General features: G+C 63.0%; 53 protein-coding genes and 1 tRNA gene (1 of these 54 running past the window's edge). 23 read left to right on the plus strand and 31 right to left on the minus strand.

All coding sequences use genetic code 11. From position 1 onward, the window contains the following. A protein-coding gene (locus ACSSVQ_RS15330) for a GNAT family N-acetyltransferase (protein ID WP_454184215.1) crosses the window boundary here: on the plus strand, positions 1–465 show its 3' end. The gene continues 780 nt to the left of window position 1, outside the view; the window shows 465 of its 1,245 coding nt (coding positions 781–1,245); the start codon falls outside the window, past its left edge; it ends in the stop codon at positions 463–465. A gap of 24 nt (positions 466–489) precedes the next feature. On the opposite strand, the gene ACSSVQ_RS15335 is transcribed toward ACSSVQ_RS15330, so the two are convergent. Together ACSSVQ_RS15335 and ACSSVQ_RS15340 are read right to left on the minus strand one after the other, a co-directional pair. Continuing rightward, on the minus strand, positions 490–1,059 hold the full coding sequence (locus tag ACSSVQ_RS15335; RefSeq protein ID WP_454184216.1) for a hypothetical protein: 570 nt from the start codon (positions 1,057–1,059) through the stop codon (positions 490–492). A gap of 3 nt (positions 1,060–1,062) precedes the next feature. After that, on the minus strand, positions 1,063–1,887 hold the full coding sequence (locus ACSSVQ_RS15340; protein WP_454184217.1) for a helix-turn-helix domain-containing protein: 825 nt from the start codon (positions 1,885–1,887) through the stop codon (positions 1,063–1,065). A 133-nt stretch (positions 1,888–2,020) separates the two neighbouring features. On the opposite strand from ACSSVQ_RS15340, the gene ACSSVQ_RS15345 reads away from it, so the two are divergent. Next, positions 2,021–2,917, plus strand: coding sequence for a TauD/TfdA dioxygenase family protein (locus ACSSVQ_RS15345; RefSeq protein WP_454184218.1), 897 nt, complete (start codon positions 2,021–2,023; stop codon positions 2,915–2,917). Between the two features lie 198 nt (positions 2,918–3,115). Beyond that, positions 3,116–3,523, plus strand: coding sequence for a hypothetical protein (locus ACSSVQ_RS15350; protein WP_454184219.1), 408 nt, complete (start codon positions 3,116–3,118; stop codon positions 3,521–3,523). A 48-nt stretch (positions 3,524–3,571) separates the two neighbouring features. On the opposite strand, the gene ACSSVQ_RS15355 is transcribed toward ACSSVQ_RS15350, so the two are convergent. Genes ACSSVQ_RS15355 through ACSSVQ_RS15365 form a run of 3 tightly spaced genes read right to left on the minus strand, consistent with a single transcriptional unit; the run spans position 3,572 to position 5,316 of the window. Next, on the minus strand, positions 3,572–4,111 hold the full coding sequence (locus ACSSVQ_RS15355) for an MOSC domain-containing protein (RefSeq protein WP_454184220.1): 540 nt from the start codon (positions 4,109–4,111) through the stop codon (positions 3,572–3,574). Between the two features lie 5 nt (positions 4,112–4,116). Next, positions 4,117–4,464 (minus strand): cupin domain-containing protein, encoded by a 348-nt coding sequence (locus ACSSVQ_RS15360; protein WP_454184221.1) that lies wholly within the window; start codon positions 4,462–4,464, stop codon positions 4,117–4,119. Between the two features lie 51 nt (positions 4,465–4,515). Further along, positions 4,516–5,316 (minus strand): hypothetical protein, encoded by an 801-nt coding sequence (locus ACSSVQ_RS15365; RefSeq protein WP_293326792.1) that lies wholly within the window; start codon positions 5,314–5,316, stop codon positions 4,516–4,518. Positions 5,317–5,519: 203 nt separating this feature from the next. Between ACSSVQ_RS15365 and ACSSVQ_RS15370 the strand changes: the two genes are divergently transcribed. Next, on the plus strand, positions 5,520–6,254 hold the full coding sequence (locus ACSSVQ_RS15370; protein ID WP_454184222.1) for a hypothetical protein: 735 nt from the start codon (positions 5,520–5,522) through the stop codon (positions 6,252–6,254). 12 nt (positions 6,255–6,266) lie between these two features. Here the strand turns inward: ACSSVQ_RS15370 and uvrB are convergent, their stop codons facing one another. Beyond that, complete coding sequence (gene uvrB, locus ACSSVQ_RS15375) at positions 6,267–8,618, minus strand: excinuclease ABC subunit UvrB (protein WP_454184223.1); 2,352 nt, start codon at positions 8,616–8,618, stop codon at positions 6,267–6,269. Between the two features lie 74 nt (positions 8,619–8,692). After that, positions 8,693–8,827, minus strand: a complete 135-nt coding sequence (locus ACSSVQ_RS15380) for a hypothetical protein (protein WP_293324611.1) — start codon at positions 8,825–8,827, stop codon at positions 8,693–8,695. 180 nt (positions 8,828–9,007) lie between these two features. Here ACSSVQ_RS15380 and ACSSVQ_RS15385 point away from each other — a divergent pair, with 180 nt between their 5' ends. Both ACSSVQ_RS15385 and ACSSVQ_RS15390 read left to right on the plus strand, forming a co-directional pair. Then, on the plus strand, positions 9,008–9,562 hold the full coding sequence (locus ACSSVQ_RS15385) for a PH domain-containing protein (protein WP_454184224.1): 555 nt from the start codon (positions 9,008–9,010) through the stop codon (positions 9,560–9,562). 11 nt (positions 9,563–9,573) lie between these two features. Next, positions 9,574–10,365 carry a methyltransferase domain-containing protein gene (locus ACSSVQ_RS15390; RefSeq protein WP_454184225.1) on the plus strand — a complete coding sequence of 264 codons (792 nt, stop codon included), beginning with the start codon at positions 9,574–9,576 and terminating at the stop codon, positions 10,363–10,365. Positions 10,366–10,371: 6 nt separating this feature from the next. Here ACSSVQ_RS15390 and ACSSVQ_RS15395 read toward each other — a convergent pair whose 3' ends face one another. From ACSSVQ_RS15395 to pdxR, 5 genes are all read right to left on the minus strand, one after another. Then, the gene (locus ACSSVQ_RS15395) at positions 10,372–10,983 is read right to left on the minus strand and encodes a TetR/AcrR family transcriptional regulator (RefSeq protein WP_293324618.1); all 612 of its coding nucleotides are present in this window, start codon (positions 10,981–10,983) and stop codon (positions 10,372–10,374) included. A 182-nt stretch (positions 10,984–11,165) separates the two neighbouring features. Beyond that, entirely contained in the window at positions 11,166–11,774 is a 609-nt protein-coding gene (locus tag ACSSVQ_RS15400; protein WP_454184226.1) for a class GN sortase, read from the minus strand. Positions 11,775–11,778: 4 nt separating this feature from the next. Then, complete coding sequence (locus ACSSVQ_RS15405; RefSeq protein ID WP_454184227.1) at positions 11,779–14,055, minus strand: marine proteobacterial sortase target protein; 2,277 nt, start codon at positions 14,053–14,055, stop codon at positions 11,779–11,781. Between the two features lie 137 nt (positions 14,056–14,192). Then, the gene (locus ACSSVQ_RS15410; RefSeq protein WP_454184228.1) at positions 14,193–14,819 is read right to left on the minus strand and encodes a glutathione S-transferase family protein; all 627 of its coding nucleotides are present in this window, start codon (positions 14,817–14,819) and stop codon (positions 14,193–14,195) included. Positions 14,820–14,864: 45 nt separating this feature from the next. Next, positions 14,865–16,376: a MocR-like pyridoxine biosynthesis transcription factor PdxR gene (gene pdxR, locus ACSSVQ_RS15415; protein ID WP_454184229.1), complete on the minus strand. Its 1,512-nt coding sequence runs from the start codon at positions 16,374–16,376 to the stop codon at positions 14,865–14,867. 125 nt (positions 16,377–16,501) lie between these two features. Between pdxR and ACSSVQ_RS15420 the strand changes: the two genes are divergently transcribed. The 5 genes from ACSSVQ_RS15420 to ACSSVQ_RS15440 all read left to right on the plus strand — a co-directional run bounded on the left by ACSSVQ_RS15420 (position 16,502) and on the right by ACSSVQ_RS15440 (position 20,504). Then, positions 16,502–17,140: a pyridoxamine 5'-phosphate oxidase family protein gene (locus ACSSVQ_RS15420; protein WP_454184230.1), complete on the plus strand. Its 639-nt coding sequence runs from the start codon at positions 16,502–16,504 to the stop codon at positions 17,138–17,140. 77 nt (positions 17,141–17,217) lie between these two features. Further along, entirely contained in the window at positions 17,218–18,420 is a 1,203-nt protein-coding gene (locus tag ACSSVQ_RS15425; RefSeq protein WP_454184231.1) for a pyridoxal phosphate-dependent aminotransferase, read from the plus strand. Positions 18,421–18,582: 162 nt separating this feature from the next. Then, the gene (locus ACSSVQ_RS15430) at positions 18,583–19,056 is read left to right on the plus strand and encodes a Dps family protein (protein ID WP_454184232.1); all 474 of its coding nucleotides are present in this window, start codon (positions 18,583–18,585) and stop codon (positions 19,054–19,056) included. Positions 19,057–19,295: 239 nt separating this feature from the next. Continuing rightward, positions 19,296–19,799, plus strand: a complete 504-nt coding sequence (locus ACSSVQ_RS15435; RefSeq protein ID WP_454184233.1) for a DUF4188 domain-containing protein — start codon at positions 19,296–19,298, stop codon at positions 19,797–19,799. Positions 19,800–19,814: 15 nt separating this feature from the next. Then, complete coding sequence (locus tag ACSSVQ_RS15440; protein ID WP_454184234.1) at positions 19,815–20,504, plus strand: HAD family hydrolase; 690 nt, start codon at positions 19,815–19,817, stop codon at positions 20,502–20,504. A gap of 6 nt (positions 20,505–20,510) precedes the next feature. Here ACSSVQ_RS15440 and trxB read toward each other — a convergent pair whose 3' ends face one another. The 3 genes from trxB to ACSSVQ_RS15455 form a co-directional block, all read right to left on the minus strand. Continuing rightward, positions 20,511–21,494 (minus strand): thioredoxin-disulfide reductase, encoded by a 984-nt coding sequence (gene trxB, locus ACSSVQ_RS15445; RefSeq protein WP_454184235.1) that lies wholly within the window; start codon positions 21,492–21,494, stop codon positions 20,511–20,513. Positions 21,495–21,642: 148 nt separating this feature from the next. Then, positions 21,643–22,248, minus strand: a complete 606-nt coding sequence (locus ACSSVQ_RS15450; RefSeq protein WP_454184236.1) for a redoxin domain-containing protein — start codon at positions 22,246–22,248, stop codon at positions 21,643–21,645. A 167-nt stretch (positions 22,249–22,415) separates the two neighbouring features. Then, positions 22,416–22,883: a hypothetical protein gene (locus ACSSVQ_RS15455; protein ID WP_454184237.1), complete on the minus strand. Its 468-nt coding sequence runs from the start codon at positions 22,881–22,883 to the stop codon at positions 22,416–22,418. 203 nt (positions 22,884–23,086) lie between these two features. Here ACSSVQ_RS15455 and ACSSVQ_RS15460 point away from each other — a divergent pair, with 203 nt between their 5' ends. Continuing rightward, positions 23,087–23,293 carry a cold-shock protein gene (locus tag ACSSVQ_RS15460; protein ID WP_167091837.1) on the plus strand — a complete coding sequence of 69 codons (207 nt, stop codon included), beginning with the start codon at positions 23,087–23,089 and terminating at the stop codon, positions 23,291–23,293. A gap of 91 nt (positions 23,294–23,384) precedes the next feature. Here ACSSVQ_RS15460 and ACSSVQ_RS15465 read toward each other — a convergent pair whose 3' ends face one another. The 4 genes from ACSSVQ_RS15465 to ACSSVQ_RS15480 form a co-directional block, all read right to left on the minus strand. Next, positions 23,385–24,149 carry a carbonic anhydrase gene (locus tag ACSSVQ_RS15465; RefSeq protein WP_454184238.1) on the minus strand — a complete coding sequence of 255 codons (765 nt, stop codon included), beginning with the start codon at positions 24,147–24,149 and terminating at the stop codon, positions 23,385–23,387. A 175-nt stretch (positions 24,150–24,324) separates the two neighbouring features. Further along, the gene (locus ACSSVQ_RS15470; protein ID WP_454184239.1) at positions 24,325–26,310 is read right to left on the minus strand and encodes a hypothetical protein; all 1,986 of its coding nucleotides are present in this window, start codon (positions 26,308–26,310) and stop codon (positions 24,325–24,327) included. 86 nt (positions 26,311–26,396) lie between these two features. Then, positions 26,397–27,050, minus strand: a complete 654-nt coding sequence (locus ACSSVQ_RS15475) for a 2OG-Fe(II) oxygenase (protein WP_454184240.1) — start codon at positions 27,048–27,050, stop codon at positions 26,397–26,399. A gap of 133 nt (positions 27,051–27,183) precedes the next feature. Then, positions 27,184–28,164, minus strand: coding sequence for a mitochondrial fission ELM1 family protein (locus tag ACSSVQ_RS15480; protein ID WP_454184241.1), 981 nt, complete (start codon positions 28,162–28,164; stop codon positions 27,184–27,186). 184 nt (positions 28,165–28,348) lie between these two features. On the opposite strand from ACSSVQ_RS15480, the gene ACSSVQ_RS15485 reads away from it, so the two are divergent. Next, positions 28,349–28,837, plus strand: a complete 489-nt coding sequence (locus ACSSVQ_RS15485; protein WP_293324663.1) for an Lrp/AsnC family transcriptional regulator — start codon at positions 28,349–28,351, stop codon at positions 28,835–28,837. A 137-nt stretch (positions 28,838–28,974) separates the two neighbouring features. Here the strand turns inward: ACSSVQ_RS15485 and greA are convergent, their stop codons facing one another. The 6 genes from greA to carA all read right to left on the minus strand — a co-directional run bounded on the left by greA (position 28,975) and on the right by carA (position 36,342). Next, entirely contained in the window at positions 28,975–29,457 is a 483-nt protein-coding gene (gene greA / locus ACSSVQ_RS15490; protein WP_454184242.1) for a transcription elongation factor GreA, read from the minus strand. Between the two features lie 184 nt (positions 29,458–29,641). Beyond that, on the minus strand, positions 29,642–30,265 hold the full coding sequence (locus tag ACSSVQ_RS15495; protein ID WP_454184243.1) for a hypothetical protein: 624 nt from the start codon (positions 30,263–30,265) through the stop codon (positions 29,642–29,644). Further along, a complete protein-coding gene (locus tag ACSSVQ_RS15500) occupies positions 30,250–30,918 on the minus strand; it encodes a glycosyltransferase (protein WP_454184244.1) in 669 nt (222 codons plus the stop codon). Before ACSSVQ_RS15500 ends, ACSSVQ_RS15495 begins: the two co-directional genes overlap by 16 nt. A gap of 174 nt (positions 30,919–31,092) precedes the next feature. Next, positions 31,093–34,356, minus strand: coding sequence for a carbamoyl-phosphate synthase large subunit (gene carB, locus ACSSVQ_RS15505; protein WP_454184245.1), 3,264 nt, complete (start codon positions 34,354–34,356; stop codon positions 31,093–31,095). After that, complete coding sequence (locus ACSSVQ_RS15510) at positions 34,356–35,132, minus strand: hypothetical protein (protein WP_454184246.1); 777 nt, start codon at positions 35,130–35,132, stop codon at positions 34,356–34,358. Before ACSSVQ_RS15510 ends, carB begins: the two co-directional genes overlap by 1 nt. A 49-nt stretch (positions 35,133–35,181) precedes the next feature. Further along, the gene (gene carA, locus ACSSVQ_RS15515) at positions 35,182–36,342 is read right to left on the minus strand and encodes a glutamine-hydrolyzing carbamoyl-phosphate synthase small subunit (RefSeq protein WP_454184247.1); all 1,161 of its coding nucleotides are present in this window, start codon (positions 36,340–36,342) and stop codon (positions 35,182–35,184) included. 485 nt (positions 36,343–36,827) lie between these two features. Between carA and ACSSVQ_RS15520 the strand changes: the two genes are divergently transcribed. The 4 genes from ACSSVQ_RS15520 to ACSSVQ_RS15535 all read left to right on the plus strand — a co-directional run bounded on the left by ACSSVQ_RS15520 (position 36,828) and on the right by ACSSVQ_RS15535 (position 42,241). Beyond that, a complete protein-coding gene (locus ACSSVQ_RS15520) occupies positions 36,828–37,292 on the plus strand; it encodes a GatB/YqeY domain-containing protein (RefSeq protein ID WP_454184248.1) in 465 nt (154 codons plus the stop codon). Between the two features lie 103 nt (positions 37,293–37,395). Next, positions 37,396–39,336: a DNA primase gene (gene dnaG / locus ACSSVQ_RS15525; protein ID WP_454184249.1), complete on the plus strand. Its 1,941-nt coding sequence runs from the start codon at positions 37,396–37,398 to the stop codon at positions 39,334–39,336. A gap of 238 nt (positions 39,337–39,574) precedes the next feature. Beyond that, a complete protein-coding gene (rpoD, locus tag ACSSVQ_RS15530) occupies positions 39,575–41,566 on the plus strand; it encodes an RNA polymerase sigma factor RpoD (protein ID WP_454184250.1) in 1,992 nt (663 codons plus the stop codon). A gap of 339 nt (positions 41,567–41,905) precedes the next feature. Further along, positions 41,906–42,241 (plus strand): hypothetical protein, encoded by a 336-nt coding sequence (locus ACSSVQ_RS15535; RefSeq protein ID WP_454184251.1) that lies wholly within the window; start codon positions 41,906–41,908, stop codon positions 42,239–42,241. Between the two features lie 75 nt (positions 42,242–42,316). Here ACSSVQ_RS15535 and ACSSVQ_RS15540 read toward each other — a convergent pair whose 3' ends face one another. After that, entirely contained in the window at positions 42,317–42,595 is a 279-nt protein-coding gene (locus ACSSVQ_RS15540; RefSeq protein ID WP_454184252.1) for a hypothetical protein, read from the minus strand. Positions 42,596–42,929: 334 nt separating this feature from the next. Beyond that, positions 42,930–45,815, minus strand: coding sequence for an autotransporter outer membrane beta-barrel domain-containing protein (locus ACSSVQ_RS15545; protein ID WP_454184253.1), 2,886 nt, complete (start codon positions 45,813–45,815; stop codon positions 42,930–42,932). A gap of 428 nt (positions 45,816–46,243) precedes the next feature. On the opposite strand from ACSSVQ_RS15545, the gene panD reads away from it, so the two are divergent. Next, positions 46,244–46,606, plus strand: coding sequence for an aspartate 1-decarboxylase (panD, locus tag ACSSVQ_RS15550; protein WP_454184254.1), 363 nt, complete (start codon positions 46,244–46,246; stop codon positions 46,604–46,606). 105 nt (positions 46,607–46,711) lie between these two features. Here panD and ACSSVQ_RS15555 read toward each other — a convergent pair whose 3' ends face one another. The 3 genes from ACSSVQ_RS15555 to ACSSVQ_RS15565 form a co-directional block, all read right to left on the minus strand. Beyond that, positions 46,712–47,764 (minus strand): methyltransferase domain-containing protein, encoded by a 1,053-nt coding sequence (locus tag ACSSVQ_RS15555; protein WP_454184255.1) that lies wholly within the window; start codon positions 47,762–47,764, stop codon positions 46,712–46,714. A 140-nt stretch (positions 47,765–47,904) separates the two neighbouring features. After that, the gene (locus ACSSVQ_RS15560; RefSeq protein WP_454184256.1) at positions 47,905–48,648 is read right to left on the minus strand and encodes an SIMPL domain-containing protein; all 744 of its coding nucleotides are present in this window, start codon (positions 48,646–48,648) and stop codon (positions 47,905–47,907) included. Positions 48,649–48,729: 81 nt separating this feature from the next. Next, on the minus strand, positions 48,730–49,638 hold the full coding sequence (locus ACSSVQ_RS15565) for a LysR family transcriptional regulator (RefSeq protein ID WP_454184257.1): 909 nt from the start codon (positions 49,636–49,638) through the stop codon (positions 48,730–48,732). Positions 49,639–49,744: 106 nt separating this feature from the next. Between ACSSVQ_RS15565 and ACSSVQ_RS15570 the strand changes: the two genes are divergently transcribed. The 3 genes from ACSSVQ_RS15570 to ACSSVQ_RS15580 all read left to right on the plus strand — a co-directional run bounded on the left by ACSSVQ_RS15570 (position 49,745) and on the right by ACSSVQ_RS15580 (position 51,573). Next, complete coding sequence (locus ACSSVQ_RS15570; RefSeq protein WP_454184258.1) at positions 49,745–50,983, plus strand: YbfB/YjiJ family MFS transporter; 1,239 nt, start codon at positions 49,745–49,747, stop codon at positions 50,981–50,983. Further along, positions 50,974–51,050 (plus strand) — tRNA-Ile (locus ACSSVQ_RS15575). The genes ACSSVQ_RS15570 and ACSSVQ_RS15575 overlap by 10 nt, the downstream gene beginning before the upstream one ends. Before the next feature lie 55 nt (positions 51,051–51,105). After that, positions 51,106–51,573, plus strand: coding sequence for a CPCC family cysteine-rich protein (locus ACSSVQ_RS15580; protein WP_454184259.1), 468 nt, complete (start codon positions 51,106–51,108; stop codon positions 51,571–51,573). 79 nt (positions 51,574–51,652) lie between these two features. Here the strand turns inward: ACSSVQ_RS15580 and ACSSVQ_RS15585 are convergent, their stop codons facing one another. After that, on the minus strand, positions 51,653–52,690 hold the full coding sequence (locus ACSSVQ_RS15585) for an autotransporter outer membrane beta-barrel domain-containing protein (RefSeq protein WP_454184260.1): 1,038 nt from the start codon (positions 52,688–52,690) through the stop codon (positions 51,653–51,655). Positions 52,691–52,899: 209 nt separating this feature from the next. Here ACSSVQ_RS15585 and ACSSVQ_RS15590 point away from each other — a divergent pair, with 209 nt between their 5' ends. Together ACSSVQ_RS15590 and ACSSVQ_RS15595 are read left to right on the plus strand one after the other, a co-directional pair. After that, complete coding sequence (locus ACSSVQ_RS15590; protein ID WP_454184261.1) at positions 52,900–53,673, plus strand: MBL fold metallo-hydrolase; 774 nt, start codon at positions 52,900–52,902, stop codon at positions 53,671–53,673. 79 nt (positions 53,674–53,752) lie between these two features. Continuing rightward, positions 53,753–54,778: a TIGR00341 family protein gene (locus ACSSVQ_RS15595; protein ID WP_454184262.1), complete on the plus strand. Its 1,026-nt coding sequence runs from the start codon at positions 53,753–53,755 to the stop codon at positions 54,776–54,778. The last annotated feature ends 79 nt before the right edge of the window (positions 54,779–54,857 follow it).

Raw genomic sequence — 54,857 nt, forward strand, 5'->3', positions numbered from 1 at the left:
TCCATCTTCCAGGATCCGGCGCACCGCGCCGCCTGGCGCGCGCTGGCCGCCCTGCCCGAAGAGCGCCGCCTGCTGGAAGTGGCGGTGCTGCGTCTCGACGGCGAGTTCCTGTCGGGCTCCATCAGCCATGTCTGGCATGACCGGTCGACGCTGATGGTGCATACCTATGAGATGGGCAAGCATTCGAAGCTCTCACCCGGCCGGCTTCACCTGTTGAAGCATCTCCAGTCGAGTATCGACCGTGGGCTGACGGTTTACGATCTGTCAGTCGGCTATCTGCCCTACAAGGCGAGTTTCTGCGACGAGCCGATGCGTATGGTGAACCATATTGCGTCCGCCAGCCTGCAGGGCATGGTGCCGGTGCTTGCCATCAATGGCGGGCTCGCCGCCAAGCGGCGGATCAAGCGCAATCCGAAAGTCTTCGGCACACTGCGCAAGCTCCGCGCGGCGGTGAAGGGCAAGTAGGGTCAGTCCCTCAAAACCCGGCCCTCACCCCGGCCGCTTGTCCCAGGGCTCCAGCGTGCCGGCGATGCGGCGCGGAATGGGATCGTCGAGCTGGGCTGCCGCCGCGGCGCTGATTTCGTGATGGTGCAGCCAGCGCGACGAGCCGTCCTCTTCGATCACGAAGCCGAGGATCACCTGCGCATAGGTCATGTCGGGTTGCGCGGCCAGTGCCTGCGCGCGCGTTTCCGCGATGGAGGGCGAACCGTCCTCCCCGAGCAGGATGGAGCGCGAGCCCATCACTTCCACCAGCAATCCTTGCGGCGCGATCATCGCGTCGAGCGCGGCGCGCATTAGCTCCGCCTTCGGACGGATCCAGCTCAGCGCGATGTCATAGGGGCCGTGTTTCTCGATCTCGGTGATGAAGGTGGCGGTGTCGTCATAGTCGAGCGTGAGCGGCACCAGCTTGTCGTCGAGGTCCGGTTCGCCAAAGAGGAACTCGTCCGCCTTGCGTGACACGAGTACGGCCTTGTCGGCGCGCGCAATCGCTTCGCGCGCGGCTTCCGCCAGCATGCCGGTGGCGCCGATGAGGAGGGCGGTGGTCTGTTTGTCTGTCATTTCTTACTCATTTCCGGCGGCCGTCATTTGCCGCGTTGTGCGTTCGATCTCGCGGGCCAGCTCGCGCAGCGGCTCCAGATGGGTTTTCGCAACTTCCTGCTCGCTGATGACGGCATGCATGTAGCGCAGGCTCAGACAGGCGAGAACGCGGTCGCCGCGCATGACGGGCACGGCCATGCCGGTCACGCGCTGGCGCGCGTCGGACGCGCGTTTCGGCATGCCGCGTTTCATCTGCCGCAAGCCGCCACTTGTCAGGGCATATCCTCTTCGGCGGATGCCCCGCAATATCTTCTCGAATTCTTCCGGGTTTTTCGCGGGTTGGTCGATGGATCGTCTGGAGCGGCTGAGCCGCGCGACGATGAGCTTGCGTTCCCAGTCCGGGCAGAAGGCGAGATAGGCCTGTCCCAGCGCGCCGAGCAGGAAGGGTGAAGGCGCTTCATAGACCAGTGGGTCGATCGCGACGGGGCTTTCGGCCACTGTGCCGTAGCGCACGATCATCTGGTCGCCGTCCACGACGCCGATGAAAAGCGGCCAGCGATGTTCTTTCGTGAAGGCGCGCATCAGCGGTTCGGCGGCCTCGACCACCGCGTCCGACAGGCGGAAGCCCCAGGACAGGCGCTGCACGCGGGAGGTGAGGCGGTAGCCCGCGCTGCGCGAGAGTTTTTCCACATAGCCCGCTTCGATGAGCTGGTCGAGCAGGCGCACCGTGCTCGATTTCGGCAGCCCGGCGCGTGCTGCAATATCGCCCAGATGCAGCGAATGCGCGGCATTCATCGCCTCCAACACGCTCAGTGCGCGCGCCACCGGCGCCCTTGTCGCCTCGCTCATTGGCGGTTTCCTTCTGTCCGGCCCATCCTGGCGCTCGTTCCGTTCAACGGAATAATGGGACTTATGGCTGACGCTTTCCAGTCCCCCGGGATTAGCCTTGCGGCCAATGGATGCCCGAGATGGAGGAAACATCATGGCCAAGGCCCAGATACGGGTCGCCCGCACCGATGAGAAGCGGGACTACAAGACGATCGAAGTCGCGCCGCTGACGCCTGTGCTGGGCGCGGAAGTGGAGGGGCTGGACCTGACGCAGCCGCTCGATGACGAGCAGCTCATGGAAGTGAAGCAGGCCTTTGCCGATCATTCCGTGCTGGTCTTTCGCGATCAGGAAATTTCGCGCGACGACCACAAGCGTTTCGCCGGCTATTTCGGCACGCTGCATACGCATCCCTACCACAAGAAGGATGCAAAGCCCGGCCATGCGGGGCAGGAAAGCGATCCGAACATCCTGCCGATCATCGCCGACCAGAACTCGCGTTATGTGGCGGGCGAAGGCTGGCATGCCGACGTGACCTGCGACGAGGAGCCGCCTTTCGGCTCCATGCTCTACATCACCGAGACGCCGGAGATCGGCGCCGGCGGCGATACCTGTTTCATCAGCGCCTATGAGGCTTATGAAACGCTGTCGCCTGCGATGAAGGCGTTCCTCGACGGGCTCGATGCGGTGCATGACGGCGCCAAGCCCTATTCGGGCAGCTACGGCATTGCTGCGCCGGAAGGCGGCTGGCCGCGTACGAAACATCCGGTGATTACGCGCCATCCGGAAACGGGCCGCAAGCTGCTCTATGTCAATCGCGGCTTCACCACGCATATCGACGGGCTTGCTAAAGCGGAAAGCGATGCGCTGCTGGAAATGCTGTGGCGTCACCTGGAGGTCAATCCGGTGTTTCAGTGCCGTGTGCGCTGGACGTCCAACACGCTCACCTTCTGGGACAATCGCTGCGTACAGCACCATGCCGTGTGGGACTACTACCCCTATTCGCGGCGCGGCGAGCGCGTCTCCATCGTGGGCGGGCGGCCGTCGCGTTAGTCCCCGACGCGTCATGCCCCGCTTTATGCGGGGCATCCACGTCTTTGCCGCAACACCGCAGCCTATCGTTCTGGACCCCGGGACGAAGCCCGGGGTGACGATGTCTGACGCCGTTCCTGTTCAATAACGCGAATGTGATTTGCGGCCATCCGGCTCTCTTCCTCTGATGTGACGCACAATCAAGGGGAGGAGACAGAGATGGCTGATTTCTTTTCGGCGCTTCAGGCGACGCAGGCTTCGCAGGACGCCTATATCGCGGCGCTGCCCTATTGGGTGCAGCTCTGGATGTACTGGATGATGGGCGTGCTGTTTCTCGGCAGCCTCGTCGCGTCCTTTTTCCGGGTGGAAGCGCGCTGGCTTTTCCTCTCTTTCGTCCTCACCATTATCGCCACCATGGCGCTCGGCATGACCGTCGGCTGGAACAAGCTCTGGGGCGCAACGCATCTCGTGCTTTGGACGCCGGTGGTGATCTACTTTTTAAAGCGCTGGCCGCGGATCGAGAAGCGCAGCCTTTACGGCATCTGGTTCACGCTGGCGCTCGCCACCATGTGCATCTCGCTGGTCTTCGATGCGAAGGATGTCGTGGAATATGCGATGGGGATGTGAAGCGCTTCGTCATGGCCGGCTTGTCCGGGCCATCCACGTCTTCCTTCATTAAACCACGCCGAGCGGTTCCCTCGCACCCTCGGGTATCTCCACCCGGATCGTATCGCCCGCGCGGATCGTCCCGCCCGCGCGCACCACGCCCATGATCCCGCATTTGCGGATCGGGTTTCCGTTCGCGTCGCGGCCCAGCACGGCGCGCATCAATCCCGGTGCGATGCCGTCGAGCTGCGTGCAGGGATTGCGCAGCCCCGTCACTTCCACCACCGCCTCATCGCCCATATGCAAAAGCGCGCCGCGGGGCAGGGCGAGGAGGTCGAGCCCTTGCGTCGTGACGTTCTCGCCCAAGAGGCCCGGCGTTATGTCGAAGCCTTGTCCGCGCAGCTCGTCGAAGAGTTCCGCATGAATGAGATGCATCTGCCGCAGATTGGGCTGCGAGGGATCGCGCGCCACGCGGGAGCGATGCTTCACCGTCTCCCCCGCATGCGCATCCCCCTCCACGCCGAGCCCCGCGATCAGGTGCAGCTCATTCTCCGATTGCTTGGAGAATTCATGAACGGGCGAACGGTGCAGGGCGAGGATGGCGGGCATGTGCCTCACGCCTCATAGATCGCGTAATGCTTCCGCGTTTTGGTCACCACTTCCCATGTGCCCTTGAAGCCCGCCGGGATGACGAAGGCGTCGCCGGCCTGCACGCGGGTTTCGGTGCCTGCCTCGTAAGCGATCACGCTTTCGCCCTCGATGATGTGGCAGAACTCATGTTCCGTGTATTCGATCTGCCACTTGCCGGGTTCGCTCTCCCAAATCCCTGAGAAGAACTTGTTGTCCGCCGAAGCATAGATGTTCCAGGTGTTGCTCACCGGCTTGCCTTCCAGCACGCGGGCGGCGTCGGGCGCGCCGGTTTCGGGCGTGGCCGCAGTGTTTACGGGGATGAGGGCGGTCATGGCGGGTTCCTGTCTTCGGGCGTCTGCGACAGGTTTCGTTATCTGCCGCCGTCAATACATTCGCTTGTAGATAATACGGGTAAACCTGAAGCCGCGGAAAGGCGAGAGAACACGATAGGTGATTTCATTATCGGTTGCGTTTTCCACCTGTACTCTCGCACCGTTCACCGAGATTTCCCGGCTGTCTCCTTGGGGAAGGTCGAACGAATAGTATCGCGAAAAATCGCCGGTCTCGCGTCCCGAAAAAAGCCCTGCTTTGCGATGGATGAGCACGCCGTGATAGCGGAAGCGGATATTGTCGCCGTCGCGGCCGCGATAGCTCAGCTCGGCGCGACCGTTGAGCAATGAGCCCGCGGGCTCTTTCTTTTCATAGGGAATGGGGTCGATTGCCATGCCCATGGCGCCGATTTTTGTGAAGTAGTCGACGCGGTTCCCATTGGGTCTGATGCGGTTGAAGGTGCCGTCCCGCTTAGTGTCGAAGAAACAGGCGGAAACTGACAGAGGAAAGATGGGCTCGAGCGAGCAATACATCGGGACGGGTGCACCTGTCATGGCGACGAGTTCCAGCCCCGCCGGTGCATCGAAATGCGTTTCGATGAAGGTGATCTTGTCGTCCGGCAGGTAGGAGCCGCTGACACCTTTCAGAAGCTTCGCCCCGTGGCGCGCGCCCAGTTCTTCCGAATAGATGATGCTGTCTTTCGAGGCCGTCAGGGTCTCGCTTCGTGGCGAGGTTTTCGTGGTCCGGAGTTCGGGCATCACCGTCGGCCCGTTATCCATTTTTGTGCCGATGGCGCATCCGCCGAGTGCGGCGGCAAAAAACAGCGCGCACGCCGCCTTTTGAAATGGCTGCATGACAATCCCCCCCTGTTGGCCCACGACTCAAGAACGCGGACCGTCCCTGCCGTCAGTCTAGAAAGTGTTGGTGACGGGATGCAACAGACAAGACGCACTCCTCCTGCAAGATCGGCCCGCACTCAACCTCGGTAGCTCAAAACTCTTGCGGTCTGTCCTTGAAACGGCTCCAATGAAGAGGAGGGATAGGGGGGAGATTTACAATGAAGTTACAGTCTTTTGTTCTTGCGCTCGCCTTGGGCGTGCTGCTTGCCGCGTGCGGATCTCGCGATCCGTATCAGACAAAATATGTCTATGACGAAACCAATGCGCTTTATCACGAGGTCTCGCTGCGTGATGTCCACTTCGCGCCGAGCGCCGAAGAGGTCTATCCGGTCGAGGGGGAGCGGATGCTGGTGCCGTGGGATCAGACCGAGATGCAGGCCAATGCGAAGAAGTGGCTGCAGCACTATCTGGAACAGAAGCAGCTTGCGGCCGCTTCCGCGGAACAGGCCCGCTACTTTCTCGACGTTGATGTGGAGGTGCTGGAGGTCATTGGCGAGCCGAAGGGCATGGCCTACCGGACGCAGTTCGTCTATCACGTCACGCCTGCGGGCGATAAGGACGAGCTCTTCAACAAGAAGCTGGTCGACGGCGGTTACACGCAAAAGCCTGACAATCTGACATGGGGAAACGTCATCGCCGCGGCGGGCGCCGGCCTTGCGGGGGGACTCACGGGCATCAGGCCGACCGTGATGATCGAGGGCGCGCCGGTTGGATCGCGCTCGGGTCTGCAGCCTTCTGTCCTACAGAAAGCGCTGGTTTATAGCTGGCGGGACGCTATCGCGCGGAATACGGAACGCTTCTATAATGACCTGCCGTCCAGCGTGTCCTACCGCTCCAGCTTGAAGCAGTCGCGGAATCGGCAACAGGCTTTGAAAGAAACAGCCGAGGATTAAGCGGCGGCAAGTTTACCGCTTCTTCCCCTTGCCGCGGAATTTGTTGCCGCGTGTGCCGGGCTTGCCTGACGTCGAGCGGCCGGAGACTCTTTTGCCGCCTGCCTCCGCCACGCGGTCCTCGACGGATGACTGTCGCTGCATCGGGTCGTCGGAGATCGCCAGTTCCGTCGCTTCCAGCCGCTTGATCTCGTCGCGCAGGCGCGCAGCCTCCTCGAATTCGAGGTCGGCGGCGGCGGTCTTCATGCGGTTTTCCAGATCCTCGATATGGGCGCGCAGATTGTGGCCGACCAGTTCCGTGTCGCCGCTGGTGCCGGTGTCCACGCGCACATGGTCGCGCTCATACACGCTTTCGAGGATGTCGCCGATATTCTTGCGGATCGATTCCGGCGTGATGCCATGTTCGGTGTTGTAGGCGAGCTGCTTTTCGCGGCGGCGTTCGGTTTCCGCCAGCGCGCGTTCCAGCGAGCCCGTCATCTCGTCGGCATAAAGGATCACCTTGCCGTCGACGTTTCGCGCCGCGCGGCCGATGGTCTGGATGAGCGAGGTTTCGGAGCGCAGGAAACCTTCCTTGTCCGCATCGAGGATCGCGACCAGCGAACATTCGGGAATGTCGAGGCCTTCGCGCAGGAGGTTGATGCCGATCAGCACGTCAAAGGCGCCGAGGCGCAGGTCGCGGATGATCTCGATGCGCTCCAGCGTGTCGATGTCGGAATGCATGTAGCGCACGCGAATGCCTTGCTCATGCATGTATTCGGTGAGGTCTTCCGCCATGCGCTTCGTCAGCGTCGTCACCAGCACGCGGTTGCCCTTGGCGGCCACCTCGCGGCATTCGGCGATGAGGTCGTCCACCTGCGTCGAGACGGGGCGGATTTCCGTCACCGGGTCGATGAGGCCCGTCGGGCGAATGACCTGTTCCACGAAGACGCCGCCCGTCTGGTCCATCTCCCAGGGCCCCGGCGTTGCCGAGACGAACACCGATTGCGGCCGCATGGCGTTCCATTCCTCGAAGCGCATGGGACGGTTGTCCACGCAGGAGGGCAGGCGGAAGCCATATTCCGCAAGCGTCGATTTGCGGCGGTAGTCGCCGCGGAACATGCCGCCGATCTGCGGCACGGTCACATGGCTTTCATCGGCGAAGACCAGCGCATTGTCGGGAAGATATTCGAAGAGGGTGGGCGGCGGCTCGCCGGGCTTGCGGCCCGTCAGATAGCGCGAATAATTCTCGATGCCCGCGCAGCTTCCCGTCGCCTCCATCATTTCGATGTCGAATTGCGTGCGCTGTTCCAGCCGCTGCGCTTCCAGCAGCTTTCCCTGACCTTTGAGTTCCTGCAGGCGCACCTGCAAATCGTGCTGGATTTCCTCGATCGCCTGGTTGAGCGTCGGCTTGGGCGTCACGTAATGGCTGTTGGCGTAGAGCTTCACGAGGTCGAGCTTGCCGGTCTTCTGGCCGGTCAGCGGATCGAACTCCGCAATCTCCTCCACCTCGTCGCCGAAGAGCGAGACGCGCCAGGCGCGGTCTTCATAATGCGCCGGGAAGATTTCCACCGTGTCGCCGCGCACGCGGAAGGTGCCGCGCCCGAAGGCCGCGTCGTTGCGCTTGTATTGCAGCGCCACGAGGTCGGCGATGAGCTGCGTCCGGTCGAGCTTCTCGCCGCGTTTGATGGTGAAGGTCATGGCGGAGTAGGTCTCCACCGAGCCGATACCGTAGATGCAGGAGACGGACGCCACGATGATCACGTCGTCGCGCTCCAGCAGGGCGCGCGTGGCGGAGTGGCGCATCCGGTCGATCTGCTCGTTGATCGAGCTTTCCTTCTCGATATAGGTGTCGGTGCGCGGCACATAGGCTTCGGGCTGGTAGTAGTCGTAATAGGAAACGAAATACTCCACCGCATTGTTCGGGAAGAAGCTCTTGAACTCGCCATAGAGCTGGGCGGCGAGCGTCTTGTTGGGCGCGAGGATGAGCGCCGGGCGCTGCGTGCGCGAGATCACCTGCGCCATGGTGTAGGTCTTGCCGGAGCCCGTCACGCCCAGCAGCACCTGGTCGCGGTCGCCGCCGTCGACGCCCGCCACCAGCTCCTTGATGGCTTCGGGCTGGTCGCCCGCGGGCTGGTATTCCGACACGAGTTCGAGCCTGATGCCGCCTTCGGATTTCTCCGGACGGTCGGGGCGGTGCGGCTCGAAAAGCGGCCAGTTCGCCGGGTCGCCCTTCAGCGCGCCTTGCCACGAGTCGCGGTCGGCCTGCGCCAGCGCCTCGCGGTTTTCCGGCGTAAAGCGCCCCGCCGGTCCTTCCGACAGCCCGCCATTCTCTTTCGTGGGAACGGGTTCCGACCCGCGCCCGAAGGATTTGAAATTACCTCGTGCCATGCTCCCAATATGGCGCGGGCGGGGGCGATTATCCAGAGCGTGGCGTCACGCCGTGCCGGATTTCCGGTCCATTATTACCCACTAATGCCATAGGCCAGCGCTACAAGGGCGAAGAGGACGAGTGCTGTGGCGATGCCGAGGGCGTAGCGCAGGCCCGCGCCGTTTTTCTCATGGGGCAGGTCTTCGGTGTCTTTTTCGATTCGGAGCATGGCGTTCCTCCTCGTCCATACCGGGCGGCTCGTTTGTGCCGGGCCGCTCCGTTTCCTTAACCCTATGCCTTCCATTCCACAGCGCAAGGCGGCGATGCGCGTTCGGGGGCAGGCGGCCATTTTCGTTTTTCGCAGCGCAGCGTACTTCCTGTATTCGGGCCCTTCTGCGATGCTGCGGGTATGAATGGAAAGCTGACAGAACAGGCGGAGACCGGGCCGGGCGTTGCACCGAAAGAGCATGTGGCGGCGTTCGTCGCCCGCGCGCATTGGTCGATCTTCCTGCCGGCCTTTTCCGCTGCGCTGCTCTGGGCGCTGGTTTATTTGTGGGCGGACAATTGGACGCCGCGGCTTTCCGCCATGGCGTCGCTGGCGCTTGCCGTGGAGGGGCTCATCGTGCCGATCCTCATTCTCCATGCCTGGGGGCGGACCCGCGTGTTGGGCCTGCGCGTGGGCACGCGGGGGCTGGAGGCGCGGGCGGGTTTTCCCCGCCGCCGGGTCATCGAGGTGGGCGCGCGCGAGATTGCCGAACTTGACTTCGGCCAGTCGCCGCTTCAGAGGTATTTCGGCGCCGGGCGGCTCGATATCCGCACCGAAAGCGGCGCCCGCATCCGGCTGGACGATCTGGCCGATGCCGTGGCGGCCGCGTCGGCGGTGCGCCGTCTCATGGCCGGTATCCATCCGGTGCATGAGGAAGCGGACAGTAAGAAAATTGCCCGTGGCGACGGGTTGAAGTGAGGGGGAACGTCATGAGCGCGATCATCGATTTCGACGAGAAGGCTGCGAAGTCGCTGGAGGCGACCTATCTGACGCCGGATGTCGTCGCGCAGCGCGCCCGGGTGATCGATATGCTGGCGCCCAGGGTCGGCGAACATATTCTCGATCTCGGCGTCGGGCCCGGCCTTCTTGCCCATGATCTGGCGCGGCTTGTCGGCGAGACGGGCCGTATGGTGGGGCTCGATCTCTCGCCGGCCATGATCACCATGTCGAAGACGCGGCTTGCCGCGCTGCCGCAGGCCGATTGTCTGGTGGGGGATGCGACCGCGCCGGATTTTCCCGACGAGCTTTTCGACGCGGTCGTCTCCACCCAGGTGCATGAATATGTGACCGACGTGGACAAGTCGCTCGCCGCCATCAAGCGGCTGCTGAAGCCCGGCGGGCGGGTGCTCATTCTCGATACGGACTGGCGCAGCATCGTCTGGCACTCCTCCGACGAGGCGCGCATGACCCGTATGCTTACGGTCTGGGACGATCATCTGGCCGACCCGCATCTTCCGGCGACGCTGGGTGCGCGTCTCAACCGGGCGGGCCTCAAGGTGGCGTGGGTGGACGTCGTGCCGATGCTGGCGCCGCAATGGCAGCCGGTCTCTTATGCCGGGGGCATGTTCCGCATGATCTCGAACTTCGTCCGGACCCATGCCGACAAGCATGGCGTCCCGGCAGACGAGGTGCAGGCCTGGCATGACGACCAGCTCCGGCTCATCGAGCGCGGCGAGTTCTTCTTCAGCGTGAACCGTTACGCCTTCCTCGCCTATCGCTGATCCGGCTTACGCGCCGTAGCGGGCGAGGTAAATGTCGATCGCCGAGAGGACGATCCTCTCCTTGTCTTCATGCGGGGAGACGTCCTCGCCGAAGAGGGCCGGCCAGATGAAAAACTCCTTCACCATGCCGGAAATCTGTCTCGTGCCCGTTGCCGTGTCGTGCGGCTTCAATTGGCCCAGCTCGATATATTTGTCGAGCAGTTCCTGAATGTGCCGGTAACGCGTCTTCGTGCTGCGGTCGTAAACCTCCTGCGCGAGCTGGGGCGCGGAAGGGACTTCCGCAATGACCGCGCGGAGCAGGGCATTGCCGTCATGCGAGAACTGCTGGTCGATGCAGCTGCTAAGAAGCATCAGCAACGCGTCGCGCACCGGCTTTCCCTGATAGTTCTCCGGGCCGATGGGCGCGCCGGAATAGGCATCCTCGACCACCGCGACGAACAGGACGTCTTTCGATGAAAAATGCTTGTAGAGGGTGGCCGTCGATACGTCCGCCTGCCGAGCGATTTCGGCCATCGCCGCGCGTGTATAGCCTTCGGCGAAAAAGTTCTGGCGCGCTGCCTGAAGAATGGATGCGCGCTTGGCGTCGCTAACGGTGCGTCTATAGGTTTCCAGTCCCAAACTTGTTTCTTTCTTTCGGTGCCATGTCTGGCAGAGGCAGACCCCGCCTTCTATAGGACTGAAAAGACAAATCGGGTCAAGTGTTCCGAGAGAAAAAATATTTCAGATGCGAAGGTTCAGTCCTCGTATTGGAGCACCAATACCTTTTTCGTAAGCAAGTTCTACTCCATTATTATTCTTGCTTACGATATAACTTGCTTAGTAATTACCAGATAGCGCAGAGAGCCCCGCGCCACGGCGTCGAACGGGTAGCATGTCACGAGAACGAGGCTGTTCTCTGCGGTCGGGTCCAGGTTTGTTGTAGCGGCGTCAACAATTTGTGTTCCGGTTACTGAGTAAGTTGCTTTCCCGCCTTCCAGCGTTGTCAGCGTGATCTCGTCGCCCACCTGCAGGTCTTTCAGGAAAGCGAAATGCGTGTCCCTGTGACCAGCAATGGCACGCAGGCCTTTGCCGGACGGACCGGCGGCGGACATCTGCCCCGGTCCGAAGGCGAGGGCTTCGCCACTGGCATTCGACAGAACGATTTCCGAAATTTCGAGACGCGGAACGGAAAGCCGTGCGACGGGCCATGCATCGGCCCAGGCCCATGCCTTGTGGGGTGTGCCTGTGCGCAGGGATTCGTTCCAGGCGCTATCGAGAAGCATTTGCGCTAACTGTGCTTTCGCCTTGATGTAGAGGCCGTGGCCGAGCTGCCAGCCGCCAATCGCCATCAGGATCGCGATCAGGACGGCCCCCGCGGGGGCCGTCCATCCGTGTCGTTTCTGTACGGATAGTATTGACGCCTGCGTCATGATTTCAGCCCTGCCGTGTGACCCGCCGCCAGAGCAGCATCAGCAGGAAGGCGGCCAGCAGTGTGAAGAGCCCGTTGCGGATGAGGCCCGGCGCATCGCTTGCCGTCTGGGGCAGGGCAAGGCCCCGGTCCTGCGCGCTATCCATGACCGGGCTCTGCGCGGAGGCGAGCATGGCGGTCGGCGCGGCACGCATCGCCTTGCGCATGACGGGCGCAGGCATGCTTTCGCCGAATACTTTGTCGAACTCCCAGCCATCGGGAAGGTTCACCGGCATGTCGCGGCTTTCCAGCTTCTCCCCGTCGGGGCGCGTGGGCGTCACATCCACGGCGACGAGGCTGGTGCGGCGGCTCACCAGATGGTGGGCGAGCGCCACTTTCAGGATCTCGGCGTCGGTCCTTTCATAGTTGCCGCCCATCAGCCTGTCGGCTTCGAGCGACGCGATCTTGCGCCGGGCCCAGAGCTTGCCGATGCCGGGCCGGGTTTCGCCCGCATCGAGCGGGATGCGGACCTGCCATGCCTTGCCGGCAAGATCGCCCTTGAGCGTGAGGTCGCCCCGCGCCTTGTCCATGCGCGCGGCCAGCACCACCGGTTCGCCCTTGTAGAGATCGGGCACCGGATCGGGCCAGCTTTCGGTCTGCGTGCCCTCCGGCCAGCTCGCGGTGACATTGGTAACGAGGGGATGTTCGAGCTTGTTCACGAGCTCGGCCATGCGGGTCTTCACCTGGGCGAGGTCGCCGATATGGGTGAAGCTGCCGCGTCCCGCTTCGGCGGCGCGCGTCATGAAATAGGAGTTGGGCGCGGACCCGATCCCGACCGTGAAGAGACGCGAGCGGCCGCGATGGCGGGCGATTTCCTCAAACAGCGCCTTCTCGTTGGAGATCGCGCCGTCGGTGAGGAAAATTACCTGTCTCACATGGCTCGTGGCATTGGGTGTGCGGTCGTTGAGCGCGGCTTTCAGCGCGGGCAGCATTTCCGTGCCGCCATCCGCGCGGAGCCCGTTCACGAATTTCCGGGCGACGGCGATGTTCTCGCGGTCTGCGCGGACGGGCTGCGGAAAGAGCAGCTCATGCGTGTCGTCGAAGCGGATGATGTTGAATGTGTCTTCCGGCTTCAGCTTGTCGAGCGCGAAAAGGAGGCCGGCCTTGGCCTGCGGCATGGAGGCGCCCGCCATGGACCCGGAATTGTCGATCACGAAGATCGCCTCGCGCGGCTTGGCCTGCGGCTGTACTGCGCCGGAGGGCGGCATCAGCATCACCAGTACATAGTCCTTGCCGTCCACCGTCTCGCGAAAGAGGCCTGCGGTCGGCGCGGCGGTCTCGGCGGGCTCCCAGGTCAGTTCGAAATCCTTGTCGGCGGGCACGACCTTTTCGGCCAGCGAAAGCTTCGCGCCTTCCTTGCCGGTCCGCTGAATGTCCACCTTGTGGAAAGAGCTTTTCACCGGTCCGAGCGGAAAGCCCGCTTCCAGCGACACCTCGAGCGCGACCGGGTTCACCTTGCCCTCTTCGGGGTCGAGAACGGGCGGCTGCGTCAGGTCTGGGGCATTGCCGGGATGGGCGGTGCCGGGCGGCAGGTCTTCTTCGTCGGGTTGCGTCGTGCCCCAGCCGGAGCCGGGTGTGAAATCCACGACCTGCGGGTCGGCGGCTTCCTTCGGCACGTAGCGCGGCGCGACCACCATGGGAAAGCGCAGCGAAAAGCGGTCGCCGTCGCGATGCACGGTCTGCTGATATTCGATCTGGATGGTCACGGATTCATGCGGGCCGATATTGGCCACCGCATTGGTGAAGACGTTGGGGCGCTGCTGTTCCAGCAGTCCGGCCTTCTTGCCTTCCGCCTTCGCCTTCTCATAGATCCTGCGGGCCTCTTCCTTCTCCTTGATCTTTCCTTCGATGACGCGGTCGCCGATGATCATCTTCATCGTATCGACGGCGGCATCCTCGGGCAGGGGGAAGACATATTTGCCCTCCACCCATCCCTCGCCGGGATTGATGAAGCGTTGCGTCACGCGGGCCCGCGCCATGGGGCCGGTGACCTCAATCTTCGCATCGGTGGCGAGCAGGGGAGCGGGCACATATTTGCCCGGTTCCTTCGAGTTCAGAAGCAGCGTGCCGCTTTGCACATCGTTCAGTGTGACGAGGCCGTTTCGGGCGGCCGCGCCATCGGCTTTCGCGGCGACCGTCAACAGGCCGGTCACGGCGAAGAGAGTGGCAAACAGGGCGATAATGAAAACAATGGCGTCGCGCGGACCTGTGTGGTGCGCAGACCGATGCGGCAGGCTCCTCATGGTGACATCCCCTCATCCATGCGTTTCGGTATGAGTGAGTTTCACGGAGGAATGGGGCGGTGCCGGTCAGAAAAACGGGCCGTGGGCTGAAGATTTTGCGGCCATATTATGGCGATCCCGGGTAAGGCGTTGATTCCTTACACGGGCCGCCAGCTCATCGGCACATAAAGCGGCCGGGCCTCGACGCGCGCAATCCAGTTCCGGACGGCCGGATAGGCATCGAGGCTGAAGCCGCCTTCATGCGCCACATGGCTGTAGGCGTAGAGCGCGATGTCGGCAATGGTCATCCGGGTGCCGACGAACCAGTCCTGCGCGGCAAGCTGCCTTTCCATCACGTCGAGCGCCTGATAGCCGCGGTCATGCCATTCGGGGAAGCGGTCCCTTGCCTCTTCCGCGCCGCCCGGCCTGATCGACCGCCAGTAGCGCGCGACGGCGATATAGGGCTCGTGGCTGTATTGCTCGAAGAACATCCATTGCAGCACCTGCGCCTGCTCAAAGGCGTCGTCCGGCCAGAAGGGCGTTCCTTGCGCGAGATGGAAGAGCATGGCGTTCGATTCCGCCAGCAGGCGGCCGTCCTCCAGTTCCAGCACCGGCACCCGGCCATTGGGGTTCTTCGCCAGGAAGTCCGGCGTGCGGCTCTCGCCTTTCAGAATGTCGATGTCGACAAGTTCAAGCTCGCGTCCCGTCATATGCGCGAGCAGGCGCGGTTTGTAGCAATTGCCGGAATCCTGCATCTGGTAGAGCCGCATGGTGTCGCTTTCCATCTCTGCGTCATGCCCCGCATAAAGCCGGGCCAGGACGAATATTCTTCAAAACTCCGCCATCTTCTCTTTCTCCAGCACCGTTGCAAGCGTCCTTGCGCCCTTGCGTAACGCATCGTCGGGCACGCCCGCATAGCCCATATGAAGGCCCGGTCTGCCGCCCGGTGCCAGCCGGTAGGCGGAAAGCGCGGTGGCGTGAATGTCCGCCTGTCGCGCGGCGGCGGCCGCTTTCGCGTCATCCGCGCCGGGCGGCAGCAGGGCGGCGAGCTGCAACCCGCCTTCGCCGGGCGCGGGGCGCAGCCAGCGGGCAAGCGTGGTGTCGAGGTCTTCCAGCAGGATCGCCCGCCGCCTTGCATAGACCTGCCGGACGCGGCGCACATGCGCGCCGAAATGGCCTTCTTCGATGAAGTCCGCCAGCGCGGCCTGTAGCGATGCGGGCGGGATGTGCCCGGTGAGCCGGATCGCCACGGAAAAGGGTTCGGCGAGCGCCGGCGGCACGATGAGATAGCCGATCCGGATCGCGGGAAAGAGCGTCTTGGCGAGCGTGCCCATATAGATCACGGTGTCGCCGCGATCGAGGCCCTGCAGCGAGGCGATGGGGCGCCCGGCAAAGCGGAACTCGGAATCATAGTCGTCTTCGAGGATGTAGCCGCCGCTTTGCGCCACATGTTCGATCAGCGCGAGCCGGCGGGGCAGGGAGAGCGTCGCCCCCATGGGAAACTGGTGCGAGGCGGTGACATAGGCCAAGCGCGGCGGCGGCAGGGTGGCGATGGCCGCTTCCACATCCATGCCGTTTCCGTCCACTTCGACGGGTCGAATATCGGCTTCCGCGCTCATGAGTGCGCCGCGCGCGCCGAGATAGCCCGGGTCTTCCATCCACACCGTGTCGCCGGGGTCGATCAGCATGCGGATGGCGAGGTCGAGGGCTGCCTGTGCCCCGGCGGTGACGATCACCTGTTCGGGCCCGCAGACGACGCCCCGGTCGGCGGCCGCGTAATCGGCGATCGCCCTGCGCAGGCCCTCATGGCCCTTGTCGACCTCATAGCCGAACAAATCGTGGCGCGGGTCGCGGCTGTGTTTTGCCAGCAGGCGGCTCCACAGAAGCGCGGGGAAGTCTTCGATGTCCGGCAATCCGTGCTGGAAGGGACGGGTGACGCCGCGGCGGTAGTTCGCCGCGGGCCGCCTGACTCCCTGCATGGCGTCGCCGCGCCGGGAGAGGAGGCGTTTCGCGGGCCGGGCCGTCGGGCTTTGCGTCCGCCGCGGGGGCGGCTCGCCCGGTCCCGTCAGCCGGTCCGGCAGCAGATGCGCCACCCGCGTGCCCGCGCCGATATGGCTGTCGAGATAGCCTTCCGCCGTCAATTGCTCGTAAGCGGAGACCACGGTGTTGCGCCCGACGCCGAGTTCCGTTGCTAGGCCGCGCGAGGAGGGGAGACGCGCACCCGGCTTCAACCGTCCGTCCAGTATGGCCTCGCGCAGCCCGTCATAGAGCTGGCGGTAAAGCGGTAGATCGCTTGCCGTGTCGAGCGACAGCGTGCCCAGCGGCAATGGTGTGTCCGGCATCCGGCCTCTCCCCCACGGTTTCCCCAAGAGTGGTTCCACTATAATTCCATTAATGGACCTTCTGATAGGGCCAATTATGGCCGATAGGGGTGCCATTCACGGTTGGAGCCAATGGAGCGAGCGACATGGCGAGCGAGAACAGCGACTACAGTCCCGACAAGGCCTTCAGGCCCCGGCGCGCGCCGGGCCGCGAGTGCTTCGACCGTGCCACCGTCCATGCGATCCTCGACGATGGCTATGTCGCCCATGCCGGTTTTCAGGGCGCGCAGGGGCCGGAGATCATCCCCGTCTTCTATGTCCGGGCGGGCGAGCGGGTGCTGATCCACCTGTCCGCGAAGGCCGGGCTATCCATGGCGCTGAAGCGCGGCGAGGCGGTGACGCTGGCCGTCACCCATCTGGACGGGCTTATCCTTGCGCGCTCCGCCTTCCATCATTCGATGAACTACCGCTCCGTCATCATCCATGGTGCGGCGGTGGAACTCGCCGGCGAGGAAAAGGCCGATGCGCTGGACCTGATGGTGGAGAGGGTGGAAGAAGGCCGGTCCGCCAAGGCCCGCCGCGCCAATGCGCAGGAGATGAAGGCGACCGCCGTCTTCGCCGTTCCGCTGGAGCAGGTGGCGGCCAAGCTGCGCACCGGCGGCCCGAAGGACGACCCGGAGGATATGGCGCTTCCCGTCTGGGCGGGCACGATCCCGCTTGAGCTGATACGGGGAAAGCCCTTGCGGGACATTTCGGTGGATGCGGAGGGCGTTTTGTCCGATTAGCATGTTGCACTGCAAAGGCGGCAGGCTTAGGTTTCAGCCGCCTTTTCAGGCCTTTTCCCGCGACAGGAGATCACGCCATGGGTTTCATTTCAGACGCACTCAACCGCATTCAGCCGTCGGCCACCATGGCGGCGACCCAGAAAGCGCGCGATCTGAAAGCGCAGGGCGTCGATGTGATCGGCCTCGGCGCGGGCGAGCCGGATTTCGATACGCCGGACAATATCAAGGAAGCCGCCATCGAGGCGATCCGCCGCGGCGAGACGAAGTACACCGCCGTGGACGGCATCCCGGAACTCAAGGCCGCGATCTGCGCCAAGTTCAAGCGGGAGAACGGGCTCGACTATGCGCCGAACCAGGCCTTCGTCGCGCCGGGCGGCAAGCCGATCATCTTCAACGCAATGGTCGCCACGCTGAACCCCGGCGACGAGGTCGTCATCCCGACGCCCTATTGGGTGTCCTACCCGGACATCGTCCTGCTGGCGGGCGGCAAGCCGGTCTTTGCCGAGGCCTCCATGGAAACCGGTTTCAAGCTGACGCCGGAGGCGCTGGAAGCGGCGATCACGCCGAAGACGAAATGGTTCATCTTCAACTCGCCGTCGAACCCGTCGGGCGCGGCCTATACGCGCGACGAGCTGAAGGCGCTGACCGACGTGCTGATGAAGCATCCGCATGTCTGGATCCTCACCGACGATATGTACGAACATCTCGTCTATGACGATTTCCAGTTCGTCACGCCCGTGCAGGTGGAGCCCGGTCTTTACGAGCGCACGCTCACCATGAACGGCGTCTCCAAGGCCTATGCGATGACGGGCTGGCGTATCGGCTATTGCGCCGGGCCGGTGGAACTCATCAAGGCGATGGGCAAGGTGCAGGGTCAGTCCACCTCCAACCCGACCTCCATTTCGCAATGGGCGGCGGTGGAAGCGCTGAACGGGACGCAGGATTTCATCCCCGAGCGTGCGGCCGTCTTCAAGGAGCGCCGCGACCTCGTGGTCTCCATGCTGAACCAGGCGTCCGGCATCACCTGTCCGACGCCGGAAGGCGCTTTCTATGTCTATCCGTCCTGCAAGGGCACGATCGGCAAGAAGACGCCCGGCGGCAAGGTCATCGAGAACGATCAGGATTTCGTCGAGCAGCTTCTGGAAGCCGAGGGCGTGGCCTGCGTCCATGGCGGCGCCTTCGGGCTTTCGCCTTACTTCCGCATTTCCTATGCGACCTCGACGGAGAACCTCGAAAAAGCCTGCGAGCGGATCCAGCGTTTCTGTGCCTCGCTGAGCTGAGCCGTCTCGACCCATGATGAAGAGGGCCGGGGCGTTCCCGGCCCTTTTTCTGCGTCAAAAAGTCACTTTAAAATAATTCTAAAGAGGGTTGTAACCGCTATGTGACTTCATACATCTCCTTGAGAGTTCAGTTGAGATGAATGCGAAAACAGGAGGTACATCATGGATATGAAAGTCGATACCGGCATCGCGCAGGGCGACCGCAATGCAATCTCCGACGGTCTCGGCCGCGTGCTGGCGGACACCTACACGCTTTATCTCAAGACCCATAACTACCACTGGAACGTCACCGGCCCGCAGTTCCGCGCGCTGCATCTGATGTTCGAGGAGCAGTATCGCGAGCTCTGGGCGGCGACCGACGAGCTCGCCGAGCGCATCCGCGCGCTGGGCTATTTCGCGCCGGGCACCTATGCGGAATACGCGAAGCTTACCTCCATTCAGGAGGACAATGGCGTCCCGAGCGCCGACCAGATGGTCGCCAATCTCGTGAAGGGCCATGAAACGGTGGTGAAGACGGCGCGCGATCTCTTCCAGCTCGCCGACGAGGCGAAGGATGAAGTGACGGCTGACCTCATGGTCCAGCGGATGAACGCCAGCGAGAAAACCGCCTGGATGCTCCGCAGCATGATCGAGTAAGCCATGACCGCCATATGAACGCACAACGCCGTGGAGGAAACTCCGCGGCGTTTTCTATTCGGCGTCTAATCATTGTCATGCCCGGACTTGATCCGGGCATCCAGAGCGGCATGAGCCGCACATATTGCGCTGGATTGCCGGATCGGGTCCGGCAATGACAACGTGCCGGGGTGTTTGACTTCCCCCTTTATGCCTGTTCCCGCTAAGCTCCTCACATCGTCAGCGAGGGGAGGGCATTCATGTCGGGCGTTCGTGCGGGCCGTTATACGGTCATCTCGGAAGAACCGTTTGTCGTGTTCCTGATCGGTATGCGGGTGAACAAGCTGCTGCGGCCCGGCAAATGGCTGCCCGTGGCGCGCGCCATGCCGCGCATGCTGAAGGAGCTTCATGCGGATGCATCGACCGGCTTTCTCGGTGCGATGGGCTTCAGCTATTGGCGCGGCGGCGGGCTGATGCAGTATTGGCGTTCTTTCGAGGACCTCGAAAACTATGCGCGCGCGAAGGGCGGGACGCATGTTTCCGCCTGGGCGGAGTTTACGCGCAATGTCGGCGATGACGGCACGGTCGGCATCTGGCACGAGACCTATCCGGTCGATCCCGGCAGCTATGAATGCATTTATGGCAACATGCCGCCTTTCGGTCTCGGTGGCGCCATGCCTGTCGTGCCCGCCAAGGGTGCCTATGCCAATGCGCGCGAGCGCATGCGGGCGCGGGGCGCTGACATGAACGCTCATACAAAGTGATTTGAGCATGCCGTCATGGCGGACAATAACTCTGCCATGGCGTCTTTCTTTTCTCCCTCTCTGGTGATCTTCGATTGCGACGGCGTGCTGGTCGATACCGAGCCCGTCGCGAACCGTCTTCTCGTCCGCCTGATGGCGGAGGTGGGGTACGACATCTCCTATGAGGAATGCCGCCGGCTTTTCGTTGGGCGGAGTCTGGGAGCCGTCATCGCGCATGTGGAAGAAGCGCTGGGCCGTCCGCTTGGCGCACATTGGCCCGATTACATTCGTGACGAGACGCTGAAAGAGTTTGCGAAGGGCGAGGTGAGTGCGATCCCCGGCGTGGAAGAATTGGTGCAGGCATTTCGCGCGGCGGGCATGCCTTATTGCGTTGCCTCATCGGGCAAGCTTGAGAAGATGCGCTTCACGCTGGGCGCGACGGGTCTCCTGCCGCTTGTCGAAGATGTGCTTTACAGCGCGCAGATGGTGGGGCGGGGCAAGCCTGCGCCCGATCTCTTTCTCCATGCGGCAAAGGAGATGGGACATGAGCCCGCCGCCTGTCTCGTCATTGAGGACAGCGTGCCCGGCGTGCAGGCCGCCGTCGCGGCAGGTATGCCCGTCATCGGCTACACGGGCGATCCGCATACGGATGCGGCAGGGCTTGAAAGAGAAGGCGCCCATGTCGTGTCCGACATGAGCGCCCTGTCTCGAATAATCGATTTTTGAGAAGCTTTACGCCGTGGCGCTTTCCGGGATCTGTGCGGTGACGTCGCTTTCCTGTGCGGCGAGGAAGCGTTCGGCTTCGAGCGCGGCCTGACAGCCCATGCCCGCGGCGGTCACCGCCTGGCGGTAGACATCGTCCGTCACGTCGCCCGCGGCGAAGACGCCTTCCACATTGGTGCGCGGCGTGCCGGGCAGCGTCTTCAGGTAGCCGCCTTCCTTGGTTTCGAGCTGGCCGGTGAAGAGTTCGGTCGCGGGCGCATGGCCGATGGCGATGAAGACGCCGTCCGCCGGAATTTCCGTCACGTCGCCGGTCTTGACGTTCTTCACCTTGGCGCCGGTCACGCCCATCGGGTCGGTGCCGCCGACGATCTCTTCGATCGTGCTGTCCCAGACCACGTCGACCTTGGGGTTCTTGAAGAGGCGTTCCTGCATCACCTTTTCGGCGCGGAACTCGTTGCGGCGGTGAACCACCGTCACCTTGCTCGCGAAATTCGTCAGGAAAAGCGCTTCCTCCACGGCGGTGTTGCCGCCGCCGACCACGATCACTTCCTTGCCGCGATAGAAGAAGCCGTCGCAGGTGGCGCATGCCGAGACGCCGAAGCCCTGGAACTTGTCTTCCGACGGCAGGCCCAGCCATTTCGCCTGTGCGCCGGTCGCGATGATGAGCGCGTCGCAGGTGTAAAGCGTGCCGCTGTCGCCCTTGAGTTTGAAGGGGCGGGCGGAGAGGTCGGCCTCGGTGATCGTGTCGCCGATCATTTCCGTGCCCATGTTTTTCGCCTGCGCTTCCATCTGCTCCATCAGCCAGGGGCCCTGGATGGGATCGGCAAAGCCGGGATAGTTCTCCACATCGGTGGTGATGGTGAGCTGGCCACCGGGCTGGATGCCCTGAATGAGAACGGGCTCGAGCATGGCGCGCGCGGCATAGATGGCGGCCGTGTATCCGGCGGACCCGCCGCCGACGATCAGAACCTTGGCATGTTTGGTATCGGACATGGTCTTTCCGTTCGTTCTGTTTGCCCGTTCGGGGCGGAAGAGGAGGGGAGCGCCCGCGCGCGCCGTTTACGCAAAACACAATATAGGCGCGGCGCGGGTCAGCCGAAACCGGCGATCTGCCGGTTTCGGCGCTTGCTCTCGTGTGGCCTTAGAGCTTTTCGGAATGGCTGCCGAGATATTCGGCGACGCCCTTCTGGTCGGCGACCATGCCTTCCTCGCCCTTCTGCCAGCCGGCAGGGCAGACTTCGCCGTTTTCCTCGTGGAACTGCAGCGCGTCGACCATGCGCAGCGCCTCGTCGGCGTTACGGCCGAGCGGCAGGTCGTTCACGAGCTGGTGGCGGACCACGCCCTCGCGGTCGATCAGGAAGGTGCCGCGCAGCGCCACGCCGTCGCTCTCGATGAGCACGTCATAATCGCGCGCGATCTGCTTGGTGATGTCGGCCACCATGGGGAACTTCACCGGGCCGAGGCCGCCATCCTTGGGTTCCGTGTTGCGCCAGGCGAAATGCGAGAACTGGCTGTCCACGCTCACCGCGACCACCTTCACGTTCTTTTCCTCGAACTGCGGCACGCGGTTCGAATAGGCGAGGATTTCCGAGGGGCAGACGAAGGTGAAGTCGAGCGGGTAGAAGAAGACGAGGCCGTAGCTGTCCTTCAGATAGGACTTCAGGTTGAAATCCTCAACGATGTCGCCATCCGCCATCACGGCGGCGGCGGTGAAGTCCGGTGCCTGTTTTCCGACGAGAACGCCCATTTCCAACTCCATTCATTCAAATTCAAAACTGGTAGCCGGGGAGGCCGGCCTTCCAGTGCTAATTAGAATTACTCTAGGCTGTTTTCAAGGGGGAAATGCTGCGGTGCGGCGAGAAAGCAGTGGATAAGTTTGCCGCGGGCCACGTGGCGGGGGCCGATGCGTGGCTTTCAGGCGTCGCGGTCGGATTTTTCCTGCCCAAAAGCTTTGTCCGCAGCACGATTGGCCAGGCTCAAAGCTCCAAGGGCGATCCTGAAGAGAATTGCCATGACACCGAACGCGAAAAGCCAGAACGACACGAAAATGCGTGGCGAATCCGTTTTGAAGACAGGTTCTAGGTAGTCATAAAACACGCCCCATGCAATCGCTGTAGCCATAAGCATGAAGCCTGCTGGGATGAGCCATCGTTTAATTCTTGGGTCAATATCCAGCGAGAGTTCGCTACGGGCATTCTCCGCATTGTTCACCGAGAAAAAATAGCGGAGGAGGAACGCAGCAATTGCGGGGATAAGGATCCAGGCCCAGAGAGGAACCTGCGGGGGGAGGTGTTTGTCGCCGGGTAAGAGGCTGAAGACAAGAATTAGGGCGACTGAGATTGCGATCCAGAAGGCGTAACGACGGAGATTTTTCTGGAACATTGCGACCCCGGCTTGAAGCCTTCGACTCGTTTTCCCTTGCTATTTGGCAGTGTATCCCCATTTAATGAGCCGTCATCCCGCTTGGTTCGGCATGCTCTCTTCGCTCGAGATCGAGCGCCGGGCTTTCCTGACTAATTCGATAGATTGACATGGCCCGTGCGCGGTTGCCCGGGCCGTACGTAGACATGACTAAAGGAGACACCATGTCCAGCAAGGGCGCGGTCAAATGGTTCAATTCCCAAAAGGGCTATGGCTTCATTCAGCCGGATGATGGCGGCAAGGACGTTTTCGTCCACATTTCCGCTGTCGAGCGCGCAGGCCTTTCCGGTCTCGCCGACGGCCAGAAGATTGCCTATGAGCTCGTCACCGAGCGCGGCAAGACTTCGGCGGCCAATCTCGAGCTTCTCTAAGCACGGGATCGGGTTCGCCCCGAAACATGAAACCCGGCCGGGATTTTCCCGCGCCGGGTTTTTTTGTTGTCTGCGCGGGGCGTTTGTCCGCTCAGTCGTCGCTTTCCAGGATGTATCGGCGGCCGGTGCTCTGGATGGCGCGCGCATTGGGAGCGAACATGGCCTCATAGGCCTTGATCGATGCGCCGGATACTTCGAGCGGTTCCTTCAGGACGGTCCAGCGGACGGTCTCCGAGCAGGGCGGCGTGGTGAGCGATCCGGCGTAGCGGTAAAAGACCTCGGCATGCCAGGGCAGAAGCGCATCGGGACGGGCTTCGCCGAAAGAGGCTTCGCCGACGCTGCGCGGGGCGGTCGCGACAAGGCGGTCGAACAGACCGTTCGTGCCGCCCGCTTCGATCATCACGCCGATCACGGCCAGCTCGCCATCCCCGGCGCGATGGACGAAGTGAACTTCCATCGGGGCATGCTTGCCCTCGATCGTGTGCTCGGACGGCGCATGGAAGCGAAACTGCAACAGCTCGTAGCGTTTGCCGCCGATCTCAATGTAGCCGGCGCTCTTCTTGCCCTCGGGAACGAGCTTCAGGTCATGGCCGGTATTCTGCGCCTGCCAGACCGTGTCCATGTTCCAGGACAGTTTCGTCACGGGCGGTTCGGCTTTCACGCTGCCGGTCAGGTCGATGGGGGATTGTTCCTTGCCCGTTGCGCAGGCGGCCCAGTCTTTCGACATCGCGCCCCAATGGTCGGGACCGGTCGCGCCCTCATAGCCCCAATGCCCGGGCTCGGCGGCGAGGGCTTGTAGGGGACAAAGTAAAATCACCGCGCCCGCGAGTATCGCGGCCCTACGAAACGTCTTCATCGGTTCACCTATCCTGGATGGTGCCCGGGAGACGGGCAGGGCTGCGTGATAGTCCCGTACCTCGCCGTAATCTCCTAGTCGGAAGATAGGGCGAACGCGAAAAAGCGAACCATGTCACCCCGGGCTTGTCCCGGGGCCCAGGGGCGTCAGATAACCATGCCGATTGCTGATGTGCTCAGAACCCGAACATGTGGTCGAGGCAGAAGCTTTTCTCGCCGTTCAGCAGCCCGTGGAAGCCGAAGAGGCGGCAGGTCGTGTCGCGCACGATCACATAGCCCGCGCCGCCGGTCTTTTCGCGTTCCTCGGCGGTGAACATTTCGGTGAGACGCCAGTGGAAGGATCCGCCACAGGCGATCTCCACCTTGCGCTCGGCGACGGGTTTGCCTTCCGCGTCATGCAGGATGAGCAGCGTCGAGCTTTTCTCATGCCAGGGCGTCGAGGCCGGGTAGATGAGGTGGCACATCGTGTCGAGCCCGCCATCGTCTCCCGACAGGGAGCCGACGCGCAGGAAGAGGCGCGTGGTCAGTCCCGGCGGCTTGTTGGTGTAGCTCTGCGGCTCGTCCTTGTAGATGGTCGCGGTGTTGTAGATATGCGCGCCGAAAATCGTTTCCGCGCGATGGCCGCTTGCCTTCTGCTCGAACCGTCCCAGCGCATGCAGCCAGCCATCGGCTTCGCCGCCGTCGCGGAAATCGTAGAGGAACTCCACATGGCCGTAGCCGGAGGGGAGTTTCGCGCCTTCCTCGGCAATCCAGCTTTCCACATCCACTTCCACGCTTTCGCGCCGGGGGATGCGGCCGAGGAATTTCACCGCAACCGTCTCGCCGGTCGCATCGATCATCTCTGCGCGGATCGGCAGTTCGTGCTGCTCCGTCGCCATGGGCGTCGGCAGCATGACGGACTGGAACTCGTCCCGCGGCAGGATGGGCAGCGGCATGATGTAGCCCTTGCCCATATGCTTTTCGAGATCGGGGATGTGCGGATCGGGCGCAAGGTCGGTGCGCTCCACATTGGCGTGCGCGATGCGGCGGTTGCCGCCCTTGCGCTTCACCTCATAGCGCGGCCGCACGAAATAGCGCCCCGCCACGATTTCCACCTGGTCGGGCCAGCTCGCCTGCGGCAGCAGCGCATCGACCGACATGGCGCGCGTGCCGAAGGGCGGGATTTCCTCCTCGAACCATGAGACGTCCTGCGCGCCGATGATGTTGAGGCCGACGGAATGCGGCGGAATCGGCATGGGGTGCGAGTTCTGGATGAAGAGCGTGACTTCCTCGTCCTCGTCGCCTGCGGGCATGCCGGCGTAAAAGTCGGCGGGCCAGGCATTGGCGTCATGGCTGCAGGAAAGCGCGAGTCCATCCTCGCCATACATGTCGAGGGCGTATTTCACCACGTCGTGTCCGGCAATGCGGATGGCATGGATGAAGAGCGAGCCGGTGAAATCGCCGAGCCCGAAGCGGGTACGGATTTCGCCGCTGTCGATCGCGAAGGGGGCGCCCGCGCCGGGAAGCTGTTCGCGCCATTCGGCGATCTGCTCGCCCTTCTCGTCGAACAGGGCAAGCCAGAGCTCGGGGTTCTCCGCGCCATGCAGCGCCCAGTAATTCGCCGTCGCCACGCGCGTATGAATGCCGTGATCAGCGCCGTTCGCTGGGCCTTCCTGTTCGCGCATCAGCGCGAAGTTGGTCGCGAAGTTGAGTGGGTCCAGATAGTTCTTCCGGTTGGTCAGCATGTCGTCGTCGATACGGATATCGTCGAGCGAGACGATACGCGCGTCTTCCGGGAAGAGATGCTTGATCGAGCCGAAGGTCTTGTCGGTGTCGAAGGTCAGGATAAGGACGGCTTTCGCACCGCTCGCCTTCAGCGTGCTCAAGGGCGCCGCCTCGTGGCCGAGGAACGTGCCGCCGAGATCTTCCAGGCGCTGCACGAAATAGCCGGCAAGGTCGAGCTTCGACAGATCGTAATAGGCGTGGAAATTGCTCACATAGCCCATCGGATCGAAGAGGGCGACGGGGCCTTCGCTTTTGAGTTCGTCCATCAGCGCGTGGGCGCGCGGCGCGGTCAGCGGATGGCCCAGCGCCTTGAAGAGCGTGGCGCCGCCCGCATTGTTGCCCGGCCGCCAGCCTTGCGAGAGGTCGGCATTCTTGAAGGTCTCGATCTGGAGCGTCATCAGGCTCTTGCTCTTTTCAGTAACTATGGGCGCGGGCGGGGGAAGACCCAGCCTAACCCGTTTTGCGGTCCGCCTGTAGAGGGGCGTTACATCGCCTCGCGGGCCGCGGCGCGTGCGCCGCCAAAGGGATTGAGTTTCTTGAGGAAGGCGGTGAAACGGTGGCGGCGCTGTTCATGCTCGACCACGGCCTCGTCGCGGACCCAGTTCATCTGGATGGCGCGGCGCTGACCCTCGAAGGGCTCGTGGCCGTGCCAGGAATTGTCGGAGCGGCGGAAGACGAGCAGCGTGCCGCCATTGGGGGAGACTTCCTCGGCTGCGTCGTTGAGGTCGGTGCCTGAGCGCAGCACGCGCAGGCGGCCGCCACCGGCTTCCCACTCTTCGTTGAGATAGAGCAGCACGGTGATGATCTTCGATTCCGTATCCGTATGGATCTTGCCGTTATTGCGCGCGCAATGGCCGCGCACGGTGAACATGGTCGGGCGGCCGGTGAGGTCGAGGCCGAACTTTTCCTCGATGGCCTTCTGGAAGGCCGGGCCTTTCATCTCCTCCAGCAGCGCGTCGAAGCGCCCATGGATGTCGAGCTCGCTCGGCGGAATGGAGCCGGTGGACTGAATATCGGGAAAATCCGCGATGACCTGGGTCAGCGCCTCGCCGGAGACGAAGCCCGGCACGACCAGATAATCGTAAGGATCGGTTTTCAGCGGTGTCGCGCGCAGCGCGTCGATATCGATCAGGCCCATCGTCCTATTCCGTGTCGTCGCCCCCATGTGGCTCATGGGCCGGCGGTCATGTCCATATCGGTCTTTCCGCGCGCGGAACAAGCCCGCATCCGCCGACCATAGGAAAATCGCGTTAAGGCGGCGTGATCGCGTGTCAGCGCGCCGAATGCCCTTCGAGACGCGACGCGATCGCTGCGGCGATTTCCTCGGTAGCATTTAATGGCTCGTACTCCCAGCTTTCAAGCTGTCCGGCAAAAGGTCGCGCCACGCCGGCGGTGTAGAGCGCGTCCAGGAAACGGCGGAATTTGGCGGCCTTCCGCGTGTTGGCGGCTTCCAGCTCGATGACATAGACGGGTTTGCCGGTGAAGCAGGCCTCGCCGACCATATTGACCGAGTCGCAGGTGACGACCACGGCGTCGGCGGCGCCCAGATAGCCGAAATAGGGGTTGTGGCCGGTCCCGTCCCATATCGTCGCAGGGCGGCCTTCCAGATGTTCTTTCAGCAGGGCGACGGCCTTGTCGCCGGTGCGCCGCGAGGGGGTGACCATCAGCCCGGCGCCGTAATGGTCGCAAAGGCCGGCAAGCTGCGCGCCGATACGTCCCGCCGTTTCCTCGGTCAGCGTATAGGCCGCGTTGGTGCCGCCGACCAGCGCGGCCACGCGCGGATGGGGGAGGTTTTCGATCTGCGGGTCGATCAGGGCGGCTTCCTCGGCGAGCCTTTCCCTCGTCAGGCGATGCGGCGAGGTCAGGGTCTTCAGCACATTGTCGCCGTCGATCCGGTCATGCAGCGGCGCCCAGACGAAATCGAACTCCCGGGGCGAGACGCGCGGGTCCTGCAGCACGGCGACGAAGGTGCGCCCCTGCGATTTGCGCCGGATCATGCGGGCATAGGGGATGGACTGCCGTCCGGAGGCGATGAGGAGGTCGGGCCAGGGCGGGGCGATGCCGTCGGCCGGGCCCGAGGGGCCGTGGGGTGCGATCCATTTCCAGGGTGCGGGCGGCCCCACGCGTTTCAGCTCCGGTTCCAGCCCCAGCGCATGGGCGATCCCGATTCCCTGCACCTCGAACCCCGCCATGCCGTTGGTCAGCACCCAGCAGGTGAAGTCATGCGGGATATTCTTGCGGATTTGAGCCATTTTATGAGCGGCTTCAGTCATAATAATGCGCTGCAACGTAATTTTATTGCTGAAAACGGGCGTGAGAATCTGTATCTGTACCCGATTGCGAAAGGCGGGGCCCGTCGGGCCACCGGCAGTTGTTACGGTGCCGGGCCTCTCATGTCACGCCGGAATTCTACCCGGCGAAGCGCCCGGGAATCCCATGAAGCGGCAGAAGCTCGACGAAACAGACCTCAAGATCCTGACCGAGCTGCAGGCGGACGGGCGCATCACCAATGTGGAGCTAGCGCAGCGTGTCGGCATCTCCGCGCCGCCCTGTCTGCGCCGGGTGCGCGCGCTGGAGGAGGCGGGGCTCATTCGCGGCTATCACGCCGATCTCGACGGCAAGGCGCTGGGGTTCGAGGTGACGGTCTTTGCCATGGTCGGGCTGCACAGCCAGGCCGAGGCCGATCTCAAATCTTTCGAGGGGCTGGTGCGTACATGGCCGCTCGTGCGCGAGTGCCATATGCTGAACGGCGAGATCGACTTCATTCTGAAATGCGTCGCGCCGGACCTCTCCACCTTCCAGAGTTTCCTCACCGAGCACCTGACGCCCGCGCCGAATGTGGCCAGCGTGCGTACCTCGCTCACCATCCGCCAGTCGAAATACGAGCCGGGCGTGCCCGTGCCGGTGCTGATGGAAGAGGAATAGGGCGGCGTCTCACACCGCGCCGTCATACCCTGCTTCAGGCGGGGCATCCACGCCTTCACTTTAGCCAAAGACGTGGATGGCCCGGACAAGCCGGGCCACGACGCGATTTGATGTGAAAAGTGTCCGGAGGACCGCCCTTACTTGTGTTCCTTGAATTCCACTTTCAGGACTTCATAGGACTTGCCGCCGCCGGGCGTGTTCACTTCCACGCTGTCGCCTTCGGTCTTGCCGATCAGCGCGCGGGCGATGGGGGAGGTGATGGACACCTTGCCCTTTTTTACATCTGCTTCGATCTCGCCGACGATCTGGTAATGGACTTCCTCGTCCGTATCCTCGTCGACCAGCGTGACGGTCGCGCCGAATTTCACCGAGTCGCCCGACAGTTTGGAGACGTCGATTACATCGGCGCGCGAAATCTTGTCCTCAAGCTCCGCGACGCGGCTCTCGTTCAGGCCCTGCTGTTCCTTCGCCGCGTGATATTCGGCGTTTTCCGACAGGTCGCCATGGGCGCGCGCTTCCGAGATCGCCTTGATGATGCGGGGGCGCTCTACGGACTTCAGAAACTTGATCTCCTCTTCCAGGGCCTTGTAGCCCGCGGAAGTCATCGGAACCTTTTCCATCTCGACAGACGTTCTCTTTTGGTTACGCGAGGCGCCGGAGCCTGAATGGCTCGGTAAACGGCCTCAGCCATATAAAAAGCCCGCCTGAGCCCTTTAGGGGCCCGTTCCTGGCGGGATACGTTCACCCATAGTGGTGGATTGAGGGGGGCAAGGTCAAATCCAATTATCGGGATCGATCCGGGCCCTAGAGAAAGCGCAGGCGCCGCTCCTTGCGCCATTTCTCGATGATCGCCCTTTCGCCTTCCCAATTATGTCCGATCCAGCCCCGCCATTTGAAGCCGGCGATCCAGACCTCGAAATCCGTAAATTCCGGAGCGGTCGTCACATGATGGATGGCCAGCAGGCCCATGCTGGGGATGGTGGGCGTGCCGCCCGACGCCTCGGCCAGAAGCCCGATGACGGACCGGATTTCCGATGCGGAGAGGGTGGCGACAGGCAGGCCGGTGAGGCCGCCGCTTTCCAGAATGGCTTCCCGGAAAATCAGGCCGTCATGGGGGTCGTCCGGGTTTGGGGGATAGAGCCCCCGGCTGCTCTCGTCGCAACTGAAGATCACGCGGCCGGGGCGCATGGATGGCGGAATGGCCATGCCACCGGGCTGCGACATGCGATGGGCGGGGGATCCTTCAGCCCGCACGAAAAGCACGTCGGTCCGTTCGCCGATCCAGGGCTTGTTCCTGTTCTTGATCTCGTTGCAGCGGACGACGACATCGAATGCATCGATCTTGCGGCCGAACCGGGCCGGCGTCATGCGCTGCCAGATATGACGGGGGCGGGGGGCATTGCCCACCACGATCAGGCGCTTGCGCATTCCATCCCGTCCGCCGAGACGCGCCAGGCCTCGTGTTCGTCGCGCCAGCGGTCGGCATGGGCAACGTCGCGCCATTCCGTAAACCAGGGGCCGCCGCGCGTGAAATGGATCGCAAAAGGCCCGCCCTCGGGTTCCGGCGTGCCTTCCAGCCAGTTCCATCTCGGATCGATGGCGCCGATCGCCTCGTCGGGCACCCATTGCATGCGATGGAGATAGGCGCCCGTTTCGGTGTTGGCGCGGTCGAGGGTGAGCGCGGAAAGGCGCGGGTCCTTCATGTTGAAGACCATCAGGCTCGACCAGTTCTTGCGCGGATAGAGAGACTGCGTCCTGCCGTCCATCTTCGTTTTTTCGGGCGGGGCGTAATCATGTTTGACGCAGCTCACCGCATGTTGCGGATCGAGCGAGGCGACAAGCTCTGCGATGTCTCCGAGCCAGAGAAAGTCATTGTCGGCGAAGATTGCAATATCCGCATCCGGACAAAGATGCGGCGTCAGGAAGCGCGTATAGGTGAATTCGGTCGAGGCCAGCGGATCGCCGGAACGGGAATAAAGTCCCCGCCGCCGCAACTCGCTCTGTTTCAGGAATTTTACCTCGACGGGCAGCGAACTGCGCCGCCGCAGGGAGAAGGCGGAGACTTCCGCCACCTCGGGCATCCGGGAATCCCAGCCGATGCAAACTTCAATTTTCATGGCAGAACGGTCGCAGAATTGGCGTGGATGGCGTCGGCGGATTTTCCATAGCCATGCTAGCGGCGCGTCAATGGAACGTCCAGAACAGCCGCGCGGACGGCGGAGCGTTCCCGTCTTTCAGCTCCGCCTCTTCCGCGGCTAGTTCTTGCCCGCTCCCCGGGCCTTGGCGTAGCTCTGCAGCGAGGCGACTTCGATCTGGCCGGTGCGGATCGCTTCGATGCCCAGCACGGCGGCGCGGGAGCCGGCCACCGTGGTGTAATAGGGCACCTTCATCATCAGCGCCGCGCGGCGCAGCGACATGGAATCCTGCAGCGCCTGCGCGCCTTCGGTGGTGTTGAAGACGAGTTGCACATCGCCGTTCTTGATGGCGTCCACGATATGCGGACGGCCTTCCAGCACCTTGTTGATGGTTTCCACCTCGAGGCCCTGTTCCTTCAGGTAGCGCGCGGTGCCGCCGGTCGCCAGCAGCTTGAAGCCCATATCGAGCAGCTTCTTGGCCGGACCCACGATGCGGTCCTTGTCCACATCCTTCACCGACACGAAGACCTTGCCCTCGACCGGCACCTTGCTGCCGCCGCCGAGCTGGCTCTTGGCAAAGGCCACCGCGAAATCCTTGTCGAGGCCCATCACTTCGCCGGTCGAGCGCATTTCCGGGCCCAGCACGGTGTCCACGCCGGGGAAGCGCGCGAAGGGGAAGACGGCTTCCTTCACCGCGACATGCTCGCGTTCCATCGGCTTCAGGTCGAAGGAGGAAAGCTTCTCGCCCGCCATCACGCGGGCGGCGATCTTGGCCACCGGCTCGCCGATCACTTTCGCGACGAAGGGCACGGTGCGCGAGGCGCGCGGGTTCACTTCCAGCACATAGACGGTGCCGTCCTGGATCGCATATTGCACGTTCATCAACCCGACCACGCCGAGGCCGATCGCCAGTTCGCGCGTTTCGCGTTCGATCTCGCCGATCATCTCTTTCGAGAGCGAGTAGGGCGGCAGCGAGCAGGCGCTGTCGCCGGAATGGACGCCCGCTTCCTCGATATGCTCCATGATGCCGGAGATGAAGACGTCTTCGCCGTCGCAGATGGCATCGACATCTACTTCGATGGCGTCGCGCAGATAGCCGTCGATCAGCACCGGGCTCTTGCCCGACACGATCACCGCCTCGTTGATGTAGCGGTCGAGATGGGCGGTATCGCGCACGATCTCCATGCCGCGGCCGCCCAGCACATAGGACGGGCGGATGACGACGGGATAGCCGATCGTCTCGGCGATCTTGCGGGCTTCCTCGGCGGAGCGCGCAATGCCGTTCGGCGGCTGCTTCAGGTGAAGCTGGTCGAGCAGTTCCTTGAAGCGGTCGCGGTCTTCGGCGAGGTCGATCTTGTCGGGCGAGGTGCCAAGGATCGGCACGTTCGCGCGCTGGAGGTCGTCGGCGAGTTTCAGCGGCGTCTGTCCGCCGAACTGCACGATGACGCCCGCGAGATCGCCCTTGGACTGTTCGACGTCGATCAGTTCCAGCACGTCTTCCGCCGTCAGCGGCTCGAAGTAAAGCCGGTCGGATGTGTCGTAGTCGGTCGACACGGTTTCCGGATTGCAGTTGACCATGATGCTTTCGATATTCGCCTCGTCGAGCGCGAAGGCGGCATGGCAGCAGCAATAGTCGAATTCGATGCCCTGGCCGATCCGGTTCGGGCCGCCCCCCAGAATGATCGCCTTCTTGCGCTCGCTCGGATCGCTTTCGCAATCGGCGGCGCCGTCGAAATCATGCTCATAGGTGGAGTACATGTAGGGCGTGCGGCTTTCGAATTCCGCCGCGCAGGTGTCCACGCGCTTGTAGACGGGGCGGACGCCCATTTCGCGGCGCGCCTTGCGCACGGCTTCTTCTTCATGGCCGGTCAGTTCGCCGATGCGGGCGTCCGAAAAGCCCATGGCTTTCAGCTTGCGCATGTCGGCGGCGGTGTCGGGCAGGCCCTTTTCCTTCAGCGTCTGTTCGGCATCCACGATGTGCTGGAGCTGTTCGATGAACCAGGGATCGTAGGAGCAGCCGGCGCGGATTTCGTCATGGCTGAGGCCGTGGCGCAGCGCCTCGGCGATCACCAAGAGGCGGTCGGGCGTCGGGCGGCCCAGCGCGGCGCGCAGCGCGTTGCGGTCGTCGCCTTCGCCCATGCCGGGCACGCTGACTTCATTGACGCCGGTGAGCCCGGTTTCGAGAGAGCGCAGCGCCTTTTGCAGGCTTTCGGGGAAGGTGCGGCCAATGGCCATCGCCTCGCCGACCGATTTCATCGAGGTGCCGAGTTCTTTCTTGGCGCCGGCGAATTTCTCGAAGGCAAAGCGCGGGATCTTCGTCACCACATAGTCGATGGTGGGCTCGAAGCTTGCGGGCGTCACTTCGGTGATGTCGTTCTGCAGCTCGTCCAGCGTGTAGCCGACGGCCAGCCGCGCGGCGACCTTGGCAATCGGGAAGCCGGTGGCCTTCGATGCGAGCGCGGAAGAGCGCGACACGCGCGGGTTCATTTCGATCACGACCATGCGGCCGTTTTCCGGGTTCACCGCGAACTGCACGTTGGAGCCGCCGGTTTCCACGCCGATCTCGCGCAGCACGGCCAGGCTCGCATTGCGCATGATCTGGTATTCCTTGTCGGTCAGCGTCAGCGCCGGCGCGACGGTGATGCTGTCCCCCGTATGGACGCCCATCGGGTCGATGTTCTCGATGGAGCAGATGATGATGCAGTTGTCCGCCTTGTCGCGGACGACCTCCATCTCATACTCCTTCCATCCGAGGACGGATTCTTCGATGAGCACTTCCGTGACCGGGCTCGCATCGAGGCCGCCTTCGACGATGTCGCTGAACTCTTCCTTGTTATAGGCGATGCCGCCGCCCGTGCCGCCCATGGTGAAGGAGGGGCGGATGATGGCGGGCAGGCCCACATAGTCGAGCGCCTTCAGCGCTTCTTCCATGGTGTGCACGGCGGTGGAGCGGGGGCTTTCGAGCCCGATCTTGTCCATCGCCTGGCGGAAGAGCTGGCGGTCTTCCGCCTTTTCGATGGCTTCGCGGTTGGCGCCGATCATTTCCACGCCGAATTTTTCCAGCACGCCCATATCGGCGAGCGCCAGCGCGGTGTTGAGCGCGGTCTGTCCGCCCATGGTCGGCAGCAGCGCGTCGGGGCGCTCCTTCTCGACGATCTTGGCGACGACTTCGGGCGTGATCGGCTCGATGTAAGTCGCGTCGGCCAGTTCCGGGTCCGTCATGATGGTGGCGGGGTTCGAGTTCACCAGAATGATCCGGTAGCCCTCTTCGCGAAGCGCCTTGCAGGCTTGCGTGCCCGAATAGTCGAATTCGCAGGCCTGTCCGATGATGATCGGACCGGCGCCGATGATCATGATGCTTTTGATGTCGGTACGTTTGGGCATTAGAGAGTAATTCCGAAGAGACTGGCTGCAAGGTGGAGAACGATATTGGCCGCTATGCCAACAGCGTTGTCGGCGAATTTGTTCGCGAGGTATTTAACGGTGTCATTTAGTATGATTTCGATTAGGGGAACGCTTATCTGCGGCTGTGAGAGTTGTAGCTCTAAGGCTAGAAGCTCGCCCAAGCGACCTTCTTTGTCGTCAAAGTCGTTGTCACGATTTTCTTTCGTGGTTTCGATCAGATCGCTGACTGAACTTCGTAGTTTCGCAATTTCTGGTTCATTGTCAGAGTGAGAGACATAGCGATTAGATGCGGGGATGCTCTTATCGCTTTCTGAGCCGTCTATTGAGTTAGCTGTAGATGCCGCTTGTTCAGAGGCTTGGGAACCGGCAGGCAATTTGTCGATGCCGTCCTGGGTGTTTGTGGATCTGGAAACCTCTTTGGCTCTGGTATCGAAGCGCTCGTCTGTCCATTTCTGGACTTCGTCAATTCCCGCTTTTGTGATTGCGTATCCGCTTACGGTTCCATCCACGCCAAGAACGCGCGAAACGCTGCCCGTTAATCTTCGAAACGAAGAGTCAATTTTGCCTTCTTCAACCAACTCTTCTTTAATTAGATCCCGTATTGTTATGTCGATAGTGTTCCAGTTGTATTTTTTTATTCGACGAACAATATCAATATCTTCTTTGAATCTACCATTTTCTGAACTGAAAACTTCATAGAGAACTAGTAATACTAGATCTCTAGCTTCGTTGAAGTCTATTTTGTTCCTGGGCATATGGAGATCTTCAAGCGTGTGAGTTGAGCGCTTTTTTTTGCATGGGACCTTACTTCGCCTCCTCGATGAGCTTCACGAAGCGTTCGAAGAGGTAGTGACTATCCATCGGGCCGGGAGAGGCCTCGGGGTGGTACTGGACGGAGAAGACGGGCTTGCCGCTAAGGCGCAGTCCGCAATTCGTGCCGTCGAAAAGGCTCTTGTGGGTTTCTTCCACGCCGTCGGGGAGCGTTGCCGCATCCACCGCGAAGCCGTGGTTCATGGAGGTGATTTCCACCTTGTCGGTGGTGAAGTCCTTCACCGGGTGGTTCGCGCCGTGATGGCCCTGATGCATCTTCACGGTCTTCGCGCCGAGCGCGAGGCCGAGCATCTGGTGGCCGAGGCAGATGCCGAAAAGGGGCTTGCCGCTTTCGACGAGCTTTTTGATTTCCGGCACCGCATATTCGCCGGTCGCGGCCGGGTCGCCCGGACCGTTCGACAGGAACACGCCGTCCGGGTTCATGGCGAGTACGTCTTCGGCCTTGGTCGAAGCCGGGACCACCGTCACGCGGCAACCTGCATTCACCAGGCAGCGCAGGATGTTGCGCTTGGCGCCGAAATCGATGGCGACGACATGGTGGGGCGCGTCGGGCCGGTTGCTGAAGCCCTCATCCCATTTCCACAGATCCTGGTCCCAGTCGTAACGCTGGCCGCAGGTGACTTCTTTCGCCAGGTCCATGCCGACAAGGCCCGGCCATTCATTCGCTTTCGCCTGCAGGGCGGGAATGTCGAAATTGCCCGCCGGGTCATGCGCGATGATGCCGTCGATGAAGCCCTTTTCGCGGATGCGCCGCGTCAGCGCGCGCGTATCGACGCCCGAAAGCCCGACGATCCCGCGCGCTTTCAGCCAGGCATCCAGATGCTGGGCCGCGCGGTAGTTCGACGGGGTGGTGATGTCGGCGCGGATGACGGCGCCGCGCACGCCGGAAGAGGCGGCGAGGTTGGAGGTTTCGATATCCTCGTCATTCGTGCCCACATTGCCGATATGCGGGAAGGTGAAGGTGATGATCTGCCCCACATAAGAGGGGTCGGTCAGGATTTCCTGATAGCCCGTCATCGCCGTGTTGAAGCAGACCTCGCCGACCGCTTCGCCGATAGCGCCGATACCTCGCCCTTTGAGGACGGTGCCGTCTTTCAGGACGAGAAGCGCGGTGGGCGTTTCGCTGGCGGTCATGCGTGTCATTTCCATTCGCTTTGGCGGTCGCGGAGCCGGGACATCGTCGCACATGCGCGCGGAGACTCCTCCCCGGAACTCCGGCTCGCATCTGGCGAGCGCCGTTCCGTGGCGGCTGTCGTCGACACCAACATGGCAGGTCTCCCGGGAGAGGAATTCCGCATGGGCCTGACGTCCGTCGCCGGTCCGATGCACCCGAAAGTGGTCAGGGGCGCGCCGGGGCGGCAGACTCGCGGAGATTCCGTCAAATCGCGCGGACACTAAGCGAAGCCTCGAAAAGCGTCAAGCTGGCTTTCGCTTATTTTTTGTGAGTAATTTCAGCTAGTTAGCTCTTTTCTGTCGGGGCGGTAATCTGTTTGCGGTTACCGGGCCTTTGCTTTAGCGTGTGCCGCCTTTCCGGGGCGTGGCCAAGGGCCCCCCGAAAGAGGCGAAAGAACGACGTCGCAAACTAGTGTTTCTTCATCAGTGTCATTCGGAGACGGGTCATGGGCCAAACCTTGCGCGAACGCATCAAGCAGGGCTTGAACGAGGCAACCAAGAGCCAGGACAAGACGCGCACGGGCACGCTGCGTCTCATCGTGGCTGCCATCAAGGACCGGGATATTGCCGGACGGACCGACGGGCGCGACGGCGGCGTGGGCGAGGCGGAGATCATGGAAGTGCTCTCCAAGATGATCAAACAGCGCCGCGAATCCGCCGAAACCTATGAGCAGGCGGGCCGGATGGAACTGGCCGCGCAGGAGCGCGACGAAATCGCCGTCATCGAGGAATTCCTGCCCAAGCAGATGGACGAGGCCGAAATCCAGTCCGCCGTGGACAGCGTGGTCTCCGAACTCGGCGCCGAAGGCCTCAAGGATATGGGCCGCGTCATGGGCGAGCTGAAAGGCCGCTATGCGGGCCAGATGGATTTCTCCAAGGCCGGCCCCCTGGTGAAGGCCCGGCTGGGGTAATCAGTCATTACTGACTGACTATCGCCCTGTGCGGTGGCAGAATAGAGGGCTCAGCCGGGTTTGAGGCCCGGTCTCCCGAAACTGAGCCGATTGCACCAGCATCATGAGCTTCCCGAAGCATTTCCTCGACGAGTTGAAGGCGCGCATCCGCGTCTCCGAAGTCGTGGGCCGCAAGGTGAAGCTCACCCGCCGGGGCCGGGAATTCGTCGGGCTCTCGCCCTTTACCAATGAGAAGTCGCCGAGCTTCACGGTGAATGACGACAAGCAGTTCTATCACTGCTTCTCCAGCGGCGAGCATGGCGACGTCATCAAGTTTCTCGAAAAGACCGAGAACCTCTCCTTCATGGAGGCGGTGGAGCGGCTGGCGGGCGAGGCGGGCATGGAAGTGCCCAAGCAGGACCCCCGCGCCGCCGAGCGCGAACGGAAATCCGCCTCCCTCATCGACGTGATGGAGATGGCGCAGGGCTTTTTCCGCCGCAAGCTGAAAGAGGGCGCGGGCGCGGAAGCGATGGCTTACCTCAAGCGCCGCGGCATGAAGGACGAGATCATTGAGCGCTTCGGCATGGGCTATGCGCCGGGCGACGATCGCGGCGACCGCCATCAGCTCATGAATTATCTCAAGGGCAAGGGTGTCGAGATCGGCCAGATGATCGAGGCCGGGCTCATCATCGGCGGCGAGGACATCAAGGAGCCTTACGACCGCTTCCGCAATCGCGTCATGTTTCCCATCGCGGACGGGCGGGGCCGGGTGATCGCCTTTGGCGGCCGCGCGCTGTCGCCCGACGCCAAGGCGAAATATCTGAACTCGCCGGAGACGCCGCTCTTTCACAAGGGCCACGTCCTCTACAATCTCGATAAGGCCCGCAAGCCCGCCTATGACAAGGCGACGGTGCTGGCCGTCGAGGGCTATATGGATGTGATCGGTCTGGCGCAGGGCGGCTTCGATTATGCGGTCGCGCCGCTCGGCACGGCGCTTACCGAAGACCAGATCGCGCTTTTGTGGCGGCTCGCGCCCGAGCCCATTCTCTGTTTCGATGGCGACAAGGCGGGGCTCCGCGCCGCCTTCAAGGCGGTGGAGCGCTCGCTGCCGCTGCTGAAGCCCGGCCACTCGCTGCGCTTTGCGCTGCTGCCCGAAGGCAAGGACCCCGACGACCTCGTGCGCGAGGAGGGGCCGGAGGCGATGCAGAAGGTGCTGGATGAGGCAAAGCCGCTGGCCGACATGCTCTGGGAAAAGGAAGTCTCGGCGGGCGAATGGACGACGCCGGAGCGCCGGGCCAAGCTCGAAGCCGATATCGAGGCGGCGGTGAACGCCATCGCCGACCCGAAAGTGCGCTCCTATTACGGACAGGATCTGCGTGCGCGGCTCAACAAGCTGTTCGGCGTTCAGGAGCGCCGGGGCGGGGCGCGGCAAGGTGGCTACGGGGGTGGGGGGTATCGCAACCGTAATCAGGCGCCCTGGCGCGGTGGGCGGCCCGGCGGGGGCGGCGGCGTGTTCCGGCGGGACAATTTCATTCCGCCGGCCTCGCCCCAATTGAAGCAATCTGTGCTCGGCAAAGGCAGCGGCAATGGCGAGGGGCGCGAGGTCCTGCTGGTCTGGACCATGGCCAATCACCCCGACCTGCTGGACGAATATTGCGAAGTTTTCTCCGGCTTGCCGCTCGCAAGCGCCGAACTTGACAGATTACGCAATGAAATCATAGATATAGCCGCCCTTCATGCGCCTCTTGAAAGGGACGGGCTGAAAAACCACTTAGAAGACAGGAACTTGGGTGACTTGTTCCGCCGTCTTGAGGGCCGCGCGAAGAAGATTGGCGCGCGGTTTGCAGGCCCCGAGGCCATGACGGACGAGGCCGAAAGAGGGTTTGTGCACCTCATCCGGCGCCATGAGCGGGCCGTGAATCTGGAGGCGGAACTGAAAGCCGCCGAGCGCGCTCTGGCCGAGGAAATGACGGAGGCCAACTGGGCAAGGCTCAGGGAGATACACCTGCAGCTTGAAAGGTCCGACATGACCGACGGTCTGGATGGGACGAACAGTACTGATTGAGGCAGGACGGATTAAGGGGAACGCTCTGAAAGGTGTGGGCCGGCAAGGCCCGGGGGATGCCGGACAGGGATATCGAGAGAGACGAGTTTGACGACTGGCCGTCCGGCGCCCCTGAAGGCCGCTGACGGGCATAATCCTTTTCACCCGTCTTGATTGTCGAGCGGGTCGAACGAATTGAACAGGCGTGAGATGCGCGCGGGCAGGCGGCGCATTATCGGGTCAGGCGGAGAGCGATTGAATGGCAAGCAAATCGGCGGAACAGGAAGCACCGGAAGCAGCGGAAAACCAGGACGGTCCGTTGCTGGATATGTCCGATGCGGCGGTCAAGAAGATGATCAAGGCCGCCAAGTCCCGCGGTTTCGTGACCTATGACGAGTTGAACACGGTTCTCCCGTCGGAAGAATTTTCCTCCGAGCAGATCGAAGACACGCTCGCCATGCTTTCGGAGATGGGCATTACCGTCGTCGAGAACGACGAGAATGACGACAATGCCGAAGAGGGCGACAAGGCCCGCGCCGCCGCCAATGATGATGACGACGATGACGATGAGGCGGAGGAAAGCACCACCACCTCCTCGACGCGCGCCGTCACCACGACCACCACGACATCTTCCTCGCTCGACCGTACCGACGATCCGGTGCGCATGTATCTGCGCGAGATGGGCTCTGTGGAGCTGCTGTCGCGCGAAGGCGAAATCGCCATCGCCAAGCGCATCGAGGCCGGCCGCGAGACCATGATCGCCGGGCTTTGCGAAAGCCCGCTGACCTTCCAGGCCATCATCATCTGGCGCGACGAGCTGAACGAGGGAAAGATCCTCCTTCGCGACATCATCGACCTCGACGCGACCTATGCCGGTCCCGACGCCAAGAAGGTCGACCATTCCCAGGCTGCGCTGGCAGGCGAAGCCCCGCCGCGCGAAGAGCCGGAAGAAGAAGAGGTCGATGACGAGGATGCGGAGAGCAACATGTCTCTCGCCGCGATGGAAGCGGAGCTGAAGCCGCAGGTCCTCGAAATCTTCGACAAGATTGCCGGCGACTATAAAAAGCTGCGCAAGCTGCAGGACCAGAAGGTCGAGTTCCAGCTCAAGGGCGAGGAGCTCTCTTCCCAGCAGGAGAAGCGCTACCAGAAGCTGACGGAAGATGTGATCGACGAGGTGAAGAGCCTCTCGCTCAACAACAACCGTATCGAAAGCCTGGTCGAGCAGCTCTATTCGATCAACAAGCGCCTGATGGGCCTCGAAGGCCGCCTGCTGCGCACCGCCGAAAGCCACGGCATTCCGCGCGAGGAATTCCTCAAGCAGTATTTCGGCAATGAACTCGACCCGAACTGGATCCGCCGCGTCAGCCGCCTGAAGGGCAAGGGCTGGACGAGCTTCACCAAGGACGACCGCGACCAGATCAAGGATCTGCGCGAGGAAATCCAGACGCTCGCCTCCGAGACCGGCCTCGACATTCAGGAATATCGCCGCATCGTCGCCATGGTGCAGAAGGGCGAGCGCGAGGCGCGCATCGCCAAGAAGGAGATGGTGGAAGCCAACCTCCGTCTCGTGATTTCCATCGCGAAGAAATACACCAATCGCGGCCTGCAGTTCCTCGACCTCATTCAGGAAGGCAATATCGGCCTGATGAAGGCGGTGGATAAGTTCGAATATCGCCGCGGCTACAAGTTCTCCACCTATGCGACATGGTGGATCCGCCAGGCGATCACGCGTTCGATCGCCGACCAGGCGCGTACCATCCGTATTCCGGTGCACATGATCGAGACGATCAACAAGCTGGTGCGCACTTCGCGTCAGATGCTGCACGAGATCGGCCGCGAGCCGACGCCGGAAGAGCTTGCCGAGAAGCTTGGCATGCCGCTGGAAAAAGTGCGCAAGGTGCTGAAGATCGCGAAAGAGCCGATCTCCCTCGAAACGCCCATCGGCGACGAGGAAGACAGCCATCTGGGCGACTTCATCGAAGACAAGAACGCCGTGCTCCCCATCGACGCGGCGATCCAGTCGAACCTGCGCGAAACCACGACCCGCGTCCTCGCCTCGCTCACCCCGCGTGAGGAACGCGTGCTGCGCATGCGCTTCGGCATCGGCATGAACACCGACCACACGCTGGAAGAGGTCGGCCAGCAGTTCTCCGTGACGCGCGAACGTATCCGCCAGATCGAGGCCAAGGCGCTCCGCAAACTCAAGCACCCGAGCCGCTCGCGGAAACTGCGCAGCTTCCTCGACAACTAAGCCTGTCATTGCCGGGCGAAGACCCGGCAATCCAGCGCAACAAACAACAAAGCCCGGATCGAAAGATCCGGGCTTTTGTTTTTCCCTTAAGTGTCATCCCGGCGAAAGCCGGGACCCATTGGCGCGTGCGGCGAGGTGCGCAAAAGGGGAGAACCTCGGCGGCAGCCCAACCCCCAAATGTCACCTCGGGCTTGTCCCGGGGCCCAGGGGCGTAACCCGCGGCACCTGCCGCTCCGGACCCCGGGACGTAGCCTGGGGTAACGTGTTTTGGGAGAAAGCCTTTCGCACGTAGCAGCAAAGCTTCATTCTGAGGGTCCCGTTCTCCACCTACACGATGCAATGACCAACGAAACGACAAGAAAAGTAGAAGAGATTGTTGCCGGCTTCATTCGGGAGAGCGGGGCTTATGGAGACTGGACTGATTTCCGGGGGATTTTGGTCTGCTTGAGGCATGAGTTTCCGGGTACCGATGACGACGAGCTGAACTGGATGAGCTTCTTGGTCGTGCGGCAATTGCAGGAAGCAGGCTTCACTTTCGCCAGCTGCGAAGGGGGAGAGTATGCGCCTTGGCAGGATCAGAGCGGCGAAGCCGTCGCCGCTCGCATCCGGCGTGAGTGGGATGCGTTGGGCCGTCAGCCGGAAATAGGCGATATCTGCTGGTTCAGGCGGAGATGAGTGAGGACATCCCCCAAAACAAAAAGGCCGGGCAAAACCCGGCCTTTCCCCATTCGTGGCGCAGGCGTGACGCCTTTACGCTCCGGTGTCTTCCGTTTCCACTTCCGCTTCGGGCTCGGCCTTCGCCTTGGCGCTTTTGCGCTTCGGCTTTTCCGGCGCGGCGGCCTTGGCGGCGGCTTCGGCGGCTTCCTTTTCCAGACGCAGCGCCTTCAGGCGCTCGGTCTTGGCGGAGCGGGTCTTGTTTTCGTCGGCAATGATGCCGCGCACCGTTTCGGTGATCTGGTCGGCCTTGCTGGCGCGGCCGGCGGGGGAGGTGGTTTTAAAGAAACCGGTCTTCTCGTCGATTTTTGCCATGGGAAACCTCCTTCAGGCGTGGTGCGAGCGGGCGTAATGCGGGCAGGCATGTCGGGTATCGGGCGGGGCGGGAGAGTGGTTGCCGCGCCGGGAAGTCGACGCCCATGGGCCCGCGTCGCTGCTGCGGGGGCGTCCCAAACGAAAAAAGGCCGGGAAAACCCGGCCTTCCCACTCACCCCGTCGGCGGTGCCAGTACATCCGTGGTCACCGCTCCCGGGATGAGACCACCGCGCCAAGACCTCCGAAGAAGCCGCGCGGCGTGTTCAACAGTGTGTATATGGGGTGCCGAAGGCGGGATTCAAGACCCCGCCTTCGGGCATAATGGAGGTCTCCCTCAGAACGCCATCACCAGCCTTGCCTTGACCGTGTTGTCGTTCGCGTTGTCGCTGAACTGGCCGTCATAGGACAGGCCCAGGCTCGTGGAGGCGGACAGCGCGACGCCGAGATCGGCGCCGAGTACCGCCGCGTCGCGCGCGATCGGCGTGCCGGAGACGGTGAAGGGCGTGCCGCCGCTGAAGGAGGCGGTGGTGTCCGGCGTCAGCTTGCCGAAGCCGTGCCGCCAGCCCGCCGTGCCGGTGAGCCTGACAGGCATGTCGGCCAGCGCGAAGCCGGTCGAGAGGCGCCCGCCGAGCGTTGTCGAGCCCATGGTCGTGGTGTCGCTGTTCACCGTCAGCGCGCCCGCGCCGCCCGTTTCGGTGTAGCCGTCGGTGCTGATCGACATGATGGCGGCGTCCAGGAAGGGCTCGTATGTCACCGCGCCCGCGGAGAGCGGATAGCTGGCCTCGCCGAAGAGCTGCGCGGTGCGCGCGTCGGTCGAGCCCGTCAGATGGTTGCTGAAGAGGCCCGCCACCACGCTGCGCGAGGTGTCGATATTGTGCCAGGTGAAGGAAGCGCCGCCGCGCAGGCCGAGGCCGGAGAGCTCCGTGCCGCTATAGACGCCGAGTTCGTAGCTGTCCACATCCGCCGAGGAGGCAATCGCGTTCTCGTCGAATTTCGAGCGCTGATAGCCCGCGAAGACGCCGATGCGCAGATTGTCCGACAGCTGCTTGTCGGCACCGGCGACGAAGCCGCCGCGCCGGCTCTTGAGCTTGGAGGCATTGCCGTCGCCGTTCGTATGGCCCCAGGCGCCGAAGGTCTGCGCCCAGACGGCGGTGGTCTGGCCGGAGAAGGGGAAGGCGGAGGAGCCGTCGCCCGCATCGGCGACCACTTTCGGCGTGGGGCCTGCGCCCTGCCAGCCGAAGACCTTGCGGATATGCGAAAGCACATTGTCGCTGACGAAGTGGCTGCCGCCGAGCAGGCCGGAGATCACGCTCGCATTGATTTCGCCGGAGAGATAGTTGAAGGCCGCGCCGGCATTTTCCGGGGTGAGGCCGAGGATCGCGTCATGGATCGGGCTGCCGCTCCCGAGGCTGTCCAGACCGTTCGCCGCCGCCTGTGCGTTGGGCGTGGTGGCCAGCGCGCTGAAGGCCGTCGCATTGCGTGTGAGGGTGAGCTGGACGTTGGCCGGGTTGTAGGTGAGTTCCGGCGTGACGAAGGCGTAATAGTCGTAAGACGCGGTGTCGAACGTGCCGCTTACCGTGCCGCCCGAGGTGATGATGGTGTAGGTTTTCGTCGGCAGGAAATAGCCGTTTGTCAGCACCACATCGCCGCCATTGATGACCACATTGCCGGCCGCTGCCAGCGTGTCGGTGGTCGCCCCGTCGCTTGCGGCTTCGATGTTGAAGGTCGAGCCGCCGTTGAAGGTGAAGTTGCCGCCGACATTCAGCGTGCCGACACTCTGGCCCGGCGAGAGGATGCCGCTGTCGACCACATTGCCGCCGATCGTGCCCGTACCGGCGAGCGTCGCGCCGGACAGCAGATTGAGTGTGGAGGTGCCGTCGCCCAGCGTGCCGTTGACGATCAGCGTGCCGCCCTCGACGTCGGTCGTGCCGGTGAAGCCCGTGCTTGCGCCCGTCAGGATCGTCGTGCCCGCCACCTGGTCGATAGACCCGGTGCCGGTGAAGACGGACGAGAAGGAGAGGTCGTCGCTCGTATGGTTGAAGACGACCGTGCCGGTGCCGTCGCCGAAGACGATGGCCGGCGCGGTGATGATGCCCGCTTTTGCCGCGGCATTGCCTTTTTTGGCGCCGATGGAGAGCGTGCCCGTGCTGCCCGCCCAGGTTGCGATGCGCAGCTCGTTATCGACTTTGAGTTCCGCGCCGTCGGTCACCAGCACATTGGAGTCGCCTGCATAGGAGACATAGAAGTTGCCGAGTGCGCCGACGGAGGGCGTCGCGACCGCGTGGAACAATGTGCCCGCGCCCGTCAGGGTCATGGTGCCGGTCGAGCCGGTGTCCAGGCCGGTGATGCCGGTGGCGGTATTGATCACGGCGCCGTCCGACACGGTGAGCTCGCCCGTCCCCCCGGTACCCGACCCGCCGCCGATATAGACGCGTACGATCGAGTTCCAGACCGTGCCCTGTCCCGTCACCGTCATGTCGACCTGGTCGGCCGGGTCGTTGCCGAGATAGGCGCCGTCGGTATTCAGCGTCGCGCCGTCGGAGAGCAGCAGGGTGCCGCCGCCGGCGGAGATCCAGGCGCCGTTTTCCGGATCGCCCGGATTGCTGAGCGTGACCTCGGTGTCCGTGCCGGTAATGGTCACATCGGAGCCGCCGGACATATAGAGGCCGATGTTCAGCAGGTTGGCGATGGCGCCATCGGAAATGGTGAGCTTGTCGGTTGCGGTGTTGTCGTTCCCTATATTCACGCCTGCCGTATTCGTCCAGCTCGAGCCTGGGCCCGTCACCGTCAGCGAACTGCTTTGGGCGTTCATGTAGAGATTCGTCGTTTGCAGCGTACCGCCGGAGGTGACGTTGATCGCGCCCGCGCCCGTATCGCCGACATAGGTGTAGCCGTTATCGGTATAGGTCGCGCCCGTGCCCGTTACGTTGATCGTGCCGGTTGTCGTCGGGGCGTTGCCCAGGCTCGTGCCCACCGCGCCGGTCGAGCCGGTGGTCAGCGTGTTGCCTGCATTGACGTTGATCGTGCCGGTCTCGCCCGCCGCATTGCCCGCATTGACCCGGTCGTAGGTTTCGTCGCCGCTGACCGTGTAGGTCTGTCCGGGCGTGCCGCTCACGTCGAGATTGGCCGCTATCGCGGTTGCCGAAGCGGAGAGCAGAAGGCTGCTTGTCCATGCGGCGATGGAAAGCGTGCGGATGGTTGCGGAATGTCTGGCAGTCACGATGTCCCCCTTATGCGGCGAGGACAACGCCTCGCTCATTTATTTGCTGTCAGCGATTCGGCCGGTTGTTGCGAAGGGCATGCCTACGAGCTGCTCGTTCGCGTTCCGGAAAGGAATGGCTGCCGCTGGGGCGGGGCCGTCGGCACCGGGGGAATCGATATTTGGCGATAATTCTGCGAGTCATAGAATTCGTCAAACGAATATTGTTTCGAAAAGAACCTACATTTGAGAAGCGTTATCAATCTCCAAAACGATTGTGATTTGTGCATGTTTTCGTATAGGGGTTTTTACTTATAAGGGGCAGGGAAAGTCACGGAAATCCTCGGGAAAACCGGCCCGGCAGCGGCTCGGATGGCGCATGGACTTCTCACCCCTCATCGGCTAAAACGCGCGGCCATATTGGTCCGTTCGGGAGGGAGTTGGCCCCCATGATCCTCACCATGCTCAAGGCGAAGCTGCATCGCGCCACGGTTACGCAGTGCGACCTTCACTATGTCGGTTCCATTTCCATCGACAAGGATCTGCTGGCTGCCAGCGGCATTCTGCCGAACGAGCAGGTGGATGTGCTGAACATCACCAATGGCGAGCGGCTGACCACCTATGCGATCGAGGCACCCGCGGGCTCCGGCATGATCGGCCTCAACGGCGCCGCCGCGCACAAGGCCGATGTCGGCGACCTGGTGATCATCGTGTCCTATGCGCAGATGTCGGATGAGGAAGCGAAAAGCTGGGAGCCCAGTGTGATCCAGCTCGGCGAGGGCAATCGCATTCTGGAGACGGCCGAGGCGTGAGGCTGACCTGAACCGTCATTGCGAGCGTAAGCGACGCAATCCAGAGGCCGCACACTCAGGACTGGATTGCTTCGTCGCTTTGCTCCTCGCAATGACGCCGCGGACTTAGCAACAAGCTCCCGAGGTTTTCCCGTCCGCCGCGCCGCCCGTGAACGGGATATTCGTGCCGCAGCCGGGGAAGATGCCGTAATGCGTGCCGAAATCCCCGATGAACTCGAAATGCGGCGCGAAGCGGCTCTCCTTCAGCATACGGAAGGTGTTGCCGCAGACCGGGAAGACGCGGCCCTTTTCGATCACGTGATGATTGTCGAGTGTGAAGCGGTGTTCGGCGTGGCGGACGCCGCCCTTGTAGATCACCGCCTGGCCGTAATCCTCGCATGAGCCTTCCAGCCCTTCGATCTTGAACAGGCGATAGGTCGCGGAGTGGAATGACGCCCCGCCGAGCTTTTCCGCAATCGCCGGGTCGCCGATGGCAAGCGGCCGGTCCGTGACGAGGCGCGGATCGGCAAAGCCCGCCTGTTTGGTGAGTGTGAGGAAGTCGTTCCAGTAGAGCGCCCCCGCGAGGCATTCGCCCAGCAGCACCGGGTCGTCGCGGAGACGCGCGTCGAGCCGGCGGTCGGCATAGACGTCCGAGAAATAGATCTCGCCGCCGGGCTTCAGCAGGCGGTAGGCGCCTTTCAGCACCGCCTCTTTGTCGGGCGAGAGATTGATGACGCAGTTCGAGACGATGATGTCGAGCGAGCCGGGCGCGATGTCGAGTGCGTCCAGCCCTTCGATATAGCCGTCGAGGAAGCGTGTGTTCGGCGCATCGTAGCCGAAGCGCGCCGCATGCCATTGCTCATGTTCGCGGGCGAGGCCGATCTGTTCCGCCGTCATGTCCACGCCGGTTACCGATCCAGTCGGCCCGACGAGCTTTGCCAGCGCGAAGACGTCGCGCCCCGTGCCGCAGCCGAGATCGAGCACATGCGCGCCTTCGAGCTTTTCCGGCACGACGAGGCCGCAGCCGTAATAGCGCGCCGTCACGTCGGGGTGGATTTCGCTCAGCACGGTGCGGATATGGGGCGGGATCGCGTCGAGATCGCAGCAGGCATCCGTCTTGAGGTCGTCGGACCCCTTGAGCGTCCGCCCGTAATATTCCTTCACCATCTCGATCGACATGCCACGACTCCGCAAAAGAAAACCGGCCCCATGTTGAAACGGGGCCGGTCATCCGTCCAATCACGCCTGCGTGTGCAGGGTCAGATTTTGTTTGTCGCGTTTTCGCCGGAAAACCGGCGTCCACTTTTCCGGAAAACGCTCTAGTCGATTTCTATCGTCATCGAGACATTGGCCGACACCGTCTGTTCGCCCGCGGCGACCGGCACGGAGGAAGCGCGCGCTTCCATCATGCTGGCCTTCATATAGACGGGCGAGGGCATGGAGCTGCCGCTTTCCTGAATGGTGAGGATGCGGCCCACCGACACGCCGGAGGCGCCCGCCAGGAGCTTCGCCTTGTGCAGCGCGTCCTTCACCGCGGCCTTGCGGGCTTCGTCCTCGAGCTTTGCTGTATCGTCGATGGAAAAGCGGATGCCGTTCATCTGGTTCGAGCCCAGAGAGACGGTCTTGTCGAGAATGTCGCCCAGTTTCGTCAGGTCGCGGACGATCACGGCGAGCTGGTTCGTCACCCGGTAGCCAACGACTTTCGGCGCGTTGTCGGTGGTCTTGTCGTTGCGATAGACGGGATAGATGGAGAATTGCGAGGTCTGCAAATCCTTCTTCTCGATCCCCATTTCCTTCAGCCCGTCCAGCACCTGCTGCATGGCTTGCGTATTGGCGTCCAGCGCCGCGCGGGCCGTATCGGCCTCGCTCGTCACGCCGGTCTGGATAGAGGCCATGTCGGGTTCGGCCTGCACCTCGCCATGGCCCGTCACGGAGATGGTGCGCGGCGTTGCGTCGGCATCGTCGGCGGCCTGCGCGGCGAGCGGAAAGAGGGACGCGGCGGCCAGTACCGCGGCGAGGAAAAGAGGGTGGAAGCCTGTGGAACGATTGCCATGGGCGGCCATGACGTCTCCTTGTCGTTGATGTCTTCTAAGTACCCTTGAGGGTAACGCTCTCTCCCAATCGGGGCAAAATTGCGGCGGGGTTCACGCTGCCGGGCGTCTTTTGCCCTTGCGCCGGGGCGGCGGCGTTGCGTCCGCCGCCATTTCCCGCGTCAGGGTCAGCAGCTCGCGCATGGAGCGGGTTTCGGGCATGTCGCGCCGCCGGATGAAGAAAGTCGGCACGCGCGCATAGCGGGGGCCGAGCGGCGTGATCCTTATGCCGGTCGCATAGATGGAGGCGCGCGCCGCCGCTTCCGGTACCAGGCTCCGGCCGAGACCCGCCGCCACGCAGCCCATGATCGCGTCGAGCGATCCGAACTCCATGATCTCCGGCGGTTCGCCCGCCTCCTCGCGCATCCATTGTTCCGCCATCTGACGATAGGAACAGCCATGCCCGAAGACGAGCAGGGTGTTGTTTTGCCGGTCGGGATTTTGCGGTTCGACGATCACCATGGTTTCGTCGAAGGCGGCGACGGCCTCGATCTCCTCGGGCCAGCGCGCCGCCTCATGTGCGCTGGAGACGAAGGCGCCGTCGATCCGCCGGTCCGTCACCGCGTCGAGAAGCGAGAGCGAGTTGCCCGTCATCAGCGACAGGGCGAGGCCCGGCAGCTTTTCCTTCAGCCGCGCGATGAGGCCCGGCACGCGGATCGCCGCCGCCGTTTCCATCGCACCGAGCCTGAGCGGCGCGTTGAGGCCGTCGGCCTCCTGCACGGCATGGCGGGCGCGTCTCAGCAGATCGTCATTCTGGTCGGCGAAAGGCAGCAGCGCTTCGCCCGCCCGCGTCAGCCGCATGCCCCGGCTGTGGCGGAAGAAGAGCGGCGTCTCCAGCCGCGCCTCCATCTGGCGGATGCGCGCCGTCACATTGGAGGGCACGCAGTTCAGCTCCGCCGCCGCGCCTGCAATGCTGCCCGTCGTCGCCACGGCCCGGAAGAAGCGAAGGTCTGTACTGTCCATGAGGTCAATTTATTAGAATGCTTTAATCAAAACAATTCAATTTTAATGATGTGTCCCGTCACCTATCTCTCCCCCATCATGACGGAAGCGAGCGGGAGCGGATGAGATGAGCCGGATCGACGCCGCCGAAAGGCGGGAACGCAGCCATTGGCACGACCTTGCAGGCGCGGCGCTGCTGCTTGCCGTGGCCATGGGGATCGGGCGCTTCGCCTTCACGCCCATCCTGCCGGATATGACGGCGGCGGGCGTCCTCTATACCGGCTCGGCGGGCCTCGTCGCCGCGGCCAATTTCGTCGGCTATCTCGTCGGCGCGCTCACCACCGGCCCGGTAGAGCGGCGCTTTGGCGCGGGGCCCGTGCTGGCGTTTTCCGTCGCGCTGACGGCGATCCTCTGCCTTGCGATGGGCTGGCCGCAGGCGCCGCTGTCATGGTGGCTGGCGGTGCGCTTTCTCGCCGGCGTTGCCAGCGGCTGGCTCCTCGTCACCATCTCCGCCATGCTTTTCGAGCGGCTGGCCGAGCGCGAGGTGAGCCATCTTGCCGGGCTCGCCTTTGGCGGCGTGGGGCTCGGTATGATGTTGTCTGCGATCTATGTGCGCGAGGCCGGGCCAGGTGGGATAGGGCAGGGATTTATAGGGCAGGGCTGGGCCGCCGAGTGGATCGGCATGGGTGTCCTCGCCGCCATTCTCTCCCTGCCGGGCCTCCTGCTGCTGGGCCGTGTGAAGCCCTTTCCGCCGCGCGGGGCGCATCCGCAGGGCGACACGCATGAGACCGGCCGCACGGGCTTCCGGCTGCTTGCCGCCGCCTATTTTCTGGAAGGGCTCGGCTATATCGTCACCGGCACCTTCATGGTCGCGGTCTTCCGGGCGAGCCCTGCGCTGTCGGTTTACGCCGACAATATCTGGCTTATCGCCGGCGCGGCGGCGGTGCCGTCCTGCCTCGTCTGGACGCTTTTGGCCGCACGGGTGGGGTTCGCCCGCGCGCTCGCCGCGGCGCTTCTTCTGCAATCCGTCGGCATCGTGCTCCCCGTCGTGACAGGCAACGGCATCGCAGCCATCGCCTCTGCCATTCTTTTCGGAGGCACTTTCATGGGTATTGCCACGCTTGCCGTCGGCTTCGGGCGTCAGCTCGCGCCGCATGACGCCGCGCGCGCCATCGGCACGCTGACCGCGCTTTTCGGTGTGGGCCAGATCATCGGCCCGCTGGCGGGCAGCTGGCTGGCGCAGATGAGCGGCGGTTTCGCCTGGCCGCTCATGGCCGCGTCCGGCGCGGTCGCGCTTGGTGCGCTCCTGCTTCTGCCTCTTTGCGAATTCTGCTATATGCAGAATCGCGAAGGAGGGGGCCTGTAGCTCAGTTGGTTAGAGCGAACCGCTCATAACGGTTTGGTCGCAGGTTCGAGTCCTGCCGGGCCCACCACCCTTCGCTCTCACCCTTCGTCTTGGCGGGTTTCGTGAGGGAGCGAGGTACTCGAATGGACGAGAAACAGGCCCGACGCTGGTTCGAGCGCTACACGGACTCCATAGAGGCAGGTGTGATAAAGCCGGCCATACCCGGACATCTCTACCGCTGTCCGTGCTGCGGCTATCCCACGTTGGAAGAACGCGGCGGCTACGACATCTGCGGTCTCTGCAATTGGGAAGATGACGGGCAGGACGATCCTCACGCCGATGAAGTGTGGGGCGGGCCGAACGGGGGTTATTCGCTTACCGAAGCACGCGCCAATTTTCGGCGCTATCTCATCATGTACGATCCGTCCAAGCCGTCGAAGCGTGTCGGCGGCAACAATAACACACCTGCTGAACACGAGTTGAAGCAGGCCATTGTTCAGGCATTCGATGCTATGGCCGATGAGAAGGATCAGGACCGGATAGATGCCCTTGGGCTGGTCGTCCGGGAGAATTTCCGTTTGTTAGACAAAATATTGTCAGACAGGATTTAGTTGCTGCCCGGGAAATCGGGATATTGCAAAGGCTGCCCCGTGTGAAACGGGACAGCCTTCCTGGTTTTCCGATTAGTCCTCAGAACTTCAGCGAAACCGTCGCCGAGATCCCATAGGCCTTGTAGTTGTCGCGGAAGGCCTCGGTGGTGGCTTCCAGGCGGAAATCCATATTGCCGCCGATGGAGCCGTCCACGCCTGCGCCGAAGGTGGCGCCGAAATCGTCGCGCGAGACGGTGGCGCCGCTGGTCAGCACCACATCCGAGCTTTTGTTCACGTCGAATTCCGCGCGCGCCGAGAGATAGGGCGTCACATGGCCGAAGCTTGTCGGGATTTCATAGCCCGCCTTGCCGCCGACGCGGATCTGGCCGAGATGCCGCTTCGATTCCGCCACGGTCAGCGCGCCGATGCCGCTTTCGGTATAGGCGTCCTGCGTTTCCGAGACATAGAGATAGCCCAGCGTTTCCGACAGGCGCCACGCCTCGACATTCTGTTCGGCGACGAGGTTCGCCGCGCCGAACCAGCGCTTGCCGTTCGTGCTGCCGGTCGCGCTTACCGTGTGGGTGACGTCGTAATCCGCCCAGCTATGGCCGACCGTCGCGTTGAAGCTCAGCATGTCGTCGATGCGATAGGAGAGATAGGGCGCGATGCTCCACACATTCCCCTTCAGCGTGCCGCTATTGTATTTCGTGTCGATGCGGATGCGCTCATAGGCGCCGGCAAGGCCGAGCGTCAGCTTGTCCGTCAGGTCGATATCGTAGCCGAGCACGGCATTGTAGATATCGCCGTCGTAATTCGCGCCCGCATGGCTGTCGTCGACATGCATCGCACCGGCGTTGAACCAGAGCGTTCCCGCCGCCGCCGCGCCGTCGCCCGCCGCGACGCCCGTCGTTCCGGCGGCGCTGGTCTGCGTGCCCGTGCCGCCCGTGCCGCCTGTCAGATGGTCGGCGATAAAGCCGGCGGTCTGTCCGGCGGCGGCGAGGCCGGCGCCGTCCTGGACGACGGAGCTGGAGCTGTCTGTTTCGATTCTCGACCTTGCATCGGCTGCGGCCGGGAAGCCGGTCACAAGCAATCCCAGCGCGGCGATCAGCGTGCCGCGCGTCGCATTCGCATATTTCATTGTTCGGTCGTCCCCCAAAAACTTCGAAAGCGTTCCTGCGCTCGGGCTGGAATCGCCATAATGAACCACATTAACATGCTTCCCCCGGCCCGGTAATTTCTTTGGTGCCGGGAAACAGCGGTTTCAGCCGTGGTCGCCCTTGCCGCGCGGTTGATGGGCCGTGCGGCAGGGCTCATCATGTCGCTTCACACGCGTACCGGAGTTTGCCGATGACGAGCTTGCCCATTGCCGACCGCTGGTTCGAGATGAAGCGCATCGGCGACGACATCACGCTGTTGTGGGAGCCGCATGTCGTGCCGCTCATGCGCTGCAATATCTGGCATGTGCGGGGCCGCGACCGCGATCTGATGATCGACACCGGCATGGGGGTCGCCAGCCTCAGGGAAGCGGCGGTCAATCTGCTCGATAAAAAGATCACCGCCGTTGCGACCCACACCCATATCGATCATGTCGGCGGGCATCACGAGTTCGACGACAATCTGGTGCATGAGCTGGAGGCGGACGATCTCCGCGCGCCGCGCGATCGCGGTACGCTGCGTCTGGCGGACATGAATCCCGCCTATGTCGAAAGCCTGCGCCGCGCGGGCTACGAGCTCGACAGCGATCTCATCACGGCGCTGCCCTATGAAGGCTATGACATCGACGCCTATGAGCTGAAGGGCGCCGTCGTCACGGAAATCGTCACCGAGGGCGATATCGTCGATCTCGGCGACCGGCATTTCGAGGTGCTGCATCTGCCGGGCCATTCGCCGGGCAGTATCGGGTTGTGGGAAGAGGCGACGGGCACGCTCTTTTCTGGTGACGCTATTTACGACGGGCCGCTGCTCGACGAGATCGAGGGCGCCGATATCGAGGTCTATGTCCGCACCATGAAGCGCCTGCGGGAGTTGCCTGTGCGGGTCGTCCATGCGGGCCATGATCCGAGCTTCGGCCGCGAGCGGCTTGTCGAGCTGGCCGACGCCTATCTGGCCCGCCGGGGGTGACAATCCGTTTTTCCATGATGCGGCAAGGCCGTTCGCCCGCTAGGCTCTTCTTCCATTTCATCTGGGGAGACGGCTTTCCATGACGCTTCGTGTGGTCGAGGTAACGGCGCCCGAGGGCTATGCCGACACGCTGAAGGCGTTGGCCGAGCAGCAGGAGGCCGACGACGTATTCGTCGGTCTGGACGGAAGCGTGGAGGAAAAGCGCTGCTTCGTGCGCATCGTGTGCGAGACGAAGAAGGTGCAGGGGTTCACCGATGCCGTGCAGCAGGCCGTGGGGCGGGGCGAGGACTGGCGCGCCGTCGTCCTGCCGGTGGAAGCAATGGTGCCCAAGCCTGAGCGCGAGGCGGCGGAGCGGCGCAGCGCCTTTGCGGGCAGCACCGCCAGCCGCGAGGAAATCTACGATGAGGTGGCGCGCGGCGCGGAGCCCGATTCCTCGTTTTTCATCCTTGTCATCCTGTCGGCCATCGTGGCCGGCATCGGGCTGCTCGACGACAATCTGGCCGTCGTGATCGGCGCCATGGTCATCGCGCCGCTGCTCGGGCCTAATCTCGCCTTTGCGCTGGCGACCGCGCTGGGCGACCGCGAACTCATGATCCGCTCCATGGTGAGCAATCTGGCCGGCATTTCCGTCACGCTGATGGTGGGTGCGGCAACCGCCCTGGTGTGGACCGGCGGGTTTACCGCGCATCAGCTCGTCAGCCGTACCGTGACCGGCTATGACGCCGTGGCGCTGGCGCTGGCTTCCGGCGCGGCGGCGGTGCTGTCGCTCATCACGGGGCTGTCGAGCGCGCTGGTCGGCGTCATGGTCGCCGTGGCGCTGATGCCGCCCGCCGTGACCGCGGGGATCATGCTTGGGGCGGGCGACTGGCAGGGCGCCATCGGTGCCGCCGTGCTGCTCGGCGTCAATGTGGTCTGCGTCAATCTCGCCGCCCAGGCGGTGTTCGTCGCCAAGGGCATCAAGCCGCGCACCTGGTGGGAGCAGAAGGCCTCGCGCGCTTCCGTCATCACCAATTTCGTCATGTGGGGCGTACTGCTCGCCGCCCTCGTCGTGGCGATCTGGTGGCTCAGGCTGCCTCTCCCCGGCGTCGATGCGCCCGGGTTCTGAGGCGCGGGTTCATTACCCCAAAACTGTCATGCGCGCGAGGCGGTAGCCGACGAAGCAATCCAGCGCTTGAGCCTGCCGC

The organism is Parvibaculum sp. MBR-TMA-1.3b-4.2, assembly GCF_053628815.1.

Excerpts from the sequence above, each read along its gene's own strand:
- ACSSVQ_RS15335 (WP_454184216.1), bottom strand. The coding sequence starts at position 1,059 with ATGACAGACAAACAGACCACCGCCCTCCTCATCGGCGCCACCGGCATG.
- ACSSVQ_RS15340 (WP_454184217.1), bottom strand. The coding sequence starts at position 1,887 with ATGAGCGAGGCGACAAGGGCGCCGGTGGCGCGCGCACTGAGCGTGTTG.
- ACSSVQ_RS15345 (WP_454184218.1), top strand. The coding sequence starts at position 2,021 with ATGGCCAAGGCCCAGATACGGGTCGCCCGCACCGATGAGAAGCGGGAC.
- ACSSVQ_RS15350 (WP_454184219.1), top strand. The coding sequence starts at position 3,116 with ATGGCTGATTTCTTTTCGGCGCTTCAGGCGACGCAGGCTTCGCAGGAC.
- ACSSVQ_RS15355 (WP_454184220.1), bottom strand. The coding sequence starts at position 4,111 with ATGCCCGCCATCCTCGCCCTGCACCGTTCGCCCGTTCATGAATTCTCC.
- ACSSVQ_RS15360 (WP_454184221.1), bottom strand. The coding sequence starts at position 4,464 with ATGACCGCCCTCATCCCCGTAAACACTGCGGCCACGCCCGAAACCGGC.
- ACSSVQ_RS15365 (WP_293326792.1), bottom strand. The coding sequence starts at position 5,316 with ATGCAGCCATTTCAAAAGGCGGCGTGCGCGCTGTTTTTTGCCGCCGCA.
- ACSSVQ_RS15370 (WP_454184222.1), top strand. The coding sequence starts at position 5,520 with ATGAAGTTACAGTCTTTTGTTCTTGCGCTCGCCTTGGGCGTGCTGCTT.
- uvrB (WP_454184223.1), bottom strand. The coding sequence starts at position 8,618 with ATGGCACGAGGTAATTTCAAATCCTTCGGGCGCGGGTCGGAACCCGTT.
- ACSSVQ_RS15380 (WP_293324611.1), bottom strand. The coding sequence starts at position 8,827 with ATGCTCCGAATCGAAAAAGACACCGAAGACCTGCCCCATGAGAAAAAC.
- ACSSVQ_RS15385 (WP_454184224.1), top strand. The coding sequence starts at position 9,008 with ATGAATGGAAAGCTGACAGAACAGGCGGAGACCGGGCCGGGCGTTGCA.
- ACSSVQ_RS15390 (WP_454184225.1), top strand. The coding sequence starts at position 9,574 with ATGAGCGCGATCATCGATTTCGACGAGAAGGCTGCGAAGTCGCTGGAG.
- ACSSVQ_RS15400 (WP_454184226.1), bottom strand. The coding sequence starts at position 11,774 with ATGACGCAGGCGTCAATACTATCCGTACAGAAACGACACGGATGGACG.
- ACSSVQ_RS15405 (WP_454184227.1), bottom strand. The coding sequence starts at position 14,055 with ATGAGGAGCCTGCCGCATCGGTCTGCGCACCACACAGGTCCGCGCGAC.
- ACSSVQ_RS15410 (WP_454184228.1), bottom strand. The coding sequence starts at position 14,819 with ATGGAAAGCGACACCATGCGGCTCTACCAGATGCAGGATTCCGGCAAT.
- pdxR (WP_454184229.1), bottom strand. The coding sequence starts at position 16,376 with ATGCCGGACACACCATTGCCGCTGGGCACGCTGTCGCTCGACACGGCA.
- ACSSVQ_RS15420 (WP_454184230.1), top strand. The coding sequence starts at position 16,502 with ATGGCGAGCGAGAACAGCGACTACAGTCCCGACAAGGCCTTCAGGCCC.
- ACSSVQ_RS15425 (WP_454184231.1), top strand. The coding sequence starts at position 17,218 with ATGGGTTTCATTTCAGACGCACTCAACCGCATTCAGCCGTCGGCCACC.
- ACSSVQ_RS15430 (WP_454184232.1), top strand. The coding sequence starts at position 18,583 with ATGGATATGAAAGTCGATACCGGCATCGCGCAGGGCGACCGCAATGCA.
- ACSSVQ_RS15435 (WP_454184233.1), top strand. The coding sequence starts at position 19,296 with ATGTCGGGCGTTCGTGCGGGCCGTTATACGGTCATCTCGGAAGAACCG.
- ACSSVQ_RS15440 (WP_454184234.1), top strand. The coding sequence starts at position 19,815 with ATGGCGGACAATAACTCTGCCATGGCGTCTTTCTTTTCTCCCTCTCTG.
- trxB (WP_454184235.1), bottom strand. The coding sequence starts at position 21,494 with ATGTCCGATACCAAACATGCCAAGGTTCTGATCGTCGGCGGCGGGTCC.
- ACSSVQ_RS15450 (WP_454184236.1), bottom strand. The coding sequence starts at position 22,248 with ATGGGCGTTCTCGTCGGAAAACAGGCACCGGACTTCACCGCCGCCGCC.
- ACSSVQ_RS15455 (WP_454184237.1), bottom strand. The coding sequence starts at position 22,883 with ATGTTCCAGAAAAATCTCCGTCGTTACGCCTTCTGGATCGCAATCTCA.
- ACSSVQ_RS15460 (WP_167091837.1), top strand. The coding sequence starts at position 23,087 with ATGTCCAGCAAGGGCGCGGTCAAATGGTTCAATTCCCAAAAGGGCTAT.
- ACSSVQ_RS15465 (WP_454184238.1), bottom strand. The coding sequence starts at position 24,149 with ATGAAGACGTTTCGTAGGGCCGCGATACTCGCGGGCGCGGTGATTTTA.
- ACSSVQ_RS15470 (WP_454184239.1), bottom strand. The coding sequence starts at position 26,310 with ATGACGCTCCAGATCGAGACCTTCAAGAATGCCGACCTCTCGCAAGGC.
- ACSSVQ_RS15475 (WP_454184240.1), bottom strand. The coding sequence starts at position 27,050 with ATGGGCCTGATCGATATCGACGCGCTGCGCGCGACACCGCTGAAAACC.
- ACSSVQ_RS15480 (WP_454184241.1), bottom strand. The coding sequence starts at position 28,164 with ATGGCTCAAATCCGCAAGAATATCCCGCATGACTTCACCTGCTGGGTG.
- ACSSVQ_RS15485 (WP_293324663.1), top strand. The coding sequence starts at position 28,349 with ATGAAGCGGCAGAAGCTCGACGAAACAGACCTCAAGATCCTGACCGAG.
- greA (WP_454184242.1), bottom strand. The coding sequence starts at position 29,457 with ATGGAAAAGGTTCCGATGACTTCCGCGGGCTACAAGGCCCTGGAAGAG.
- ACSSVQ_RS15495 (WP_454184243.1), bottom strand. The coding sequence starts at position 30,265 with ATGCGCAAGCGCCTGATCGTGGTGGGCAATGCCCCCCGCCCCCGTCAT.
- ACSSVQ_RS15500 (WP_454184244.1), bottom strand. The coding sequence starts at position 30,918 with ATGCCCGAGGTGGCGGAAGTCTCCGCCTTCTCCCTGCGGCGGCGCAGT.
- carB (WP_454184245.1), bottom strand. The coding sequence starts at position 34,356 with ATGCCCAAACGTACCGACATCAAAAGCATCATGATCATCGGCGCCGGT.
- ACSSVQ_RS15510 (WP_454184246.1), bottom strand. The coding sequence starts at position 35,132 with ATGCCCAGGAACAAAATAGACTTCAACGAAGCTAGAGATCTAGTATTA.
- carA (WP_454184247.1), bottom strand. The coding sequence starts at position 36,342 with ATGACCGCCAGCGAAACGCCCACCGCGCTTCTCGTCCTGAAAGACGGC.
- ACSSVQ_RS15520 (WP_454184248.1), top strand. The coding sequence starts at position 36,828 with ATGGGCCAAACCTTGCGCGAACGCATCAAGCAGGGCTTGAACGAGGCA.
- dnaG (WP_454184249.1), top strand. The coding sequence starts at position 37,396 with ATGAGCTTCCCGAAGCATTTCCTCGACGAGTTGAAGGCGCGCATCCGC.
- rpoD (WP_454184250.1), top strand. The coding sequence starts at position 39,575 with ATGGCAAGCAAATCGGCGGAACAGGAAGCACCGGAAGCAGCGGAAAAC.
- ACSSVQ_RS15535 (WP_454184251.1), top strand. The coding sequence starts at position 41,906 with ATGACCAACGAAACGACAAGAAAAGTAGAAGAGATTGTTGCCGGCTTC.
- ACSSVQ_RS15540 (WP_454184252.1), bottom strand. The coding sequence starts at position 42,595 with ATGGCAAAAATCGACGAGAAGACCGGTTTCTTTAAAACCACCTCCCCC.
- panD (WP_454184254.1), top strand. The coding sequence starts at position 46,244 with ATGATCCTCACCATGCTCAAGGCGAAGCTGCATCGCGCCACGGTTACG.
- ACSSVQ_RS15555 (WP_454184255.1), bottom strand. The coding sequence starts at position 47,764 with ATGTCGATCGAGATGGTGAAGGAATATTACGGGCGGACGCTCAAGGGG.
- ACSSVQ_RS15560 (WP_454184256.1), bottom strand. The coding sequence starts at position 48,648 with ATGGCCGCCCATGGCAATCGTTCCACAGGCTTCCACCCTCTTTTCCTC.
- ACSSVQ_RS15565 (WP_454184257.1), bottom strand. The coding sequence starts at position 49,638 with ATGGACAGTACAGACCTTCGCTTCTTCCGGGCCGTGGCGACGACGGGC.
- ACSSVQ_RS15570 (WP_454184258.1), top strand. The coding sequence starts at position 49,745 with ATGAGCCGGATCGACGCCGCCGAAAGGCGGGAACGCAGCCATTGGCAC.
- ACSSVQ_RS15580 (WP_454184259.1), top strand. The coding sequence starts at position 51,106 with ATGGACGAGAAACAGGCCCGACGCTGGTTCGAGCGCTACACGGACTCC.
- ACSSVQ_RS15585 (WP_454184260.1), bottom strand. The coding sequence starts at position 52,690 with ATGAAATATGCGAATGCGACGCGCGGCACGCTGATCGCCGCGCTGGGA.
- ACSSVQ_RS15590 (WP_454184261.1), top strand. The coding sequence starts at position 52,900 with ATGACGAGCTTGCCCATTGCCGACCGCTGGTTCGAGATGAAGCGCATC.
- ACSSVQ_RS15595 (WP_454184262.1), top strand. The coding sequence starts at position 53,753 with ATGACGCTTCGTGTGGTCGAGGTAACGGCGCCCGAGGGCTATGCCGAC.